This window comes from Streptomyces avidinii, from assembly GCF_014650695.1.
GTDB lineage: Bacteria > Actinomycetota > Actinomycetes > Streptomycetales > Streptomycetaceae > Streptomyces > Streptomyces avidinii.
Genome location: NZ_BMVL01000004.1, coordinates 422,043 through 478,847 on the forward strand (window position 1 = coordinate 422,043; position 56,805 = coordinate 478,847).

The window sequence follows — 56,805 nt, forward strand, 5'->3', positions numbered from 1 at the left end:
GGCCCCGGATGCCACTGGCATCCGGGGCCCTCTCGGGTACAGCTAGCGCAGCGTCGCGGCGCGGGCCTCACGGCGGTTGTGCCGGAAGGTGTTGGCCTTGCGGGTGGTCGCGAACAGCGGAATGGTCGCCGCCATCGCGATCTGCAGGGCGCAGCCGGCCTGGAGTAGCAGCTGGCCACCGGGGGCGTCGAACGCCCAGGCCGCCAGCAGCCCCATCGCGCTGATGATCCAGCACAGCATCGCCACCGCGAGAACGCCCCGCGGCTTGGGGTACTCGACCCGGCTCACCATCAGCCAGGCCACCCCGATGATCGCCAGCAGCGTCGGGACGAACGGCAGCTCCAGCAGCACGATCGAGACGACCGTCAGCGCCCCGAAGGGGCTCGGCATGCCCTGGAACATGCCGTCCTTCATCGTCACGCAGCTGAATCTCGCGAGTCTGAGCACCACCGCGAGCAGCACGACGATCGCGGCCAGCGCCGACATCTTCTGGTGTGCGTCGACGGCGACCATGCCGTAGACGAGCACGAAGTAGGCCGGAGCGAGGCCGAAGCTGATCAGGTCCGACAGGTTGTCGAGCTCGGCGCCCATCGGAGAGCTGCGCAGCTTGCGGGCCACGATGCCGTCGAAGAGGTCGAAGACCGCGGCGAGCAGCATCAGTATCACCGCCGTCGCGGCGCTGTTGCGGGCCATGCCCGATTCGCCGCTGCCGGTGAGGTGCGGGATGAGGATTCCGGTGGTGGTGAAGTACACCGCCATGAATCCGCACGTCGCGTTACCGAGGGTGAGGGTGTCCGCTATCGACAGCCGCAACGAGAGCGGCATGTCGTCCTCGGCGGACTCCTCCTCGGCAGGTTCGGGAACCCAGCCTGCGGCCGGAGTCTCAGGGTCAGTCACGGTCAATTCGTGTCACCCCCGCGGTGGTGGCCTGACCGACCTCGACCGCGACCTCGACGCCCTCGGGGAGGTAGATGTCGACGCGGGAGCCGAAGCGGATCAGACCGATGCGTTCGCCCTGCTCCACCTTGGTGCCGGCCGGCAGGTAGGGGACGATGCGACGGGCGACGGCGCCGGCGATCTGCACCATCTCGATGTCACCGAGTTCGGTGTCGAAGTGCCAGACAACGCGCTCGTTGTTCTCGCTCTCCTTGTTGAACGCCGGGACGAATCCGCCGGGGATGTGCTCCACGGACGTCACCGTGCCCGCGAGGGGTGCGCGGTTGACGTGGACGTTCAGCGGGCTCATGAAGATCGCGACCCGGGTCCGTCCGTCCTTCCACGGCATGATGCTCTGCACCACACCGTCGGCGGGCGAGATGACACGGCCCTGAGCGATCTCACGCTCGGGGTCGCGGAAGAACCACAGCATGCCCGCGGCGAGCGCGGTGGCGGGCACGGCCGCCGCGGCCCAGCGTCCGGACTTGCGGGCCCGGGTGAGGCTGAGCGCCGCGGTGGCGACGGTCGGCAGAAGCCACGGCGATGCTCCGCGCGCGAGGCGTACGCCAAGGAGGCTGTCGCGAGGTGCAGAGGTTTGGCTGTGGGGCATGGATGACCTTCGTAGCGGGTGATTGCCGCGCCGCAAACAGGGGGACGGGACGGCGGCTTTACTGGAATGCTATCGGTTGCACGCAACAACTGGGCAAGCCAGAAGCCGAGTCGATGACCGTCAGCCAGTTACTGCCAGTGATCCTTTCGCAACGAACCTATGGACGATTCGCTGTAAAAGGGACTTTCAGCCCTGCAGCCGGTACTCCTCGAGCAGGCGTCGCCCGATGATCATTTTCTGGATCTCGGCGGTACCTTCACCGATCAGCAGCATCGGGGCCTCCCGGTAGAGACGCTCGATCTCGTACTCCTTCGAGAATCCGTATCCACCGTGAATACGGAAGGCGTCCTCGACGACCTCCTTGCAGTACTCGGAGGCGAGGTACTTCGCCATCCCTGCTTCGAGGTCGTTTCGTTCCCCGGAGTCCTTTTTGCGTGCTGCATTGACCATCATCGCATGGGCGGCTTCGACCTTGGTAGCCATCTCGGCCAGCTTGAACTGAATCGCCTGGTGCTCGGCGATCGGCTTGCCGAAAGTGTGACGTTGCTGGGCATAGGAGACGCCCAGCTCGAAAGCACGCTGAGCGACACCGCAGCCACGCGCCGCCACGTTCACGCGGCCGACCTCGACCCCGTCCATCATTTGGTAAAACCCTCGGCCGGTCTGGCCGCCGAGGACCCGATTGGCCGGAATGCGCAGTCCGTCCATGATGAGCTCGGTCGTGTCGACGCCCTTGTAGCCCATCTTGTCGATCTTGCCGGGGATGGTCAGGCCGGGACGCACCTCCCCGAAGCCCGGCTCCTTCTCCACGAGGAAGGTCGTCATCGACTTGTGGGGCGCCGTGCCCTCGGGGTGTCCTTCGTCACTTCGCACCAGAACGGCCACCAGGGTGGAGCTGCCGCCGTTCGTCAGCCACATCTTCTGGCCGTTCAGGACGTACTCGTCGCCGTCCTTCACCGCCTTGGACGAGATGGCCGACACATCGGAACCCAGCGCCGGCTCGGACATCGAGAACGCGCCGCGCACCTCGCCCAGGGCCATGCGCGGAAGGAAGTGGTCCTTCTGCTCCTGCGTGCCGTGCTGCTTCAGCATGTACGCCACGATGAAGTGGGTGTTGATGATGCCCGACACGGACATCCAGCCGCGGGCGATCTCCTCCACGCACAGGGCGTAGGTGAGGAGCGACTCACCCAGGCCGCCGTACTCCTCCGGAATCATCAGGCCGAAGAGGCCGAGCTCCTTGAGGCCGTCGACGATCTGCTGCGGGTACTCGTCGCGGTGCTCGAGCTCGGTCGCGACCGGGATGATCTCCTTGTCGACGAACTCACGGACGGTCTTGAGGATCTCCCGCTGGACGTCGGTCAGCCCGGCGGTCTGGGCGAGTCGGGCCATGGCTACTTCCCCTGTTCCTTCAGCGTGGGGCGGCCGGGCTGCTCGCCGCCGCGCTCCTTGATGTACGTCTCGGTCGGGACCATCACCTTGCGCCGGAAGACGCAGACGAGGGTGCCGTCCTGCTTGTAGCCCTTGGTCTCCACGTAGACGATCCCGCGGTCGTTCTTCGACTTCGACGGAGTCTTGTCGAGGACCGTGGTCTCGCCGTAGATGGTGTCGCCGTGGAAGGTCGGCGCCACGTGCCGCAGGGACTCGATCTCCAGGTTGGCGATCGCCTTCCCGGAGACGTCCGGCACGGACATGCCGAGCAGCAGCGAGTAGATGTAGTTGCCCACGACCACGTTCTTGCCGAAGTCGGTCGTGTTCTCGGCGTAATTGCTGTCCATGTGGAGCGGGTGGTGATTCATGGTCAGCAGACAGAAGAGGTGGTCGTCGTACTCGGTGACCGTCTTTCCGGGCCAGTGCTTGTAGACCGCCCCGATCTCGAACTCTTCGTACGTGCGTCCGAACTGCATCGGGATCAGGCCTCCGGGATCTCGAACTTGGTGGTGCGCTCCATGCCCGCCGCCCGGCCCTTGCCGGCGATGACCAGGGCCATCTTGCGGCTGGCCTCGTCGATCATCTCGTCGCCGAGCATCGCGGAGCCCTTCTTGCCGCCGGCCTCCGACGTGCACCAGTCGTATGCGTCGAGGATCAGCTCGGCGTGGTCGTAGTCCTCCTGGGAGGGGGAGAAGACCTCGTTGGCCGCGTCGACCTGGCCGGGGTGCAGCACCCACTTGCCGTCGAAGCCCAGCGCGGCGGCCCGGCCGGCCACCTCGCGGTAGGCGTCCACGTCGCGGATCTGGAGGAAGGGGCCGTCGATCGCCTGGAGGTTGTGCATGCGGGCCGCCATCAGGATCCGCATCAGGATGTAGTGGTACGCGTCCGCCGGGTAGCCGGGCGGCTGCATGCCCACGACCAGGGACTTCATGTTGATCGAGGCCATGAAGTCGGCCGGGCCGAAGATGATGGTCTCCAGCCGGGGCGAGGCGGCGGCGATCTCGTCGACGTTCACCAGGCCCTTGGCGTTCTCGATCTGCGCCTCGATGCCGATCTTGCCGACCTCGAAGCCCATGGTCTTCTCGATCTGGGTCAGCAGCAGGTCCAGCGCCACGACCTGCTGGGCGTCCTGGACCTTCGGCAGCATGATGCAGTCGAGGTTCTGGCCGGCGCCCTCGACCACGGTGACGACGTCACGGTAGGTCCAGTGGGTGGTCCAGTCGTTGACGCGCACGACGCGGGTCTTGCCGGTCCAGTCGCCGTTGTTCAGCGCGTCCACGATGGTGTGGCGGGCGCCTTCCTTGGCGAGCGGCGCGCAGGCGTCCTCCAGGTCCAGGAAGACCTGGTCGGCCGGCAGGCCCTGGGCCTTCTCCAGGAACCGCGGGTTCGAGCCGGGCACCGCGAGGCAGGAGCGACGCGGGCGAAGACGGTTCACCGGGTGGACGGGCGTGGTCATGCGGGGACCTCCGTGCTTGCAACGAGTGCGTTGTCGATGTCGAGGGGGGCGAGCTTGTTGGCCTTGCGGATCTCGTCGACGATACGGCCGATGATCTCCGTGATGCCGAAGTCCTTCGGCGTGAAGACGGCGGCGACACCCGCTTCCTTGAGCGCCACGGCGTCAGCATTCGGAATGATGCCTCCGACGATGACGGGGATGTCACCCGCCCCCGCCAGTCGCAGGCGTTCCAGGACGTCCGGGACCAGAGCGCTGTGCGAGCCGGACAGGATGGACAGTCCCACGCAGTGCACGTCCTCGGCCAGCGCCGCCGCGGAGATCTCCTCCGGGGTCAGCCTGATGCCCTGGTAGACCACCTCGAACCCGGCGTCGCGGGCCCGGACGGCGATCTGCTCGGCGCCGTTGGAGTGCCCGTCCAGGCCGGGCTTGCCGACGAGCAGGCGCAGTCGGCCCGAGCCGAGCTCGTCGGCGGTACGGGTCACCTTCTCGCGGACCTCGTGCATCGGCGTACCGGGCTCGGCGGTGACGGCCACCGGGGCCGAGGAGACCCCGGTCGGGGCGCGGAACTCGCCGAACACCTCGCGCAGGGCGCCGGCCCACTCGCCGGTGGTGACACCGGCCCGGGCGCACTCCAGCGTGGCCTCCATCAGGTTCTCGGTGCCCGCCGCGGCTTCCTTGAGGCGCTCCAGCGCCTGCCGGGTGGTGGGGAAGACGAACGGGTCGCCGTTCCCCTGGCGGTCCGAGGACTCCTGGCGCTCGGCGCGCCAGCGGCCGATGCGCTCCACGGTCAGCGCCTCGACGGCGCTGTCGACCGTCATGATGGCGCCGTCGAGGTCGGCCGTGAGCGGGTTCTCCTCGGTCTGCTGGTAGCAGTTGACGCCGACGATCTTGTCCTCGCCGGCCTCGATCCGCGCCCGCCGTTCGGCGTGCGAGGAGACCAGCTCGCCCTTCAGGTACCCGGACTCGACGGCCGCCATGGCGCCGCCCATCTCCTGGATCCGGTCGATCTCGGCCAGGCAGTCGGCGACCAGGGAGTCGACTTTGGCCTCGATGACGTGGGATCCGGCGAAGATGTCCTCGTACTCCAGCAGGTCGCTCTCGTGCGCCAGGACCTGCTGGATGCGCAGCGACCACTGCTGGTCCCAGGGCCGGGGCAGGCCCAGCGCCTCGTTCCAGGCGGGCAGCTGGACGGCGCGGGCGCGGGCGTCCTTGGAGAGGGTGACCGCGAGCATCTCCAGCACGATGCGCTGGACGTTGTTCTCGGGCTGCGCCTCGGTCAGACCCAGGGAGTTGACCTGGACGCCGTAACGGAAGCGACGCTGCTTCGCGTTCTCGATGCCGTAGCGCTCCTTGGTGACCTTGTCCCAGATGCGGCCGAAGGCGCGCATCTTGCACATCTCCTCGATGAAGCGGACGCCCGCGTTCACGAAGAAGGAGATCCGGGCGACGACCTCGCCGAAGCGCTCCTCGGGCACCTGGCCCGAGTCGCGCACCGAGTCGAGGACCGCGATCGCCGTGGACATCGCGTACGAGATCTCCTGGACCGGGGTGGCCCCGGCCTCCTGGAGGTGGTACGAGCAGATGTTGATCGGGTTCCACTTGGGGATGTGGTTGACCGTGTACGCGATCATGTCCGTCGTCAGCCGCAGGGACGGCCCCGGCGGGAAGACGTGCGTCCCGCGCGAGAGGTACTCCTTGACGATGTCGTTCTGGGTGGTGCCCTGGAGCTGGGTGATGTCCGCGCCCTGCTCCTCGGCGGCCACCTGATAGAGCGCCAGCAGCCACATGGCGGTGGCGTTGATCGTCATCGAGGTGTTCATCTGCTCCAGGGGTATGTCCTGGAACAGCCGCCGCATGTCGCCCAGATGGGAGACCGGGACCCCGACCCGGCCCACCTCGCCGCGGGCGAGGATGTGGTCGGGGTCGTATCCGGTCTGGGTCGGCAGGTCGAAGGCGACCGACAGACCCGTCTGGCCCTTGGCGAGGTTGCGGCGGTACAGCTCGTTGGACGCCTCGGCCGTGGAGTGGCCGGCGTACGTCCGCATGAGCCACGGACGGTCCTTCTGGCGCTCTGTCATCTCAGGCTGTCCCTTAGGCCTTTGAACGGTCTCAGACGTTACGGAAGCGGTTGATCGCGTCGAGGTGCGTCGCGCGCAGTTCGTGGTCGCGCACGCCCAGGCCCTCCTCGGGAGCCAGCGCGAGGACGCCGACCTTGCCCTGGTGGAGGTTGCGGTGGACGTCGTAGGCGGCCTGTCCGGTGTCCTCCAGGGAGTAGACCTTCGACAGGGTGGGGTGGATCTTGCCCTTGGCGACCAGGCGGTTCGCCTCCCAGGCCTCGCGGTAGTTCGCGAAGTGCGAGCCGACGATCCTCTTGAGGGACATCCACAGATAGCGGTTGTCGTACTCGTGGTTGTAGCCCGAGGTCGAGGCGCAGGTGACGATCGTGCCGCCCTTGCGGGTGACGTAGACGCTCGCGCCGAAGGTCTCGCGGCCCGGGTGCTCGAAGACGATGTCCACGTCCTCGCCGCCGGTCAGCTCGCGGATGCGCTTGCCGAAGCGCTTCCACTCCTTCGGGTCCTGGGTGTGCTCGTCCTTCCAGAACTTGTAGCCCTCGGCGTTGCGGTCGATGACCGCATCGGCGCCCATGGCCCGGCAGATCTCGGCCTTCTCGGGGCTGGAGACCACGCAGATCGGGTTGGCGCCGCCGGCGAGCGCGAACTGGGTCGCGTAGGAGCCGAGGCCGCCGCTGGCGCCCCAGATCAGCACGTTGTCGCCCTGCTTCATGCCGGCGCCGTTGCGGGAGACCAGCTGGCGGTAGGCGGTGGAGTTGACCAGGCCGGGGGAGGCGGCCTCCTCCCAGCTGAGGTGGTCGGGCTTCGGCATCAGCTGGTTGGACTTGACGAGGGCGATTTCCGCCAGGCCGCCGAAGTTGGTCTCGAAGCCCCAGATGCGCTGCTCGGGGTCGAGCATCGTGTCGTTGTGGCCGTCCGAGGACTCCAGCTCGACCGAGAGGCAGTGGGCGACGACCTCGTCGCCCGGCTTCCAGGCGTTGACGCCGGGGCCGGTGCGCAGCACGACGCCCGCGAGGTCGGAGCCGATGATGTGGTACGGCAGGTCGTGGCGCTTGGTGAGCTCCGACAGGCGCCCGTAGCGCTCCAGGAAGCTGAAGGTGGACACGGGCTCGAAGATCGAGGTCCACACGGAGTTGTAGTTGACCGAGGAGGCCATGACGGCGACCAGGGCCTCGCCCGGGCCCAGCTCCGGCACCGGGACGTTGTCCAGGTGAAGGGACTTGCGCGGGTCCTTCTCGCGTGTCGTCAGCCCCGCGAACATCTCCGCCTCGTCCTTGTGCACGGTGATCGCGCGGTACGAGTCGGGCAGCGGCAGGGCCGCGAAGTCTGCGGCGGTGGCGGACTGCGACTGAATCGCGTCCAGGATGTCCTTCACGGTAGAGCCTCCGGCTAGCGCTGATGAGGGTGCGCTGAGGTGAACGGGGGTGCGTGGTGCAGGTGTGGTGTGCCGTCGGTCCGGCTGGTGCGGTGGTGCTGGGCGAACGCCCGTGGTGAGGCGTGCGGGTGCCTGGTGACGCAGGCAATCCGGGGCGCGTTCCGTGCCGTGTGGGCGTGGGTCGCGGGGACATCCGGACGTCTTCAACGTATGGCACCCCGTGTCACCCGGCAAGGCACCGCGTGCCAAAACTTTCTCTCATTTGCCGATTGACCTGCACCGATGAGCGATGATCGATCAGAGTTACCCGCGAGTAGGGGCAAGCCGGACAAACGAAAGCGGCCGCCCCCGGAATGGGAGCGGCCGCTGTGACGAGAGTGACTCCTACTTGGCGCGCAGCGCCTCTTCGATGGTCCGCATGACCTCGTCCAGCGGAGCATCGGTACGGGCCACCGCCACCAGCACCTCGCCCTGCGTGCGGACGGCCGCCGGCGCGGCCGGGGCCGTGCTCAGGGTGCGGCCCGCGCCGATGCCCGAACCGAAGGTCTTCCGGACGATCGAGAAGGCGTGGTCCAGCTGGGCCTCCACGTCCCCCTGGCCGCCCGCGCGCAGCCAGCGCCGCAGCACGTGGTTGTGGGCGGTGACCACCGCCGAGGCGGCCACCTCGGCCAGCAGCGGATCGTCGTTGCCGTCGTGGTGGTCCTGCTCGTCGAAGTGGGCCAGCAGGTAGCGGGTGAACAGCCGCTCGTAGCGGGCCACCGAGGCGATCTCCCGCTCCCGCAGCGCCGGCACCTCGCGGGTCAGCCGGTAGCGCTCCACCGACACCGCAGGCGAGGCGGCGTACATCTTCATGACTTCCTTGATCCCGCGGCACACCGTGTCGAGCGGGTGCTCGTGCGCCGGGGCCACGTCCAGGACGGCCTCGGCGCGGGTCAGGGTGTCGTCGTGGTCCGGGAAGATCGCCTCTTCCTTGGACCGGAAGTGCCGGAAGAAGGTCCGGCGCGCCACTCCGGCGGTCGCCGCGATCTCGTCGACCGTCGTCGCCTCGTACCCCTTGGTCGCGAAGAGCTCCATGGCCGCGGCGGCAAGCTCGCGGCGCATTTTGAGCCGCTGCGCGGCCGCCTTGGTGCCGGCCGTGCTTTCCGGCGCGTCGGAGGCCGTGGCGGCGCGGGGCGAGGTCTTGGCGGGCTGGGACATAGAGCGAAAGTACTTCATTCGTGCAGGGGAGCGCGCCTGCGGGGGGTGGGAGAGGGGTGGATGCGGGGGAGGGCCCGCACTGGGCTCGTGAGGGTTGGCCCGCCGTGAGGGTCCGGCGGGCCCGAGCAGCCCTCCCCACGCATCCGGCTCGTGGCCCGACCGATTACCGGCGGGCGGCGTACTCACGGAAACCGCGGCCGGTCTTCCGGCCCAGGCAGCCCGCCGCCACCAGGTGCTCCAGCAGCGGGGACGGGGCCAGGCCCGGGTCGCGGAACTCCTTGTGCAGGACCTTCTCGATGGCCAGCGAGACGTCGAGGCCGACCACGTCCAGGAGCTCGAACGGACCCATCGGGTAGCCGCCGCCCAGCTTCATCGCCGCGTCGATCCGGTCGATGTCGGCGTAGTGCTCCTCGACCATCTTGATCGCGTTGTTGAGGTACGGGAACAGCAGGGCGTTCACGATGAAGCCGGCCCGGTCGCCGCAGTCCACCGGGTGCTTGCGCACCTTCACGCAGATCTCGCGGACCGTGGCGTGCACGTCGTCGGCCGTCAGGACGGTCCGGACCACCTCGACCAGCTTCATCGCCGGGGCCGGGTTGAAGAAGTGCATGCCGATCACGTCCTGCGGACGCGAGGTCACGCGGGCGATCGCGATCACCGGCAGCGAGGAGGTGGTGGTGGCCAGCACCGCACCCGGCTTGCAGACCTTGTCCAGGGTCGCGAACAGCTCCTGCTTGACCGCGAGGTCCTCGGCGACGGCCTCCACGGCCAGGTCCACCTCGGCGAAGGCGTCCAGCGAACCGGCCGGGGTGATCCGGTCCAGGGTCTGCGCGGCGCCCTCCTCGGTCAGGCGGCCCTTGGACACCGCACGGCCCAAGGACTTCCCGATCGCGGCCTTCGCGGCCTCCGCCTTCTCCTGGCTGCGCGCGGCGAGCACCACGCCGTAGCCGGCCTGCGCGAAGACCTGGGCGATCCCGCTCGCCATGGTCCCCGAGCCGGCCACGCCGACGGAGCCGACGGGACGGCCCGCGCCGACCAGGGACCCGTCGAGCGGGGTCTGGAGGTCGCGGACGATCACCGAGCTGCCCGGTGCCTCGTACGTGTAGAAGCCGCGGCCGGACTTCTGCCCGGTCAGGCCGGCCTCGGAGAGCTGGCCCAGGATCGGGGCCGGGGCGTGCAGCCGGTCGCCGGAGGAGGTGTACATGGCCTCCAGGACGGTACGGGCGGTGTCCACGCCGATCAGGTCGAGCAGCGCGAGCGGGCCCATGGGCAGACCGCAGCCGAGCCGCATCGCCGCGTCGATGTCCTCGCGGGAGGCGTACCGGGCCTCGTACATGGCGGCGGCCTGGTTGAGGTAGCCGAAGAGCAGGCCGTCGGCGACGAAACCGGGCCGGTCGCCGACCGCGACGGGCTCCTTGCCGAGCGCGCGGGCCAGTTCGGTGACGGCCTGGACGGCCGGCGGGGCGGTGAGGACGCAGGAGACGATCTCGACCAGCTTCATGGCCGGGACCGGGGTGAAGAAGTGCAGGCCGACCACGCGCTCGGGACGCAGGGACTCGGCGGCCAGCCGCGTCACCGACAGGGCGTTGGTGCCGGTGGCCAGGATCGTGTCGGGCCGGACGATCGCGTCGAGCTCGCGGAACACCTGCTGCTTGATCTCGTACGACTCGGGCACGACCTCGATGACGAGATCGGCCTCGGCGGCCGCGCCCAGGTCCGTGAACGTACGGAAGCGGGCGAGCACGTCCGCCCGCTCCTGCTCGGTGAGCCGCTCCCGGGCGACGGAGCGCGCGGTGGCCGCGGCGAGGGCGGTCGCGGCCCGGTGGGCGGCGGCCTCGCTGATGTCGATGCCGATGACCTCGCGGCCGGCCCGGGCGAGGACCTCGGCGATGCCGGTGCCCATCGTGCCGAGGCCGACGACTGCGATGGTCTGGAGGGTGGGCTGACTGGACTGACGGTCCATCGAGGGACTCCAGTGGAAGAGGGTGACGACTGAGGGGCGCGCGGCGCACGGCGCGCGCGGATGCCGTACGGAAGAGCCGTGCGGTGAAAGGGCCCGTGGTGAGGGAGCCCGGGAAGGGGAGCCCGCGGGGAGCAGCTCCCCGGGGCGAGAACGGCGGAACCCTGTCCCGGGGTCTCACCGTGAAGAACGAACCGACCGGCACGAGGCGGCTGCGTCACCAGGCCGCCCTCGTACGTGTTGCAACGACAGTAACTCGCCGGTAACTGGTCCGCCAGAGCTGGGAGATGTGACCTGTGCCGCCGAAATGTACCGATCATCGATCATCGATCAACCGGCTGTCGTCGATGTCCCGAAACCCGGCGCGGCGACCGCTGTGTCCCCCTAGGGTGGCCGGGTGAACGACGTGCTGGAGCGCCTGAGGGCGGAGGCGGGACCGTCACCCGAGTACGAGGTGCTGCTCACGGCCGCCCCCGACGCCCTGGCCGCGTCCCTGACCTCGGCCGGACTTCCGCTGTGGGCCCGCGAGCTGGCCGCCTACCGGCTGGGCCTCGCCGGCGACCGCCGCGCCTTCGAATCCCTCGTACTGCTCCTCAATCACCGGGACCCGGCCCGTTGCTCGGCCGCCGCGGAGGCGCTGGCCGTCCTGGACGACCCGCGCACCGCCCGCGCGGCGGCGGCCCTCGCCACCAACGGCCTGCGCACCGCCTACGCCCTGCAGCCCGTCCGGCTGCTCACCGCCCTGCGCGCCCCCGAGTCCGTACCGGCCCTGATGGCCACCCTCGGGCGGCTGCTGTCCCCGCACGACCCGTACTGGCGGGTGGCCCTGGCCTGCGTCGAGGGGCTCGGCGCCCTCGCCGACCCGCGCGCCCGCGAACTCCTCACCCGCGCCCAGTCCCACCCCCGGCTCGCGGTGGCGGCGACGGCTGCGCTCCGCCGACTGGGCTGAGGGCCCGTACGGGATCACCCGACGGGCCCGGCCCAGCAAGGTCAGCCGCGGAAGCCGAGCATGCCGTGCAGGGCCGCGCCGCCCGCCGACGGGGGCACGGCACGGGTCGCCGTGGCCGGCTTCGGGGCCGGCTGGGCGGGGCAGGTGGCGTCCGAGGCCCGGCCCGTCGCCAGGTAGGCCGCCACCTTTTCGTCCAGGCACTTGTTGCCGCTCAGGGCGATGCCGTGGTTGCCGCCGCCCTCCTCGACCACCAGGGCCGAACCCGACAGCTTCTCCCGCATGCTGAGCGCCCCTTCGAACGGGGTCGCCGCGTCCTCCGTCGCCTGGAGCAGCAGGGCCGGCGGGAGATCCGCGTTGGTCACGTCGGGCGCCCGCAGCGCCTCCGTCGGCCAGAACGCGCACGGCGCGTTGTACCAGGCGTTGTTCCAGGTCATGAACGGCGCCTTGGCGTGGGTCCGCCACATGTCCGCGCGCCACTGGTTCCAGTCCTTGGGCCAGGCCGAGTCCCGGCACTGCACCGCCGTGTAGACGCTGTAGCCGTTGCCCGCAGAGGGCTCCACCGCGCCGAACCGCTCGTAGGCGGCCACCAGCGGCTTCGGGTCCTTGCCCACCGCGTACGCTGCGAAGGCCTCCGCGAGGTTCGGCCAGTAGCCGTTGAAGTAGCCGCCCGGCATGAAGGTGTCCTCCAGCTCCGCCGCACCGACCTTGCCGCCGGCCGGGGTCTCGCGCAGCGCGTCCCGCATCGCGTACCAGCGCCGCTCGACCGCCGCCGGGTCGGCGCCGAGGTGGTACGTGGCGTCGTACTGGGCGACCCAGGCCAGGAAGGCCTTGTGGCGGGCGTCGAAGGCGAGGTCCTGGGCGAGGTTGTCCTCGTACCAGACCCCGCCCGGGTCGACCACGGAGTCCAGGACCAGGCGGTGCACCCGGCCCGGGTGCAGCTTGGCGTACACCGCGCCCAGGTAGGTCCCGTAGGAGTAGCCGAAGTAGCTGATCCGCTCCGCGCCGAGGGCGCCGCGCAACGCCTCGATGTCCCGGGCGGCCGAGACGGTGTCGATGTACGGCAGCACGTCCGCGTGCTTGGTCCCGCAGGACTCGGCGAAGGACCGCACCCGGTCCAGGTTGGCCCGCTCGGTCGCCTCGTCCAGCGGCACCGAGTCCGGCCGGACGGGCTTGAAGTGGCCGGCCGCGCAGTCCAGGGTCGGCTCGCTCCTGCCCACGCCCCGGGGGTCGAAGCCGATCACGTCGTACTGGGCGGCCACCTCCTTGGGGAGGGCGGAGGCGATGTACCCGGCCAGGCTGCGGCCGCTGCCGCCCGGGCCGCCGGGGTTGACCAGCAGCGGGCCCTGGGAGGTGGGGCCGGTGTGGGGGACCCGGGTCAGGGCGAGGGTGATCTGCCGGCCGCCCGGGCGCGCGTGGTCGAGGGGCACCTTGAGGGACGCGCACTGGAGCGTGGGGTACCGCGGGGTCGTGCAGCCCGTCCAGCGCAGGGCCGCCCGCGCCGGCGCCGAGGCTGCCGGATCGGCCGCGGTGGCGGGCGCGGCCGTGACCGGGCTCGCGAGTGCGGCGGCGACGGTGGCGGCGACGCTGGAGATCGACAGCAGGACAGCGGCGCGCTTCTTCAAGGGGTGGAGCATGGGGCCTCCCAGCCGAGGGTTCTGGGCGGAATCGTCCCGGAAACCACGCCCGGAAGGCGGTATTGCGCTGTGGATTGGCCCGATGTGATGACCGTTCAGGCGGCGCCGGATGTCACAGGAGGCTGAGCTGGGTGGCTCCGGCGGGCGCCGGGTCGTCCGGCCGCTCCGGGGTGACGATCCTGCGCGCCGCGCCCCGACGGGCCGGGCCGATGCCGAATTCGGCCGCCAGTTCGTGGACTTGGCGGGTGATCCGGCGCTGGTACCAGGTGGGCGCGTACGACCCGCCCGCGTACATCCGCTCGTACCGTGGGACCAGGTGGGGGTGGTGGGTGCCCAGCCAGGCCGTGAACCACTCGCGCGCTCCGGGCCGCAGATGGAGTACCAGGGGTGTCACGAAGGTCGCGCCGGACTCGGCCACGGCGCGCACGGTCGTCCGCAGCTGCTCCGGGGAGTCCCCGAGGAAGGGGATCACCGGTGCCATCAGCACCCCGCACTCGATCCCGGCGTCGGTGAGGGCCCGTACGGCGGCCAGCCGGGCGGCGGGGGAGGGGGTGCCCGGCTCGACGCTCCGCCAGAGACCCGGGTCGGTGAAGCCGACGGAGACCGAGATGCCGACCTCGGTGACGCCCGCCGCCTCCCGCAGGAGGGGGAGGTCGCGCAGCATCAGCGTGCCCTTGGTGAGGATCGAGAAGGGGTTGGCGTGGTCGCGCAGCGCCTCGATGATCCCCGGCATCAGCCGGTAGCGGCCCTCGGCGCGCTGGTAGCAGTCCACGTTGGTGCCCATGGCGATGTGCGCGCCGGACCAGCGGGGCGAGCCGAGTTCGCGGCGCAGCAGCTCGGGGGCGTTCGTCTTGACGACGATCTGCGAGTCGAAGTCGATGCCGGTGTCGAGGTCGAGATAGCTGTGGGTCTTGCGGGCGAAGCAGTACACGCAGGCGTGACTGCATCCGCGGTACGGGTTCACGGTCCATTCGAACGGCATGCGCGAGGCACCGGGCACCCGGTTGACGATCGACCGCGCGCGTACTTCGTGGAAGGTGATCCCCCGGAACTCGGGGGTGTCGACGGTGCGGGTCACGACGGCGTCGGCCCCGAAGAGCGCGGCGGGGCCGCCGGGGCCCCCGGTCAGATTCTCCCAGCGCATGGTGCCTCCTCGATGGTTCACCCGCGAGAATAGAACACATGTTCCCATGATCGTGCGGGAAGGCCCTGAGCAGGCGCGATGCCCGGTGATCCGCTACTGGGGCAAGCAGGGGCCTCTCCACCGGCCGGACGCGACGCTCGTGAGCGCCGACGCCGTCGACGTCGTCGCCCGGCTCGAGGAAGAGTCCGACGTGCCGTTGCGCTCGCACGGCAGCCTCGCGATGAACCGGGCGCTGATGGCGGCCGGCCTGGTCGACTGAGCCGTACGGCGCGCGGGTCCTGGCCGCCGGCGGCCGCCGGGGCCGGATTTGGGCGCCCGGCCCGGAGGTGGTTGGCTTCGGCCTGACGAGCGGACACAACTGCTGGAGGAACAGCTATGGCGCAGGTCGAGGCCACCACGGAGCGGATCATCGCGGCTGACGCGGAGACCGTGTTCGACGCGCTGGCGGACTACACCGGGACCCGCGGGAAGCTGCTGCCCGAGCACTTCAGCGAGTACGAGGTGCACGAGGGCGGCGACGGCGAGGGCACCCTGGTGCACTGGAAGCTCCAGGCCACCAGCAAGCGCGTACGCGACTGCCTGCTGGAGGTCACCGAGCCCACCGACGGCCAGCTGGTGGAGAAGGACCGCAACTCCTCCATGGTCACCACCTGGGTGGTCACCCCCGCCGGTGAGGGCAAGTCCAAGGCCGTGGTCACCACCGTGTGGAACGGCGCCGGCGGCATCGGCGGCTTCTTCGAGCGGACCTTCGCGCCCAAGGGCCTCGGCCGGATCTACGACACCGTGCTGGAGAACCTGGCCACCGAAGTGGAGCGCTGAGCAACGGCGTTGACGGTGGGGCCGGGGAAGCGGCCTCACCGGATCGGGTGAACTCGGCCGCTCGGGGGAAGGCAGCCCGCGCGCCGCGCCGGGGTGCGAGCCCCACGGTCACCGGGGCCCCCGGCGGCTAGGGTGGGCTCCTGAGCGCAACCGACCGCCCGGGGGCCCGATGAAGATTCTCATCTCCGCCGACATGGAAGGCGCCACCGGCGTCACCTGGCCCGCGGACGTGCTGCCCGGAACCCCGCAGTGGGAACGCTGCCGCGCGATGTTCACCTCCGACGTCAACGCCGCCGTACTCGGTTTCTACGACGGCGGGGCCGAGCAGGTCGTCATCAACGAGGCGCACTGGACCATGCGCAACCTGCTGCTGGAGAAGCTCGACGCCCGCGCCGAGATGCTCACCGGCCGCCACAAGACCCTCTCCATGGTCGAGGGAGTCCAGCACGGCGACGTCGACGGTGTCGCCTTCATCGGTTACCACACCGGAGCCGGCTCCGAAGGGGTCCTCGCCCACACCTACCTCGCCAACTCCATCACCGGGGTCTGGCTCAACGGGATGCGCGCCAGCGAGGGGCTGCTCAACGCCCACGTCGTCGCCGAGTACGGTGTCCCCGTCATCCTGGTCACCGGCGACGACCTCACCTGCGTCGACGCCGCCGGATACGCCCCGGGCGCCGCGACCGTCGCCGTCAAGGACCACGTCTCGCGCTACGCCGCCGTGTGCCGGACCCCGGCCCGCACCGCCGCCGACATCAGGGCCGCCGCCAAGGAGGCCACCGCCCTCGCCGTACGCCACGCCCCGGTCCGCGGCGGCCCCTTCACCGTGGAGCTGGAGTTCGACGCCGCCCACCTGGCGATGGCCGCGACGGTGGTCCCGGGCGTGGAGCGGAGCGGGGAACGCAAGGTCGCGTACAGCACCGGCACGATGTACGAGGGGATCCGGGCCTTCAAAGCGGTCACGACGGTCGTCTCGGCGGCCGTGGAGGAGCAGTATGGCTGACATGTGCGCAATCAACGCCGAGGGCCCCGCCGGTGCCGTCGACGCGGCGGACCGGTTGGACGCGGTGGCCGTGGCGGACCGGGCCGACGCGGTGGACGGGACGGCTCTCGACGAGGCCGTGGAATTCACCTCCGGTCTCATCAGGATCGACACCACCAACCGGGGCGGCGGCGACTGCCGCGAGCGCCCCGCCGCCGAGTACGTCGCCGAGCGGCTCGCCGCCGCCGGTCTGGAACCGCTCCTGCTGGAGCGCAGCCCGGGCCGCACCAACGTGGTCGCCCGGATCGAGGGCACCGACCCCTCGGCCGAGGCCCTCCTCGTCCACGGCCACCTCGACGTCGTGCCCGCCGAGGCCGCCGACTGGAGCGTCGACCCCTTCTCCGGCGAGGTGCGGGACGGCGTGGTCTGGGGGCGCGGCGCCGTCGACATGAAGAACATGGACGCGATGGTGCTGGCCGTCGTACGGGCCTGGGCGCGCGCGGGAGTGAAGCCGCGCCGGGACATCGTGATCGCGTACACCGCAGACGAGGAGGACAGCGCGGTCGACGGCTCCGGCTTCCTCGCCGACCGGCACCCGCACCTCTTCGAGGGCTGCACCGAGGGCATCAGCGAGTCCGGCGCCTTCACCGTGCACACCGGCCCCGGCGGCCACGCCCTCTACCCGATCGCGGCGGGGGAGCGGGGCACCGCCTGGCTGAAACTGACCGCGCACGGCACCGCCGGGCACGGCTCGAAGCCCAACCGGGCCAATGCCGTCAGCCGGCTCGCCGCCGCCGTCGCGCGGATCGGGGCGTACGAATGGCCGGTGCGGCTCACCGATACCGTCACTGCCTGCATCACCGAACTCGCCGCGCTGCAGGGCCTGTCGGTGGACCCGCGCCACCTGGATCCCGGCTTCGACCTCGACGAGCTGCTCGACCGGCTCGGCCCGGCGGGAGCCCTGGTCCGGGCGACCGTCCGCAACAGCGCCAACCCGACCATGCTCAGCGCAGGTTACAAGCTCAACGTGATCCCCGAGCACGCCACCGCCTATGTCGACGGCCGGACCGTGCCCGGCGGCGAGGCCGAGTTCGCCGGCACCCTCGACGCCCTCACCGGCCCCGATGTGCGCTGGGAGTTCCACCACCGGGAGGTCGCCCTCCAGGCCCCCGTGGACGGGCGGACGTACGGGATCCTGCGCGAGTCGGTCGAGCGGTTCGACCCGGCCGGGCACGTGGTGCCCTTCTGCATGGCGGGCGGCACCGACGCCAAGCAGTTCTCCCGCCTCGGCATCACCGGCTACGGCTTCTCCCCCCTCAAGCTGCCGCCCGGTTTCGACTACTGGGCCCTCTTCCACGGCGTGGACGAGCGGGTCCCCGTGGAGGCCCTGCACTTCGGGGTCCGCGTCCTCGACCACGCGCTGCGGACCCTGTGAGCGGGGCCCGGTGATGGTGGCGACGACCCGGCCCTACGGCAGCTGGCCCTCGCCCATCGACGCGGGGCTCGCCGCCTCCCTCGACGGGCGGCCCGAGTACCTGGGCACGGTCGGCCCCGAGGTGTGGTGGACCGAACCCCGGCCCGAGGAGGCCGGCCGCCGCACCCTGGTCCGCCGCCGCCTCACCGCCACCGGGCCCGAGATCACCGAACTGCCCGCCCCGTGGAACGTGCGCAGCCGCGTCACCGAGTACGGCGGCCTGCCCTGGGCCGGGGCGGAGCGGCCCACCGGCGGCCCCCTGCTGGTCTTCGTCCACTTCGCCGACCAGCGGCTGTACGCCTACGAACCCGACGCGCCCGGCGGTCCCGCCCCGCGGCCCCTCACCCCGGTCTCCCGGACCGGCGGGGGCCTGCGCTGGGCCGACCCGGTGCTGCGCGGCGACGAGGTCTGGTGCGTGCTGGAGGAGTTCACCGGGCCCGCGCCGACCGATGTGCGCCGGGTACTGGCCGCCGTACCGCTGGACGGCTCGGCGGCGCGGGCGCGCGGCGCCGTGCGGGAGCTGACGGACGACCGGTACCGCTTCACCACCGGTCCCCGGCTCTCCCCGGACGGCCGGCGTGCCGCCTGGCTGGTGTGGGACCACCCGCGGATGCCCTGGGACGGTACGGAGCTCCGGGTCGCCGAGGTCACCGGGGACGGGCGACTGGCCGACGTACGGACCGTGCTCGGCGGCCCCGACGAGGCCGTCGCCCAGGTCGAATGGACGGCCGAGGAGACCCTCCTCGCGGTCAGCGACCGCGGCGGCTGGTGGAACCCGTACGGCGTGGACCCGCGGACCGGTTGGGCGGTGAACCTCTGCCCGCGGGAGGAGGAGTTCGGCGGCCCGCTGTGGAAACCGGGGCTGCGCTGGCTCGCACCGATCCCCGGGGACACCCCGCACGCCGCGGGCTCGGGGGCCGGCCTCGTCGCCGTCCTGCACGGGCAGGGCTCGCCGGTGCTCGGCATCCTCGACCCGGAGAGCGGCGACCTGGTGGACGCCGCCGGGCCGTGGACCGCCTGGCAGCCCACCCTCGCCGTGCACGGCACCCGGGTGTACGGGGTCGCCGCCAGCCCGCGCAGCGCGTACGAGGTGGTCGAGCTGGACACCGCCACCGGGCACGCCCGGGCGGTCGGCGACCGGCGACCGGACCCGGTCGACCCGGCCTACTATCCGGAGCCGCAGAGCCGCACCTTCCTCGGCCCCGACAACCGGCAGATCCACGCGCACGTCTACCCGCCGCACCACCCGGCCGTCCGGGCCGCCGCCGACGAACTGCCCCCGTACGTGGTCTGGGCGCACGGCGGACCCACCGACCACGTGCCGCCCGTACTCGACCTGCACATCGCGTACTTCACCTCGCGCGGCATCGGGGTGGTCGAGGTGAACTACGGCGGTTCCACCGGGTACGGCCGTGCCTACCGCGAGCGGCTGCGCGAGCAGTGGGGCGTGGTGGACGTGGAGGACTGCGCGGCTGTGGCCCGCGCACTGGCCGCCGAAGGCACCGCCGACCCCGCCCGGCTCGCCATCCGCGGCGGCAGCGCGGGCGGTTGGACGGCCGCGGCCTCGCTGGCCGCCACCGACCTGTACGCCTGCGCCGCGATCATCTACCCGGTGCTGGACCTGCTGGGCTTCGCCGAGGAGACCCACGACCTGGAATCCCGCTACATCGAGAGCCTGGCCGGGCCGCCGCAGACCCTGGCGCTGCTCAGCCGCGAGCGTTCCCCGGTGGCCCGGGCCGACGCGATCACGGCCCCCTTCGTCCTGCTCCAGGGGCTGGAGGACCCGGTGTGCCCACCGGCCCAGGCGGAGCGGCTGCTCGCCGCGCTGCGGGACCGGACGGTGCCGGTGCCGCACGCGTACGTGACCTTCGAGGGCGAGGGCCACGGCTTCCGCCGAGCCGACACGATGATCCGCGCGCTGGAGGCCGAACTGTCGCTGTACGCGCAGGTTTTCGGCATCGACCGCACCGACGTCCCGCGGCTGGAACTGAACGGTTAGGCCGTCTCTTTCGGATCTTGTCGGCCGAGCCCGCGGTGTCCGGTGCCGTGGATCGCAAAGCGGAGGGTCGTCCTTGTACTGGACGTACCGGGGCGGGCCCGACAACGCAGCGAGGTGCGGTGCCGGGCGCTGCGGGCCCGGCAGGATCCGGAAGAGACGGCCCAGGGGGCGATGCCCGCGACCGCCGCGATGACGGCGAGGGATGCCCCGCAGGCGGCCATCGCGGCGGCCGGCAGCCGGAGCGGTGGCATACGCCGGACGGCGGCGAGACCGGAGGGAGGGGGTGGCAGCCCCGCCCGAACGGCCTCGGCGCCGCAACGCCCACGCCGCCGGGTGCGGCGCCGGCCTCGCCCGAAGTCGATCACTCCGAACGAAGCCATACCCGCAGCGGACCGATGGGGGTGAAGCCGGCCCGGACCGCCGCCTCCAGGTCCTCCCCGTGCTCGTAGCCGACCACGTCGAGCTCCGGCCACCGGGCGGCGACCGCGTCGAGGACCCCCGCCCAGGCGGCCCCGAACAGGTTGGACACGCCGACCACGCCCCCGCCGGTGCTCGCGACGGCCCCGGCGACGATCCGGCCGCCGGCGCGACCGGCCAGGAAGACGATCCCCTCGCCGAGCAGGGCGGGCCGGAACGGCCCGTCGCCCTCGATGCCTTCCCCGCCGTCGAAGGCTGCCTCCCATGCCGCCAGCTCCTCGGCGCCCGAGACCTCGGACCACTCCGGCTCGCCCGCCTCCGGCTCGGGGAGCGGCGCCCCGGCCGGCCGATGGATCCACTGCGCTTCGAACAGCACCTCGAAGCCCGCCCCGGCCAGATCGAGATCGGCGAAGCTGTCCTTCACCGAGCATCCGGGGGAGTCGGTGTCGACCCCCAGGAGCACGCGCGCGGCCGGTACGCCCGGCTCCAGGGTCACGGCATCGGGATACATCGGCGGGGTCCGCCGCGCGCTGAACCAGAGCTGCTCGCCGTCGTACCACGGCGACAGCCCGTGCGCCCGGCAGACCGCATCGCACCACGCGGCGTTGTTCAGCGCGGCCCGGCGGAGCAGCGTCGTTCCCGTCTCGTCCGTGATCACGCGGCTGATGCTGCCACACACGGGGCAACGGCCCGGCCATCAGGCCGATGCGACCGTCGGATTACCATTGCGACCACGACCTGCGCGAGCAGCGCGAGGACCGGTGCCGGCTCGATGCCATGAGTGCGCTGATCGTGGATCTGGTGGAGGACTACGGGGGCCGGTGACGCGGCGGAGCGGGCCGGGCCGCGGGAGGGTTCGTAGCCTGGGGGGATGACCTTTTCGAGCTATCTCCGGGAGGGCGACCGCGTGGGCCTGCGGCCCTTTCGGCTCGCCGACGGCCCCGAGTTCACCGCACGCGTGCACGAGAGCCGGGACCTCCACCACCCTTGGCTGTCGCCGCCCGCCACCATCGAGGCGTACGAGCCCTACGCGGCCCGGCTGACCGAGGGCGAGGGGCGCGTCGGGTTCCTCGTGTGCGAGCGGGAAACCGGAGGCATCGCCGGGTTCGTCAACGTCAACAACATCGTCCACGGGGCCTTCCGGTGCGGGGCCCTGGGCTACGGGGCCTTCGCGCACGCCGCGGGGCGGGGGCTCTTCCGCGAGGCCCTCGGCCTCGTCCGCGCGCACGCCTTCGCCCCCGCGGCGGACGGTGGTCTCGGGCTGCACCGGCTGGAGGCCAACATCCAGCCCGGCAACACCGCCTCCATCGCCCTCGTGCGCGGCGGCGGCTTCCGCCTGGAAGGGCTCTCCCCGGACTTCCTGTTCGTCGACGGGGCCTGGCGCGACCACGAGCGGTGGGCCGTCACCGCGGAAATGCCGGCCCCCGAGGGCCCGCATCGCACAGGATGAGGGCATGCGAACCCTCGTGCTCCTCGACGCCCCCTCCAACCTCGGCCTGCGCCCGCCCGCGCCGGGCGCCGTCCCGGGTGTCTACAAGCTCGCCGGGGCCCTGCGCGAACAGGGACTGCTGGCCCGGCTCGGTGCCCGCGAGGGCGGGGTGGTGGTGCCGCCGCGCTACGACCGCGGCGACTGGCGGGAGGGCGACGGCGTGTTCCACGCCGAGGCCCTCGCCGCGTACACCGTCACCCTCGCCGACCGGATCGAACGGCACCTGCGGGCCGGGGAGTTCCCCGTCGTGCTCGGCGGCGACTGCTCCATCCAGCTCGGCGCGGCCCTCGCGATGCGTCGCCTGGGGCGCTACGGACTCGCCGCCATCGACGGCTCCGCCGACTTCCGCCACCCCGGCAACGCGGCCGTGAACGGGCCCGTGGGCGCGGCCGGCGGCGAGGAGCTCGCCCTCTCCACCGGGCGCGGCCAGGCCGACCTGTCGGACCTGGAGGGGCTCTCGCCGTACCTGCGCGACGAGGACGTGCGTCTCTTCGGGCTGCGCGACGGCGACCAGGACCTTCCCGAGCTGCACGCGGCCGGGATCTCCGTCGCCACCGTCGGGGAGATCCGTCGACGCGGCGCGGGACCGGTGGCGCGGGCGGCGCTGGACGGGCTGCACCCGCCGGACACCGCCGGGTTCTGGGTGCACCTGGACGCCGACGTGCTGGACCCGTCCGTCATGCCGGCCGTGGACAGCCCCGACCCCGGCGGTCTGGTCCCCGACGAACTGGCCGAACTCCTCGCCGTGCTGGTGCGCTCGCCGCGCTGCGCCGGGATCAACGTCACCATCTACGACCCGGACCTGGACCCGGAGGGGCGTGCGGGCGCCCTCCTCGCCGATCTCGTGGCCGGTGCCTTCGCCTGACGAGCTCGTCAGGGCGCGTCCCCCTGGGCGGGCTTTGCGTAATCCTGACCGGTGGTCCTCCGCGGAACCCCTGTGCACCGGCCCCCGCGGCGTGTTCCATTTCCTCATGGCCACCACTGTCCGACGCGCCGTACTGACCCTCCCCGCAGCCTCGTTGGGCTCGGACAACCCGCTGCCCGCCCTGCGCGCGCCCGACGAGGTGCACACGCTGGACGAGCGTGCGCGCGAGGGGATGCCGCGCGACATGGCGCGGCAGATCGGCTACGAGCCACTGCGCTCGCTGCTGCCCGTACGGATCCGGGACGGGTACGGACGGGAGCGCGCGGAGCGGGAGTTCGAGTCGGTCGTCATCGAGAACGACCACCTGCGGGTCACCGTGCTGCCGGGGCTCGGCGGGCGCGTCCACTCACTCGTGCACCTGCCGACCGGGCGTGAACTCCTGTACCGCAACCCGGTGTTCCAGCCAGCCAACTTCGCGCTCAACGGCGCCTGGTTCTCCGGCGGCATCGAGTGGAACACCGGCGCGACGGGGCACACCACCCTCTCCTGCGCCCCGCTGCACGCCGCACTCGTCCCGGCCCCGGACGGGGGCGTGATGGTCCGGCTGTGGGAGTGGGAGCGCCTGCGCGACCTGCCCTTCCAGGTGGACCTGTGGCTGCCGGAGGAGTCGGAGTTCCTCTACGTCGGCGTCCGCGTGCGCAATCCGCACGAGCGGCCCGCCCCCGTGTACTGGTGGTCGAACATCGCCGTCCCGGAGGACCCCGGCACCCGGGTGCTCGCCCCCGCGGACGAGGCCTGGCACTTCGGGTACGAGCGCGCGCTGCGCCGGATCCCGGTACCGGAGTGGGAGGGCGCGGACCGCACGTACCCGCTGCGCGGCGAGTACCCGGCCGACTTCTTCTACGAGGTCCGCAGCGGGGCCCGGCCCTGGATCGCCTCGCTGGACGCCGCCGGGCGCGGGCTGGTGCAGACCTCCACCGCGCGGCTGCGCGGGCGCAAGCTGTTCGTGTGGGGCGCGGGCGGGGGCGGCCGGCGCTGGCAGGAGTGGCTCACCGAGCCGGGGACGGGCGGCTACGCCGAGATCCAGGCCGGGCTGGCCCGGACCCAGCTGGAGCACGTACGGCTGGAGGGCGGCGCGGAGTTCAGCTGGCTGGAGGCGTACGGGGCGCTGTCGGCGGAGCCGGCGCAGGTGCACGGCGCGGACTGGGCGGCGGCCCGCGGCGCGGCCGAGGGGGCGCTGGACGCCGTACTGCCGCGGGAGCGGGTGGACGCGGCGTACGAGGCGTGGCGCGGCTGCGCCGACACCGAACCGGGAGAGCGGCTGGCGCAGGGCTCGGGCTGGGGCGCACTGGAGGTGCTGTGCGGGGGCATCGAACTGCCGGGCACCCCCTTCGAGGAGTCCACGCTCGGGGAGGAGCAGGAGCCGTGGCTCCAGCTGTGGCGCACGGGTGTCCTGCCCCTTCCGCGCCGGGTGGTCCCGCCGGGGCCGAGCCTGGTCGCCGCGCACTGGCGGGACATGCTGGAGACGGCCCCGGCGGATCCGCTGACCGAGTACCACCTGGGCGTGGCCCAGTGGCATGCCGGGGACGTGGCCCAGGCGGTACGCAGCTGGGAGCGCGGGCTGGCGCTGGCCCCCTCGCGGTGGCCGCTGCTGCGGTGCCTGGCGGTGGCGGACGCCCTGGCAGGTGACGCGGAGCGGGCGGCCGACGGATTCGTGGCGGCCTTCGAGGACCTGGTCGTGGAGAGCCGCGGCGGCGAACCGTGGACGGCCGCGGAGTCGGCGCTCGGCCGGGAGGCGATGGCCGCCCTCCTCGCGGCGGGCCGGCTGCCGCAGGCCCGCGCCGTCTGGGACCGCCTGCGGCCGGCGTCGCGCGAACAGGGCCGCTTCCGGCTGCTCGCGGCCCGGCTGCTCGCGGCGGAGGGCCATGTGCGGGCGGCTCGGCGGGTCTTCGAGGACGGCTTCGAACTCCCGGACCTCCGGGAGGGCGAGGAGACCCTGGCCGAGGTCTGGTCCACCCTCACGGACTGCCCCCTGCCGTCCCGCTACGACTTCCGCATGCGGCCGCCGGGCACGATCCCGGGCACGGTCGCGGACAAGGTCCCGGACCGGGCCCCGGACATGGCCTAGGGGGTCAGACCCGGCACAGGATCTCGGCGTTCAGGACCGAGAACCACGCGTCGGGGTCCGCGCCCCAGGTGTGCCAGGACTCGGCGACGGCCGTCAGGTCCCGGGCCGTGGTGTGGCCGCCGCGGGTGGCGATGGCCGCGTACGCGGAGGCCCGGGTGCGGTCCGCCCACAGGGCCGACCACCAGGCGGTCTCCTCCGGGGTGGCGAAGCACCAGGCCGATGCCGAGGAGGTGACGTCCGTGAAACCGGCCTTGCGGGCCCAGGCCCGCAGGTGGCGGCCCGCGTCCGGTTCGCCGCCGTTGGCGCGGGCCACCCGCCGGTACAGGTCCAGCCAGTCGTCCAGGCCCGGCACGGCCGGGTACCAGGTCATCGCCGCGTAGTCGGCGTCGCGCGCGGCCACGATCCCGCCCGGCCGGCACACCCGTCGCATCTCGCGCAGTGCCTGCACCGGATCGCCGACGTGCTGCAGCACCTGGTGGGCGTGGACCACGTCGAAGGAGTCGTCCGGGAAGTCCAGCGCGTGGACGTCCGCGGCGGCGAAGGACACGGCGTCGCCCAGGCCGCGCTCCTCGGCGTAGGCGCGGGCCTGCTCCAGGACGTCCCCGGCGGCGTCGACAGCGGTGACGCGGCCGCCTGGCGCGACCAGCTCGGCCAGGTCCGCGGTGATCGTGCCCGGGCCGCAGCCGACGTCCAGCACCCGCATTCCGGGGCGCAGCTCGCCGATCAGGTACGCGGCGGAGTTCTCGGCGGTGCGCCAGCGGTGCGAGCGCAGGACCGACTCGTGGTGGCCGTGCGTGTAGACGGCGGTCTCCTTGGCGGCGTTCATGGCCGGTCCCCTCTTCGTTTCGTCGTCGAAGCGTGGGTTCCACCGTAGGCGATCCGTTCGTCATTCGAGACACGCGTTTTGAGATGTGGACATCACCCTTGTGCGCCAAGGGTGTTGGTCGGGGCGGTGGCAGGGAGAAGCAGGTGCGAGGAGAGTGGCTGCGAGGGGCACATCCCCAGGGCGGACGGCGGTGAGGGGTATGACGGACACGCTGCTCGAACGGCACGCCGAGGCGCTTCGGCTCTTCGGTGAGCGGGTGCGGGACGTGCGGGGCGACCAGTGGGGTGCGCCGACCCCGTGCGCGGAGTGGAACGTGCGGGAGCTGGTCAACCACGTCACCGCGGAGCAGCTCTGGATCCCGCCGCTGGTCTCCGAGGGCCGCACCGTCGAGGAGCTGGCGGGAAGCTTCGCCGGTGACGTGCTGGGCGACGACCCGGTCGCGGCCTGGGACCGGGCCTCGGCCGCCGCGCACGCCGCCTTCGCCGCGTCCGGCGCGATGGGCAGGAGCGTGCGCCTCTCGTACGGGCCCGCGCTCGGGTCGGCGTACTGCTCGGAGCTGACCGCCGACTGCGTCGTGCACACCTGGGATCTCGCCCGGGGCCTCGGCGTCGGTGACCGGCTGCCCGACAGCCTCGTCGAGTTCTCGATCAAGGAGATCATGCCGTACGCCGACGGACTCGCGTCCAGTGGCGCGTACGCCGAGCCGGTGGAGGTCCCGGCGGGAGCGGACGCGCAGACCCGCCTCCTCGCGATGGTGGGGCGGAAGGCCTGACGCGCGGTGCCCGGGCATCCCGCACAACAGGCATACCGCAATAAATAATCGTATAAAGGTCAGGTCTGGTGAGGCGACGCGGGCCCGGCGGGTCCGGCAGGACCGGCAGCTCCGGCAGGCCGCAGGCGGTGCAGGGCCCGGCAGACGTGGCAGGGCGAACGCGGAAGGCGGACAGCGGTGGCGGGGACGCAGCGTACGGCGGCGGAGGGCCGCGGCCCGGTCCGGTACGGCCCGCCCGCCCCCCAGCCCGGCCTGCCCGTGCTCCCCGAGCTGGTTTCCGTGCTGGCCGCAGCCGCCGGGCGCGCGGCCCCCGAGCCGCCGGGCGGTGGCGAGTCCGTACGGGAGGCCGCCTGCCGGCACTGGGGGCGGCGCGGCCTCGCCACCTCCCCGGAGAACGTGGCCGCGGGACCCGGAGCCCCCGCACTGCTGCTGGCCCTGCTCGGGGCGTACGGGGGAGACGTGATGCTGCCCCGGCCCTGTCCCGCCTGGTGGACCCCGCAGGTCCGGCTGCTGGGACAGCGCGCCTACCACGTGCCGACCCCGGCCGAATGCGGCGGGGTACCGGACCCCTACGCCCTGCTGGAGACCGTACGACGGGTGCGCGCCGAGGGCGGCGACCCGCGGGTACTGCTGCTGTCGGTCGCGGACGACCCCACCGCGACCGTGCCGCCGCCCGAGATGCTGCACGAGGCGTGCGAGGCCGCCGCATCCGCCGGACTCTTCGTCGTCAGCGACGAGAGCTGGCGCGACACCGTCCACCGCCCCCACGACACCCTGGTCCTGAGCCCCGCCGAGATGCTGCCCGACCAGGCGGCGGCCCTCGTCGACCTGTCCGGGGCGCTGCTGCCCGCCGGCTGGCCCGCCGCGGTCGTCCGCTTCCCCGACACCCCGCGCGGGACCTGGCTGCGCGCCCGCACCCTCGACGTCCTCACCGCCACCGGCGCGATGGTCGCCGGCCCCGTCGCGGGAGCCGCCGCGCACGCCCTCGACGAACCCGACGCCGTCGCCGGCCGCGCCTGCGCCGCCGCGGCCCTGCACGGCGTGGTGGCCGCCGAGGCGCACCGCCGCCTGCTCGCGGCCGGAGCGCTGGCCCGGCCCCCGCAGGCCGGCCGACACCTGTACGCCGACCTCACGCCGCTGCGCTCCGGCCTGGCCCGGCAGGGGGTCGGTGACGCCATGGAACTGGAGGACTGGCTCGCCGGCCGGCTCGGCGCGCCCACGCCCGGCGGGCAGCGGTTCGCCGACGAACTGGGCGCGCTGCGGGTGAGGTTGTCCACCGGGCCGTTGCTGGGGGCCACCCCGCAGGAGCGGCTGGCCGCGCTCACCGCCCGCGATCCGCTGGAGCTCCCGCACGTACGCGACTCCCTGGAACTCCTCGGATCAGTCCTGGCCGGGCTGGCCTGACCTCCCGACCCCGGTGAACGGAGACTTCGCGATGAGGGACCGGCCGGACGCCCCCGCCCCTGAATCCGCCCCCGATTCCGCCGCCCTGACGGCGCCGGTACGGTCCGGCGTCGCCCGGCGGACGGAGCCGCGCCCGGAGTTGCAGCCGCAGCCGCAGCCGCAGCCGCAAGCGCAAGCGCAACCGGAGCCGGAGCCGGAGCCGGAGCCGGAGCCGCAGCCGCAAGCGCAACCGGAGCCGGAGCCGGAGCCGGAGCGCGAGCATCCGAGTGTCCCGCGCCCGCTCGGGGAACACCGCCGCTGGCCCCGCTCCTTCGCGGACCGGCTGACCACCCCGCTCCCGGGGGTCCGCGCCTTCGCCCGGCTCGCCCGCGAGGGCGCCTTCCGGCCCGGACCCGAAGGGCTGCGCGGCATCCCCGACCTGCCGTACGAGCCGGGCCCGCTGCCCGCCGCAGCTCCCGGGACCGTCTCCGTCACCTGGGCCGGACACGCCAGCTGGGTCCTGCGGACCGGCGGGCTGACCGTACTGACCGACCCCGTCTGGTCCCGGCGGATCCTCGGCACCCCGGCCCGGATGACCCCCGTCGGGGTGCGCTGGGAGGACCTGCCCCCGGTGGACGCGGTCGTGATCAGCCACAACCACTACGACCACCTCGACGCTCCCACCCTCAAGCGGCTGCCCCGGCACACGGCCCTGTTCGTACCGGCCGGGCTGGCCGGCTGGTTCCGCCGCCGCGGCTTCACCCGGGTCACCGACCTCGACTGGTGGGAATCGGCCGAACTGGGCGGCGTACGCTTCGATTTCGTCCCCGCCCACCACTGGTCGAAGCGGTCGCTGATCGACACCTGCCGGTCCCTGTGGGGCGGCTGGATCCTCACCGACACCCGGAGCGCGGCGCCGCGGAAGGTCTACTTCGCGGGCGACACCGGCTACGGGCACTGGTTCGGCGAGATCGGCCGCCGCCACCCCGCTGTCGACCTCGCCCTGCTGCCCGTCGGTGCGTACGCCCCGCGGTGGTGGCTGCGCGACGTCCACGCCGACCCGGAGGAAGCCGTCCGGGCCTGCCTCGACCTCGGCGCCCGCCGGATGGCCCCCATGCACTGGGGCACCTTCGTCCTCTCCGCCGAGCCGGTCATGGAACCGCTGCACCGCACCCGCGCCGCCTGGTCCCGGGCCGGACTGCCCCGCGAGCACCTCTGGGACCTGCCGATCGGCGGCTCCCGCACGCTGGGCCCGGAGGCGTCCGGGACCGGGGGGTGAGCGGCGCCGCCCGCGCTCAGTGGTGCCAGGCCTGTCCGCCCACGTTGTGGATGAACCGCTGGAGCACCTTGAGGGTGATCAGGTACTCCTCGTCGGAGATCCCCGCGTGCCGCTCGTCCCACAGGTCCTTCTGCAGGGCCGAGGCCCTGTCGAAGAACTCCCGGCCCTCGTGGGTCATCTCCAGGCGCCCTTCGGCGTCCTGGGTGATCCAGCCCTGGACGATGACGGAGTCCATCTCCTCGGACAGCGACTCCTCGCCCACCGCCAGGTAGCCCCGCAGGGTCTCGGTCACCTCGCCCCGGGTCCGGACCTCGTCACCGGCCAGCGCGACCCGGGCGAGGATCCACCACTGGGGCTGGGTGGTGCCGAGCCCGGCGAGCGCGCCGCGGGTGCGGGCCACGACCGCGTCGTAGGCGGCCCAGCTCCAGTAGCCGATGGGCTGGCGGATCAGCTCGGCGTCGTCGTGCGAGTACTCCATGGTGGATCGTCTCCCCGTTCGCTGTGCAGGATCGTGCGCTGAGCAAGACCCTATGGACTCAAGCGCACTTGAGGTCCAGCCCGCGGCTTGATCCGTCGCGCGCCCGCAGCCGTGGGGCAGGGCCCGGCGGGTCGCCGCGATCCTGGTCCCCGCGGTCGTCTGCGAGCCGCCGGGTGATCCGGTACCCGGACGGATCCGCGGGGTGGGACGGGGCCTCCCCTGGTAAAATCGGGGAGTTCCAGCCGTGTCGGGGGCCGAGCGCAACGGTCGTGATGCGCGCATGAAGACCTCCCGGGCGAAGCGCCGTACCCCCGCCCTGCTGGCGCCCTGCGTGGCGCTCCTGATCGCGGGCGGCACCCTTCCCGCCGCCCCGCCCGCCCTGGCCCTCACGGATCCGCCGGGCACGCCCTCGGCGACGGCGAGCGCCCCCGCCGCCGATCCCGACTCCTCGGCGCTGAAGCCCATCGATCCGGCCGCCCTCCGGGCCTCCGTCGAACGCGTCGTAAAGAAGCTCATGGTGCCCGGTGCGATGGTGCTGCTCCGTACGCCGCAGGGCACCTACCGGGCCGCCGTCGGCACCACCGAGCGGGGTGGCGCCCGGCCGCCGGACGCGCAGGACCACTTCCGGATCGCCTCCAACACCAAGACCATGACCTCGGCGCTGATCATGCTCCTTGCCCAGGACGGCAGACTCCGCCTGAGCGACCCGGTGTCCCAGTACGTCGCGGACGTGCCCGACGGCGCGAACATCACCGTCGCCGAACTGCTCAGGATGCGCAGCGGGCTCTACAACTACACCTCCGCACCCGAACTCTCCGCCGCCCTCGACGCCGACCCCGGCAGGGCCTACACCCCGCAGGACGTCCTGGCCATGGCCTTCCGCAGGCCGCCGAACTTCGCACCCGACGCGGATTACGAGTACTCCAACACCAACTACGCCCTGCTCGGCCTCGTCGCCGAGAAGGCCGGCGGCCGCCCGCTGGCCCAGCAGTTCCGCGACCGGCTGTACGCCCCGCTGGGCCTCGCGGGCACAGCGCTCCCCGGCATCCACGACCGGTCCCTCGCCGAGCCCTACGCCCACGGCTACATGTACGGCGGCACCTCCTACGCCCTGGTCGACAAGCCCTACCCGGCCGCCGTGCGCGAGGCGGCCGAGTCGGGGAAGCTCGCGCCCATCGACTACACCCACCAGAACCCCTCCTACGCCACCGCCGCAGGGGGCGCCGTCTCCACCGCGCAGGACCTGGCCACCTGGATCCGGGCGCTGGTGACGGGCAAGGTCCTGGACCCCGCGACCCAGCGGCAGTGGCTCGACAGCCCGCAGGCGGAGGACCCGGCCGCGCCCGACGGCCATAAGTACGGCTACGGCATCGCGTACCAGAAGTTCGGCCCGAAAGCGGCCATGTACTACCACGGCGGTGAACTCCCGGGCTTCAACTCCTTCATCGGCCACGACCCGGTCAACGACGTGACGCTCATCGTCTGGACGAACCTGACGCTGTCGCCCGACGGACGGACCACGGCCCAGGCCATGCTGCCCACGCTCCTCAACCAGATCTACACCGGCCTCGACCTCCCCACCGTCTGACCCCCGCCCGGCATTGGAGTGGCCGGCGCAGTCTCCGGTGGCGTGGCTCCCGCACCGGCGGGCGGCTCTTCCTAGGGTCGGCGGGGGTACGGCACCGGGCCGACCGTCCAGATCTGTGGTGGGTGAGTCGTGGAACGCATGACGGCCGAGTCGCGAACGATCCATCCCCCGGCCGGCTCCGGCCGCCCGGCCGCCGCCGGGCGGTGGACCCGGCGGCTGGCCGCCGCGGCGGGGCTGCTGCTGCTCTGCGCGCTCCCCGTGGGGGCCGCGGGAGCCGCGCAGCCGGGTGACGTACGGTCGCCCGCGGGCCCGCCGCTGTACGTGTCCGACTACGGCAACAACCGGGTGGTGGCCCTGCCCATGGACGGCGGCCAGCAGATCACCGTCCCCCTCGAGGACCTGGTGCGGCCGACCGGCATGGCATGGGACGCCGCGGGCCGGCTCTACGTCTCCGACACCGGAAACAACCGGGTGGTCGTGCTGCCCCCGGACGGCGGGGAGCAGTCCGTCGTTCCCACGGTCGACCTGTCGCGCCCGCTGGGGCTCGCCGTCGACCAGGCCGGGAACCTCTACATCGCCGACAGCTTCAACGACCGGATCGTGCGGGTGGCAGCCGGCGGCGGGGCCCGGACGACCGTCCCCACCACCGGATTGCTGCACCCCTGGGGGCTCGCGTGGGCGCCCGGCGGGGACCTGTACGTCTCCGACTTCGTCAACGACCGCGTCGTGCGGGTGGCCGTGGACGGCAGCGGCCAGACCACCGTGCCCACCACCGGCCTCTCCCAGCCGACCGGGCTCGCCGTGAACGCCGCCGGTGACCTCTACATCGCCGACAGCGGCAACAACCGCGTGGTGAAGGTGGCGGCGGCCGGCGGAGCGCAGACCACCGTGCCCACCACCGGTCTGAACTCGCCGCTGGGTCTCGCGCTCGACGGCTCCGGCAACCTCTACGTGGCCGACGGCTTCAACAACCGGGTGGTGCGCGTCCGGGAGACGGGCGGCGGGCAGGTCACGCTCTCCTTCACCGGCCTCAACACCCCGACGGGCCTCTCGTTCCCGCCGGTCACCGCACGGCCGGGGCACGGCGAGGACCGGTAGGGGAGAGGACCGGTGGCGGAACGGGGCGGCGGGGCTACTGCTTCGGCCGCACGCGGCGCCACAGCGGGGGGCCCGCGCTGACCGCGAGGGCCAGCCCGACCGCCATGGCCACGCCCTTCCAGGGCTCCGAGAAGAGCGTGCCGCCCAGGATCCCGATCAGGCTGTACGTCGCCGCCCAGGCCAGGCACGCCGGGGCGTCGCCGCGGGCGAAGCGGCGCAGCGGCATCCGCGCCAGCAGGCAGGCCAGCATCACCGGGATCCGGCCCGCCGGGACCAGCCGCGAGAGGACCAGGACCAGCACCCCGTGTTCGTCCAGCCTCGTCTGTGCCTGCTCCAGCCGCTCCGGCGTGGCCCGCCCACGCAGCGTCTCCAGCCAGCGCGAGCCGCCCCGCGAGCGCACCCCGCGGTGCCCCAGCCAGTACAGCGCCATGTCCCCGGTGAAGGCCGCCAGCGCCGACACTCCGAACACCAGCAACACCCCGTAGGGCGCCTGGTGGTGGAACGCCACCACCGCCGCCGAACTCACCAGCGCCCCCGTGGGGATGACGGGCACCAACGCGCCCAGTGCCACCAGCAGGAACAGCGCCGGGTAGCCCACCGCCTGCTGGGTGCTCTCCGGTGGTACCTGGCCGGCCGCCGTCGCGAGCTCGCGCCATGTCACGGCAGTCGCACCCGCTCGCCGTGCCGCGGCACCCGCACGGTCACCTTCGGCGCCAGCTGCCGCGCAAGCCGCTCGAACTCCTCGCCCGGCGCGTGGAATTCGTGCGGCCGCACCGCGTCCATTCCCACCGGCCAGTACGTCCCGTAGTGGACCGGGACCGCAGCCGCGGGCGCCAGCCGCGCCAGCGCGTGCGCCGCCCGGCCCGCGTCCAGGTGTCCCGGGCCCAGGTAGGGACCCCAGCCGCCCACCGGCAGCAGGGCCACGTCCACCGGTCCGACCTCCTCGGCCATCGTGTCGAACAGCCCGGTGTCCCCGGCGAAGTAGGTCCGCTCCGCGCCCCGCACCACGTACCCGAGCGCCGGGCACAGGTGCGGACCGAACGGCAGCCGCCGTCCGTCGTGCCGCGCGGGGACCGCCCTGACCCGTACGCCGTCCCGTACGGCGACCTCCTCTCCCGCCGCCAGTTCCGTCACCGCCAGCCCGCGCAGCCCGGCGACCCGGGCCAGCCCCGGCACCGCCCGGCGCGCCCCGCGCGGCACCAGCAGCCGGGTGCCGGGCGCGAGCCGCGCCAGCGACGGCAGATGGAGATGGTCGGCGTGCAGGTGCGAGACCAGCACCACGTCCGCCACCGCGGCCTCGGGAGGGGGCACGGCGCCGCGCCGCCGCCGCAGGTGCGCGAGCCGTCGTCCGAACAGCGGGTCCGTCAGCAGCCGGACCCCGGAGTCCTCGACGGTGCACGTGGCATGACCCCACCAGGTGAGCTCCACCGGCACCCGGCCCTCCCTCCCTCGCGCCTCGTTCCCGAGCCTAGGGTGTGTCCCTGGACTCTGCCCCCTGCGGCCGCTCGGAACCGGATCCCGCAGCCCCCTCCTCTCCGGCGGGAGATCGGAGTAGGGTCCGGCGGCATGGAAGAGTTGCGCGTGGCCGCGATCACCAGCCTGGCCCCGCTCGAGGACCTGGATGCCGACCCGTTCGCCGTGGACACCCGAAGCCAGCACGCCATGTGCGCGCGCTGGGCCGCCGACCGGGGTTACGTCGTGACGAAGCAGTTGCTGGTCTACGGGCTGCGCGCCGACCACTGCGGGCTCTGGACCGCCATCGACACCGGGCAGGTCGACCTCTTCGTGGCCGCCAACCACCGGGTGCTGGCCCGCGCACTGAGCTCGGTCGAGGAGTTCACCGCCGAGTGCGAGCGGCGCGGCGTACGGCTGGAGACCGCCGGGGGCGAGGAGCCCCGGTACACCTCCGCGATGAAGGCCGAGGTGCACCGCCGGCTGTCCATGCCGACGGCCGGCTACGACGGCACCTGACGCACCCCGCCCCGCCTCACCCTGCACCGTCTGTCCTGCCCCGACGGTCACCTCGCCGTACTCCTGTGCGCCTTCCGCGCCGCCCGACCGGGCGCGCCGGGCTGTGCGAGCCTGGAAGGCGGGACGGGACGGGGCTCGCGGAGGTGGCGGCGTGGGGCGAGAACGGTGGCGGACCGCGGGCAGCGCCCTGGTCCGGGTGCTGCTGGTCTGGGCGGTGTCCACCCTCACCATGCTCGTGCTGGCCGGGATCCTTCCGGACTTCCGGCTCCAGTCCGACGACGGCGACAGCATCACGCAGATCGGGCTGACCGCCGCCTGGGCGGCCGGGGCCTTCGGCCTGCTGAGCGCACTGGTCTGGCCGCTGCTCGTCCGGGCCCTGCTGCTCGTGCCCGCCCTGGTGCTCGGGCTGCTCGTCTTCTTCCTCAACGGCTCGCTCCTGCTGATAGCGATCGGCCTGATTCCGGACGGGCGCAGCGAGGTGGCCCCCGAGACCGCCGTGGTCGTCGCCGCCGTGATGTCCGCGGTGGCGTCGGCGACCTCCACCGCCCTCGCCGTGCGCGACGACGAGGCGTACCGGCGCCGGCTCTACCGGCTCGCCGACCGGCGCCGCCGAAGGCAGGGCAGGTCGGCCCCGCTCCGGGGCGCCGGGTCCCCGCCGGGGCTGCTGCTGCTCCAGCTGGACGGGGTGGGGTACGAGGTGCTGCGCCGCGCGTGCGCCGACGGGCTGATGCCGACGCTGGCCGGATGGCTGGAGCACGGCCACCGCGCCCGGCCCTGGCGTACGGACTGGTCGAGCCAGACGGGTGCCAGCCAGCTCGGCATCCTGCACGGCTCCAATTTCGACGTGCCCGCCTTCCGCTGGTACGAGAAGCACACCGGCGAGGTGATGGTGTGCAACCGGCCGACCAGCGCCGCCGAGCTCCAGCGGCGGGCCATCGAGCGCACCGGTGACGGCGGACTGCTGTCGCTGGACGGGGCGAGCCGGGGCAACCTGTTCAGCGGCGGCGCCGACCAACTGGCACTGGTGCTCTCCGTCTCGGCCCGGCGCGGGCGGGCCAACCGGTCCCGCTCGGGCTACTTCGCGTACTTCTCCGATCCGGCCAACGCCGTCCGCACGGCCGTGTCCTTCGTCGCCGAGGTGGTCCGCGAGATCGGCCAGTCCCTGCGGGCACGGATCCGCGGGGACCGGCCGAGGGTCTCGCGCGGCGGGCTGTATCCGCTGATCAGGGCCTTCGCGACGGTGGTGGAGCGGGACGTGGTCGTCGCGGCGGTGATCGGCGACATGCTGGCCGGGCGCTCCGCGATCTACGCCGACCTGGTGGCCTACGACGAGGTCGCGCACCACTCGGGACCGCACGGCCGGGACACCGACCGGGTGCTGGCGCGGCTGGACCGGAGCATCGCGCTGATCTCCCGGGTCGCCGAGCACGCGCCGCGCCGGTACCGGATCGTGCTGCTCTCCGACCACGGCCAGAGCCCGGGGGAGACCTTCCTCGGCCGGTACGGGCTGACCCTGAAGGACCTGGTCCGGGCGGGCTGCGGGCTGCCGGTCTCCCGCCGGGCCGGCCGTACCCACAGCGGGGCCGAGGCCCGGGCAGCCGTGCTCGCGGCGCTCCACCGGCCGGTCGAGGAGGGCGAGGGGGCTCACCCGGGGCGCGGCTCCGAACCGGTGGTGCTGGCCTCGGGCAACCTCGGCCTGATCTCCTTCCCGGGCATCCCGGGCCGGGCCTCGCGGGCGCGGATCGAGCGCGCGCACCCCGCCCTGCTGGCGACCCTGGCGAACCATCCGGGTGTGGGGTTCCTGCTGGTGGACGGGGTGGTGCTGGGCCGGGACGGGGCCGTGGCCCGGCTGGACGTCCCGGGGGAGGCGGAGGCGCTGCTGGCCCCTTTCGGTCCGGGTGCGGCGGAGGCCGTGCGCCGGACCGATGCCTTCCCGCACGTGGCCGACGTCATGGTGAACTCCGCCTACGACCCGGCGACCGGCGCGGTGCACGCGTTCGAGGAGCAGATCGGTTCACACGGCGGGCTGGGCGGGGACCAGGGGCGTCCGTTCCTGATGTGGCCCGCGGAGCTGTCGGACCCGGACCCGGACCTGTGCCTGGCCCCGGACCCGGCCACCGGACAGGAGCAGGAGCTGGTCGGGGCCGAGGCGGTGCACGTCGTGCTGCGGCGCTGGCTGCGGGAGGCGGACGGGCCGCAGGTGCCGGTGGATCCGCCGGTGGGCGGGTCGGCGGCTGATCCACCGGCACCTGCGGAGCGGCCGGTGGAGGAACCCCCGCCCCGGGGCGGAAACAGCGGAAGCCTTCCTTCCGCAGCGGTGCCCGCACGGGACGAAATCCGCTGATTTTGTTGGCGTCCGCGCGGTGGTCAACCATGTGTTGACCTGCCCAGCATGTGAGACATCCAGAGGCGCACCACCGATGACCAGCACCGCAACCCTGCCCGCCGAGACTTCCGTACCCCCCGAGCAGGGCCGGGACCGGCACGCGCGCCGCTTCGGCCTGCCCGTCGCGACCTGCCTGGTCATGGGGAACATCATCGGCGGCGGAATCTTCCTGCTCCCCGCCTCGGTGGCCCCCTTCGGCACCATCAGCCTGGTCGCCTTCGCCGTCCTCACCCTCGGCGCGATAGCCCTCGCCCTGGTCTTCGGCCGACTCGCCGAGCGCCACCCGCAGACCGGCGGCCCCTACGTCTACGCCCGCGCCGCCTTCGGCGACTTCGCAGGCTTCCTGGCGGCCTGGAGCTACTGGATCACCGCCTGGGTTTCGAACGCGGCCCTCGCCGTCGCCGCCGTCGGCTACCTCACGGTGCTCTTCCCCGCCGCGGGCGAGCACAAGTGGTCGATGTGCCTGGCCGCCCTCGCCGTCCAGTGGCTCCCCGCCCTCGCCAACCTGGCGGGCACCCGTTACGTCGGCGCGGTCCAGGTCGTCGCCACCGTGCTCAAGTTCGCCCCGCTGCTCCTGGTGGCCGTGGGCGGGCTGTTCTTCTTCGACCCCGCCAACCTCGGCCCCTTCCGGGCCACCGACCAGAGCGCGGCCGGCGCCGTCTCCGCCTCCGCGGCGATCCTGCTGTTCAGCTACCTCGGCGTCGAGTCGGCCACGGTCAGCGCCGGCGAGGTCCGCGACCCGGCGCGCAACGTCGGCCGGGCCACCGTCCTGGGCACCGTGGGCGCCGCCACCGTGTACCTGCTCGGCACCGTCGCAGTCTTCGGCCTGGTCGCCCACGACCGGCTGGTCTCCTCCACCGCCCCCTTCACCGACGCCGTCAATGCCATGTTCGGCGGTACCTGGGGCGGCACCGTGGTGGCCTGCGCCGCCGTCGTCTCGATGCTGGGCGCCCTCAACGGCTGGACCCTGCTCAGCGCGCAGACCCCGTACGCGGCCGCCAAGGACGGGCTCTTCCCGAAGGTCTTCGGGGCGAAGAAGCGCGGCGTGCCCGTCGTCGGCGTGATCGTCACCGTCGCACTGGCCTCCGCCCTGACCGTCTACAACTACACGGCCGGCGCCGAGGGCGTATTCGAGAGCCTGGTGCTGATCACCACCTTCACCGCGACGGTCCCCTACCTGCTCGCCACCGCCGCGCAGATCCACTTCCTGCTCTCCGGGCAGCGCGACCGGGTCCACCCCGGTCGCCTGGCGCGCGACGGCATCCTCGCCGCCCTCGCCTTCGGATTCTCGATGTGGCTGGTCGCCGGCTCCGGCTACGCGGCCGTCTACCAGGGCGTGCTGTTCCTCTTCGCGGGCGTCCTCGTGTACGCCGCGATGTCCGCCAGGAAGCACCGCGCCGCCGCGTCCCCCGCGGAGTAGCGTGGAAGAAGGGGCCGGCCAGGGGGGCGCCGAGGGATCGACATGTCCGCGATGAGGAAGAGCATCGACATCGACCGCAGGCCCGAGGAGGTCTACGCGTACCTGACGGACCCCACGCACCTGCCGGAGTGGCAGGACAGTGCCGTATCCGCCGTCCCGATCGGGGATCTCCCCGTCCACATCGGTTCGAAGATCCTCGTCACCCGGCAGCTCGGCCGCCGGAGGGTCCCCACGACCATGGAGTTCGTGGAGCTCGACCCGCCGAGGAGCTGGCACGTGCACGGCGTGGACGGGCCGGTACGGCCCGATGTGCGCGGCACCGTCGAACCCCTCGACGGCGGCACCCGCTCCCGCCTCACCCTGGACGTCGACTTCGAGGGCCACGGCCTGGGCCGGGCGCTGGTGCCGCTCGTGGTCCGGCCCATGGTCCGCAAGGAGCTGCCGCGCGGCGAGGAGAAGCTCAAGCACCTCCTGGAAACCTGACCCGTACGCGCAATCCCGCGACGTGCCGGCGGCACGCGTCGTCTGCGGCGACGCGTCTGCGCGGCGCCGCAGACGCGCTGGTGATCACGGACGGGTGGACCGGCACCCTGCGCATCCGGCGCGCGTACGCCTTCCGGATCCCGCAGGGTGCCTCCCTGCCGTTCACACCCGAGGGGCCGGTCTTCCGACCGGCCCGACCTCCTAGTCGAGGTAGTCGCGCAGCACCTGCGAACGCGACGGGTGGCGCAGCTTGGACATGGTCTTGGACTCGATCTGGCGGATGCGCTCACGGGTGACCCCGTACACGCGGCCGATCTCGTCCAGGGTCTTCGGCTGGCCGTCGTTGAGGCCGTAGCGCATGGAGACCACGCCCGCCTCGCGCTCCGAGAGGGTGCCCAGGATGGACTGGAGCTGCTCCTGGAGGAAGGTGAAGCTCACCGCGTCGGCCGGGACGACCGCCTCGGAGTCCTCGATGAGGTCACCGAACTCGCTGTCGCCCTCCTCACCCAGGGGGGTGTGCAGGGAGATCGGCTCGCGGCCGTACTTCTGGACCTCGATGACCTTCTCGGGGGTCATGTCGAGTTCCTTGCCCAGCTCCTCCGGGGTGGGCTCGCGGCCCAGGTCCTGGAGCATCTGGCGCTGCACGCGGGCGAGCTTGTTGATGATCTCGACCATGTGCACCGGGATGCGGATGGTGCGCGACTGGTCGGCCATGGCACGCGTGATCGCCTGCCGGATCCACCAGGTCGCATACGTGGAGAACTTGAAGCCCTTGGTGTAGTCGAACTTCTCCACGGCGCGGATCAGGCCGACGTTGCCCTCCTGGATCAGGTCCAGGAAGAGCATGCCGCGGCCGGTGTAGCGCTTGGCGAGGGAGACCACGAGGCGGAGGTTGGCCTCCAGCAGGTGGTTCTTCGCGCGGCGGCCGTCCTCGACCAGGATCTCCAGCTCACGCTTGAAGGCGGGCTTGTGGTCCTCCTCCTCTTCGAGCTTGTACTCGGAGAACAGGCCCGCCTCGATGCGCTTGGCGAGCTCCACCTCCTGCTCGGCGTTGAGGAGGGGGACCTTGCCGATCAGCTTCAGGTAGTCCTTGACGGGGTCGGCGGTGGCACCGGCCACCATGACCGTCTGCGCCGGGGCGTCGTCCTCGTCGTCGTCGGACAGGACGAAGCCCTGGGTGCCGCCGGCCTTGGGCGCCTCTTCCTCCGCCTCGTCGGCGAGGTCCTCGGCGGCCCAGTCCTCGCCCTCGACGACGGGGGTCTCGGCCTCGTCGGCGTCCTTGGCACTGGTCTTCTTCGCCGCGGCGGTCTTCTTCACGGCGGTCTTCTTGGCGGCGGTCTTCTTGACCGTGCGCTTCTTCGGCTCGGCGGCGGCCTCGGCCGACGCGTCCTCGTCGATGGCGGCGGCCGACGGAGCGGATATCGCCGTGGCGGTGGGCGCGGCCGCGGTGGCGGCCGCGGTCTTGCGCGCACCGATGGGGCGCGGCGCGGTGGTGGCCTTCTTGGCCACGGTACGGGCCGGGGCGGCGGCAGCCTTGCGGGGCTTCTTGGCGGCAGCCTTGGTGGCGGGGGCCGCGCTGACGTGAAGGGCGACACCCTCCTCGTCCAGGACCTGGTTCAGGCTGCGCAGGACCCGCTTCCACTGGTCCACCGGGATGCGGCCGGCCTCGAAGGCCTGGCGCACGTCGTCACCGTTGATGTGACCCTGCTCGCGGCCGCGCTCGACGAGCGCGACGAGGGCCTCCGATTCGGCGATCTCCGGAGGGAACGTACGGGACGGGCTGAGCGACACAAGGAGCCTCTCGTTGCGAACAGATAAAGGGTGGGCGGGACATCATCGCGCGAACTCGGGAAACAGACCCGAGGGGGGTCTGTATTCCGGGCCGCGCGAGGACACCTGTCGGTTCATCGCATGCCCGAGTCGATTCGTTACGCGTTGAATTGAGTGACCTGCGCCACGCTGTGTTCGCGCAACCGATCCGGCGCAGATCCGTCCGCCCTTCGCATCAGCCCTTTTTGCGGGCCTCGACGAGGAAACGGGCGGTGTGCGCGACGAACGGACCTTCGCGTTCGATCTGTTCGTGCAGCTCGCGCAACCGGTCCCGGTACTGCCCGACCGTGAAGCCGGGCACCATCCAGATCACCTTCCGCAGAAAGTAGATCACGGCTCCGATGTCGTGGAACTCCGTGCGCAGTCGTTCGGAGCGCAGATCGACCACGTCGAGGCCGACCCGGCTGGCGTCCGCGACCGCGTCGTCGGGGTGCCGGGCCCGCCGGACCTCCTCCGGCTGCGGGCCGAGGAAGTACTCGACGAGCTCGAAGACGCTCGCCGGGCCGACCTGCTGCGAGAGGTAGGTTCCGCCCGGTGTCAGCACCCGCGCGATCTCCTCCCACCAGATGGTCACCGGATGCCGGCTGGTCACCAGCTCGAAGGCGTCGTCGCCGAAGGGCAGCGGCGGCTCGTCGGAGTCCGCGACCACCACCGCGCCCAGCGGGTGCAGCAGCCGTGTCGCCCTCTCGATGTTGGGCGGCCAGGACTCGGTGGCCACCATCAGCGGCGGCAGCGGACCGGACCCGGCCAGGACCTCACCGCCGCCGGTCTGGATGTCCAGGGCCGACCGGGCGCGGGCCAGGCGCTCGGCCATCAGCCTCTGGTAGCCCCAGGAGGGGCGCTGCTCGGTGGCCCGGCCGTCGAGCCAGGAGAAGTCCCAGCCGTCCACGGAGACGGACTCGGCCTCGGCGACAAGATGGTCGAAAGTACGCGTCATGCCTTGATCGTCCCAGGTCGGACGCCCGTCAACCACCGGATATGTCGACTACAGTGGTCGGCGGGCCGTGACTGGCGTTCGGGTGGATCACCACCGGGGAGCGGCCCGGCGTACCGAGCACTCCGGTACGTCGACTGCCGCGCGCCTGGGCGAACCGCGATCCGCAGCGACGTTCAGGAGATCCCGTGACGACTGCCCAGACTGTCTCAGCCACTGCCGGCGCCCCTGCCGGCGCCACCGACACCGCCACGGCCCGGCTGATGGACGGCACCGCCGTCGCCCGCCGCATCTCGGAGCAGACCGCCGTCCACGCGGCGAAGATCACCGAGCGCACCGGTACCGCGCCGTGTCTGGCGACCGTGCTCGTCGGCGAGGACCCCGCCTCCGTCACGTACGTCCGCATGAAGCAGAACCGCTGCGCCAAGGCCGGGATCACCTCCCGCCACGTGGAGCTGCCGGCGTCGACCACCACGCAGGAGCTCGTCGCCGCGATCACCGCCCTCTCCGAGGACCCGGAGATCAGCGGCATCCTGCTCCAGCACCCCGTCCCGCACCACATCGACGAGCGCGCCGCCTTCGAGGCCATCGCCCCGGGCAAGGACGTCGACGGGGTCACCATGCACTCCTTCGCCGCCATGGGCTTCGGGCTGCCGGGCTTCGTCTCCTGCACCCCCGGCGGCATCATGCGCCTCCTCGCCGCCTACGACGTGGACCTGACCGGCAAGCACGCCGTCGTCGTCGGCCGCAGCGCGATCCTGGGCAAGCCGGCCGGGATGCTGCTGCTGGAGCAGAACGCCACCGTCACCTACTGTCACTCGCGCACCCGGGACCTGTCCTCGATCGTGCGCCAGGCGGACGTGCTGGTCGCCGCCGTGGGCAAGGCCGAGTTCATCCGGGGCGAGGACATCAAGCCCGGCGCGGTGGTCCTGGACGCCGGCTACAACGAGGGCAACGTCGGCGACGTGCACTTCGAGTCGGCCGCCGCCCGGGCCTCGCTGATCACCCCGGTTCCGGGCGGCGTCGGCCCGATGACCATCGCCGTCCTGCTGGAGCAGACCGTCCTGGCGGCCGCGGCGCAGGCCGGGCTGGACCTCGCGGAGCTCTGACCGCGGATCGAACGCCCCGGGCCCCAGGGTCCGGGGCGTTCCTGTTTCCGGCCCCGGATTTCCGGCCCGGCTTTCAGTCCCCGGTGGCGGAACGGGCGGCCGTGGCGACGATGGGGGAGCTACGGAACTCACGCGCCAGCGCGGTGAGCGGCTGGTCGGAGAGCCGCGGCGGCTCGGGGTGCTGCGGAGGCCGGGCGGCCGCCTCCGGGGCGGACCGGCGCTCGCACGCGGCGGCGAGCATGGCGGCGTCGGCCACGGCCGAGGCCCGGGCCTCGCTCACGCCCTGGCCGCGCGCGGCCTCGTACGCGGCGCTGCGCACGGCGGGGTCGAACCAGCCGGCCAGCGCCAGGATGCCGTCGTCGATGACCGACTCGCGGTGGAGCAGCCGGATCCCGACCGAGGACCACCAGGCCAGCGGGACGGTCCGGCCCTGGGCCGCGGCGAACCCGCGCAGGGCCTTCCACAGCGGGCGCAGCCGCCGGTACTGGCCGAAGGCCCGCCACGTCGCCGACCCGCCCACCAGCGGCACGACGAACCCGGCGCCGAGCAGCAGCGCGGACGCCGAGGCCAGCGGCGGCGCCACGTCCGTGGACAGGAACACCCAGTCGCGGCCGGCCCACCGGGCCACCACCGAGGCCCACTTGGCGGCCAGGTAGAACAGGTCCATCAGCCCGGCCACCACGATCAGGGCCAGCCCCGTGCGCAGCGGGCGCAGCGCGCGGTCCGCGCGCGCCAGCCACTTGCCGCACAGCCAGGTCAGCGCCGAGGTGCCCAGGGTGTGCGCCACGAGGAAGCAGACGATCATCTCGCGGATCCACGGCGTGGTGGCGTAGTACGTGTCCAGGTCCTCCAGCCGTTCCACCGGCGCGTCGCCGATCACGAACAGGACGACGATCGCCGCGGTCGCCGTGGCGAAGACGGCCGCGGTCAGCCGGGTGGCCCGGCGCACGGACGCCGGCGGCCCGCCGCGCCACTGCAGGACCAGGACGACGCACTGTCCGGAGAACACGGTGAGCAGGCCGAACACCAGGGGCGCGGAGAAGTTGACCACGCCGGTGAGGCGGTTGACCGCGGCGATCGTCGGCGGCGAGGCCAGGAAGGTGATGGGAGCGCCGACGAGGAGCAGCCCGCACGCGGTGCGGTTCAGCGGCCGGTCCCGGTCCCGGCGCAGCGTCGACAGCTTGATCAGCAGCGCCAGGACCATCAGGGACCCGGGCAGGAGCAGCAGGATCCTGCCGCTCATCGGGCCTGTGCGAGGGGGTCGACGGGGTCGGCGGGGCCGACCTGCTCCGCTGCCGGGCCGGTGGCGGCCTCCGTGGCCGTGCCGGTGCCGGTGCCCGTGTTCGTGCCGGCACCGGGCGTTCTGCCGGGTACCGGGTCGAGTCCGGCGACGGCCCGCTCGGCGGCGGTGAGCGGCGGCGCCTTCAGAGCACCCCGGTCCGAGGCGCGCAGCACGTGCCAGACCACCGAAGGGTGGAGCCAGTGGGTGGGCGCGGTGCTCATGGTGAGGACCTTGAACAGGGCGGCGGTGAGCGCCTCGTCGGTGGTGGCCCCCGTCATGAGCCGGTTGACGTACCCGTTGAGCAGGCCGGTTCCGGTGCGCGGCTTCATCCCGGTGGCTCCCGGATACAGGATGTCCTGCGAGGTGGCGAGCTCCCAGGCGGTGCTGACCTGGGGCGCGATGACCCGCTGCGCCTCGCGGCCGATCCCGGGATGCGCCAGTCCCTTCGCCCGGAGCAGGGTGCGTACGGCCAGCAGCCCCTGGGCGGCGACGGTCATGCCCTGCCCGTACAGCGGGTTGAAGGTGGCGACGGAATCGCCGACGGCGAAGAAGCCGTCGGGCAGCTCGGCCTTCTCGAAGTAGACCCGGCGGTTGGCGGTGCCCTGGGTGACGGCGACGTCGGTCAGGGGCTTGCGGCCCTCCAGGAGTTCGCCGACGATCGGGTCGCGGACGGCCCTGGCGAACGGGATGAAGGCGTCGGGGTCGCCGGTCGGCTGGCCGCCGCGGGTGCCGGACAGGGTGGCCTGCCACTGGCCGTTCTCGATCGGCACGATCGTGGCCGTCTGCCCGGGCACGGGCACCCGGGGGTCGGACTGCACGTTGACGATGGGGAAGCCCATCTCGTGCGCGCCGGCGGGGGCCTCGAAGATCCGGGTCGCATAGACGAGACCGGAGTCGACCTCGGCCTGCCGGATGCCGCTCACGCCGAGTGCCTGGAGCCAGGTCCGGGCCCGCGAGCCGCGCCCGCTGGCGTCGATCACGAGGTCGGCGGTCAGTAGCCTGCCCTCCTCCTCCGGGGTGTCGACGAGGACGCCGGTGACCCGGGCCGCCGTGCCCTCCAGGGCCCGGACCCGGCCCTGGAGGGTGGACACGCCGGAGAGGGCGATCACCCGGGCGCGCACCACCGAATCGAGGAGGTCACGGCTGCAGGAGATGTTGAACTGCTTCTCCCCGCAGCGCGGGATCCAACCCTGGGCGGTCTTGGTGACGAGGTCGGTGGGCAGGCTGCGGCGGATGGCGCCCGCCTTCGTCCAGTCGGCGGTGATGCCGGGCAGGATCCGCTCGATGGCCCGGGCACCGCCCGACCACAGGAGATGGGTGTGCCGGGCCTGCGGGAGCCCGCGGCGCGGGGCCGGGCCCTCGGGCAGCGGGTCGGCGTCGACGACGGTGACCGTGGCGTGTTCGGCGAGGACAGCGGCCGCGAGGAGGCCGGCCAGACTGCCGCCTATGACGACGGCGTGGCGGGGCGGGGAGGACTGGTTCATCGTGGCGTGCTCTCTGTCAGGGCCGTGCTGAGGGCATCGGCGTGAGGGGTGCGGCGACTGGCTGGTGCAGGTCACGGCGTGGCACGGGGCTTCCCCAGCCGAGTGAGGACTTGATGCGCTCGATCGCCTCGGGCAACTGCTGTTCCCGGGGCGACGGCAGGTAGGAGCGCAGGAGGTTGCCGAGGTGCAGGCCGAAGGTCTCGGCCCGGATCTCCGCTGGGTCCCCCTGGTCGGCGCGTGCGGCGGCCTGCCGGACCACTGCGTCCAACCCGTCTCCGCAGGCCAGCAGTTCGGCGAGGCGGCCGGGGTGTCCCGCCAGCCGGGCAGCCGCCAGCATGCCCGGACCGACGCTGTCGCAGGTCCCCTCGTCCAGGTGCCACAGCTCGTGGCACGCGATGACGAGCTGGTGTTCGGGCCGGGTGTGCTGCTCGACGACGATCAGGTCGACGTCGTCCAGCTCCAGCCACAGCCCGCTCGCGGTGTCCGGCGGGAACGAGGAAAACTGGAAGTCGACCTTCCGGTCTCCGCCGCGCCGCCGGGTGTAGGCGGCGCACAACGCCCCGATGATCTCGCCGACATCGGCCGGCGGCGTCAGGCGTGCGCCCTCCAGCAGTTCGGAGCCCAGCTTGCGCATGGCCCGTGTGGTCCTCATGGTGTTTCTCCCTCGGCGGCGCCGTCCTCGGTCGGCGTCCCGCCCTTCGTGCCCGGAGCTCCGAGCTGCCCCTCGCGCGCGAGGAGGTCGTCCAAGTGGTCGGCCAGTGACTTCCACCCCTGGGGCGAAAGTCGGCCGGCCCGCGTGACGATGCTGCGTACGTCGTGCGCCCGCAGCACCGCCAGCATCGGGTTCTCCCGGTCCCGCACCGTGGACTCCAGTTCGCCCTCGATCAGCGCGAGGGCGGTGGAGAGGGCCTCGGTGTCATCGGCCAGCAGGAAGCCGCCCTCGACGCCGTAGAAACGCTGGATCCCGGCGGCCGCGGCGAGGTTCGGCAAACCCTCGCCCTGGGCGAGGCGGGTCAGCGACTGCCCCGACGCGTCGAAGGAGCGGGCGATGGCCGCCAGCGAGTGCGGCTGGCCGTCCTCCCGCACGCGGGTGCGGCGCAGGTGCTCGAACCGCAGGTGCACCTGCTCCTTCAACGGCAGCCGGGGCGGCCTGCCGTCGAGGGTGAGCCGGATGGCCTGCGGGGTCATGCCCGTCAGGTACGACAGGTGTTCCAGGTCGTCCCGGCCGTCCGAGACGGTGGTCGCGGACAGGGCGAGGGCCCGCTCCACCGCGCTCTTGCTGTCGGCCAGCAGGAAACCGGCGTACACACCGAAGAACCGCTGCACCCCGGCCGCATGGCCCATCCGGGGCAGCCCGGTGCCCGCGTTGAGCGGCCCGAGGGAGGCGCCGGGGGCGGCGAAGTCCTCTGCGATGGCGGCCAGCGGCCACTCCCGGCCGTGCTTGTCGCGCCGGGTGGCGCGCAATCGCAGGAACCGCTGATGGACGCGCCGCTCCAGCGGCGTCTCGTCCGCGGTGCCCGCCAGCACCTGCGGTATGCGCCCCGGTTCGACTCCGGAGAGGTGGCTCAGCCGCTCCACCGCCAATACCTCGGCCGGATCCTGCCCTCGCTCCTGCGACAGTGCCCGGGTGCGACGCCAGATCGCGGCGAGGTCGGGTCGGGCGGCGGCTCGCACCGGCGGATTCTCCATTTGTCGACAAGGCGTTCGAGTTGATCGGGCTCCGTGAAGCCTAGCCTCCCGCCTTGGGCCGAACCAGGGGAACCCCAACGTTTCCTGCCGTACAGCTCAAAAACGGTTGGCATGACCTGCGAGGTAATCGACCCGCAGCAGAGCCCCCGGCACAGTGGACGCATCGGGTCCCGGGGCCGCGCACTCGGTCCCGGAACCCGTGTCCCACCAGGCCGTTCGACCTCGATGGAGGCTGATCCCCATGTCCGCGACCCCGTACGCCGACTTCGCCCGCAACCATGTCCCGCAGACCGCGCTGCGCCGCCTTCTCGCCCTCGACTCGGCCGTCACCACCGCCAACGGCCTCGCCTACGTCGCCTTCTCCGCCCCGCTCGGCCGGCTGCTCGGCGTCGGCCAGGGCCTCCTCCTCGAACTCGGCATCCTGCTCGTCGCCTACGGGGCGGCGGTCGGATGGCTCGCGTCGCGGCGGCAGCCGCCCGCCCTCCCGGTGAAGCTGGTCATCGAGACGAACTACGCCTGGGCCGCCCTGAGTCTGCTGTCCCTGGCGCTCTGGTTCGACCCCACCACCGCCGGCCTGCTGTGGATCCCGGTACAGGCCGCCACCGTGGCCGGGTTCGCCGTGTTCCAGCAACTGGCCCTGCGCTCGGGCTCAGTCACCCAGTGAGCGCAGGTACTTCACCGTCGCCGGGTCGGCCGGGAGCATCGTCTCGATGGCCAGCTCGGCGACGGTCACGTCCATCGGCGTGTTGAAGGTCGCGATGGACGACACGAAGGACAGCACGTGCCCGTCGTGCTCGATCACCAGCGGCAGGGCGAGGTACGCGGCGGGTCCCTCCGGTGCGCCGTCGTCCGCCCGTTCGGCGACCGGATAGGCCGACACCTCCTCGTACAGGGCGCGCAACGGCTCGGACCGGGCCAGCGCGATCTGCCGCTCCATCTGCGCCAGCAGGTGCCCGCGCCATGCCGTGAGGTTGCGGATCCTCGGGGCCAGGCCCTCGGGGTGCAGGGTGATCCGCATGGCGTTCAGCGGCGGGGTGAGCAGATGCTCCGGCAGCCCGTCCAGCAGCATCGCGATGCCCCGGTTGGCGGCGACCACGTCGTACGTGGCGTCCACGACCAGTGCCGGATAGGGCTCGTACCCCGCCAGCAGCCGTTCGATGCCCTCGCGCAGCGTGCCCATCGCCGGGTCGTCCATCCCGGTGTGCGCATAGCGCGGGGCGTAACCCGCGGCCAGCAGGAGGGCGTTGCGCTCCCGCACCGGCACGTCGAGATGGTCGGCGAGCCGCAGCACCATCTCCTCGCTCGGTCGGGAGCGGCCCGTCTCGATGAAGCTGATGTGCCGGGAGGAGGATGCGGCGCGGCCCGCCAGCTCCAGCTGGCTGATGCCGCGCCGCTCCCGCCAGGCGCGCAGCAGAGTGCCCACACTCGTCGTCATGCACCCGACGGTAGCCGAGGCGCCTCATCCCAGGTCGAAGACGTTCCGCAGGCCGAGCCGGTGGCGCCACAGGTCGTGCCGCCTGGCGGCCTCCAGCTCAGGCGCCCGGTACATGGGTCGGACCGTGCAGCGCGGCGCCGGCGAACCGTCCCGGTCCAGAAGGGAGTTGACTGCCGCGCGGGCGGAGGCGTTGGCTCCCTCCATCGTCGCCAGGTCGATGTCGACCGCCACGTAGTCCCCGCTGAGGAAGAAGTTCGGGATGCGGGTGCCCGCGCTCGGCCGGTTGTGGAGGGTGCCGACCGGGTGGATGAGCAGCTCGTCCTGGTTGGTGGGGTGCGGGGTGCCGAGTCCGTCCACGCCCGGGTCCAGGAACCACGAGTGCAGCTTGGAGTCGGCCAGCAGGGTCTTCCCGGTGTCGTTGAGGGAGGCCTTCAGCTGCGCCCACACCTCGCGCGCCACCTCCTCGCGGGTGCACTGCTTGGCCGTCTTCCCGTACAGGATCCCGGGCTTGTCCCACTCGGAGATGTCCACCGACAGGCAGTCGACCGCAGTCCCGTCGCCGTAGGCGGCCGGGAAGTCACGGGACGGCCAGTGCTCGGCCTGCTGGATCGCCGTCAACGACCACGGGGAGTCGATGCAGTTGAGGTGACCGTGCACCAGCGGAGCCCGTTCGGTGAGGTAGAACTGGATGCCGGTCATCCAGTCCGTCTGCAGCCGGTCGCAGCGCCCCAGCATCGGATCCGCGGCCCGCAGCGCCGCGCTCCAGGTGCGGCGGGCGTGCTCGACGGGCAGCGCGCTCACGTAGTGGTCGGCGGTGACGGTCTGCGGGGCGCCGTCCGGGCCCTCGACCGCGACCCCGCTCACGCGGCCGTCCGCGTACCGCACCTCCCGTACCGTCCACCCGATCCTGAACTCCACGCCGAGGGAACGAAGATGGGCCTCCCAGGGGTCGATCCAGGCCTCGTTCGTCGGCAGGTTGAGGATCCGGTCGGGCGGGCCGTCCGCCCCGCGCCCCAGCAGGTTGAAGACGAAGGCCTCGCCGAGGGTGCCGACCGTACGGGTGGAGGCCTCCTCGGCCTTGGTCGCCACGATGTTGCGGGTGATGCCGACGGCGAGGATGCGGCGGTACTCGTTCGACATCCGCTCCGCGCGCACGAAGTCCCACCAGGGGGTCCGTTCCCAGACCTCGGTGCGGCGCTCGTCGCAGCTGGTGAGGAAGACGAGCACCCGGTCGACGAAGTACGCCGTCTCGTGCAGCGGGAGCCGGACCAGCGTCTGCAGGATGCCGGTCAGGGCGCGCCGCAGCTCCTCGGGCGTCAGCTCGGCGGGGGAGTGCTCGGGCCAGGGGATCGGCGCGCGCAGGTCCTCGCGTCCGGCCGCCCGGGCGAACATCATCTCGCGCGGCGCGACGAGGTTGTCCCACACGCCGCGGGCGTTCCCGGGGAAGGGGATGCGCCGCATGGTGTCGGGCAGATTGTGGTAGATGCCGGGGATGAAGCGGAAACCGTGCTCGGCGGGCAGCGGCCGGCGCCCGCCGCGGGCGCTGCCGGGCACGTCCATGCTGCGCGCCTTGCCGCCGAGCGCGCGGCGCTCGTACACGGTCACGGCGTAGCCCCGCTCGGCGAGTTCGTGCGCCGCGGTCAGGCCGGCCACCCCGCCGCCGAGTACCGCGACACGCCGTCCGGCAGAGGGCGACCCGGCTGCCGGGGCGGCCACCGCGGGCGCCGCCCCGGCCCCGGCGACGACTGCTCCGGTGGCGGCCGCCGCGCCCGCGCCGGCGATGAACGTACGCCTGGAACTCCCTGTGCCCGCCATGGCGGATGCCCCCTCGTTACCGCTGGTAACAGCTGTCCGGCGCAGGAGCATAGGTGGGGCCGGGTGGAGGCGGAAGGCGTAGAAGCACCCGAGCGCACTATGGCGCGAAAGGATTGCTCCGGCCCCCACTGTGGGAACCTTGACTACACGTCACGGGGAAAAGGAGCCGGTGCATGCCGAGTGAGCCGCTGTCACAGAAGGAGATCGAGGACCGGTTGCGGGAACTCCCCGGCTGGGCCTTCGAGGACGACCGGATCTTCCGCACCTACCGGCTGGGCAGCCACTTCGCCGCCAGCGCCCTCGTCGCCCATATCGCCAGCGTCCAGCAGGAGTTGAACCACCACTCCGACCTGACGCTCGGATACAACACCGTCCGGCTCTCCGTGAACAGCCACGACGCCGGCGACGTGGTGACGGAGTCCGACTTCACACTCGCCGAACGCGTCGAAGCCCTCGCCCCGGCCCACGGCGCGAGCTGATGACCACGCACATACCGTCCGTGAGAACCCTGCTCGACTACGACGCGGAGGCCGAGGCCTACGACGCCACCCGCGGCGGCACCCCGCGCGCGGAGGCGGCGGCCGCAGCCGTCCTCGGACTGCTCCCCGCACACGCGCGCACCCTCCTCGACCTCGGCTGCGGCACCGGCATCGTCACCAGCCGGCTGCGGCGCCCCGCCCTGCGCGTCCTGGGCGCCGACGCCTCCCACGGCATGGCCGCGACGGCGCTGCGCCGCGGCGTCCCCGTCGCCCTGGCCGACGCGGCCCGCCTGCCGGTCCGGTCGCAGTCGCTGGACGCGGTGAGCGCGGTGTGGCTGCTGCACCTGCTGCGGGAGCCGGGACTGGTGCCGGCCGTGATCGCCGAGGCCGCGCGGGTGCTGCGACCCGGCGGGGTCCTCCTCGCCACCGTGGACAAGGACTCGGCGCACGACGTCGGCAGCGACATCGACGCCGTCTTCGCCGCGCACCTGACCCCGACCCCCGCGGACGCGTCCGGGGAGGTCGAGGCCTACGCGGCCCGGGCCGGCCTGCTCCCGGTCGGCGAGGCCCGCTTCACCGGCCACGGCCAGGGCCGCACCCCGCGCGGCTCCGCCGAGGCCCTGCTCGCGGGCCGGTACGCCTCCCGGATCGTGCCGCGCGGCATCACCGCGCAGGAGCTGGCGGCCCGGCTGGAGCTGCTGCCGGACCAGGACGTCCCGCGCGCGGAGCCGACGTACCGCATACGGAGCTTCGTGCGCGTCTGACCCGCGGGAGGGACCGTTCGGGGCCGGACCCGTGGACAGGTCTCGCCCCGGACCCCGTCACACGTCGAACGCGGCCGGGTCCGGACCGATCCGGCGGCCCGCCGCGCCCGCGCCCAGGGCGTCCAGCGCCGCGATGTCGCCAGCTTCCAGCTCGAAGCCGAACACGTCCAGGTTCTCCCGGATGCGCGCGGGGGTCACGGACTTCGGGATCACGATGTTCCCGTGCTGCAGGTGCCAGCGCAGCACCACCTGGGCGGCGCTGCGGCCGTGCTTGTCCGCGATCGCGGTCACGGCCGGGAGGGTCAGCAGCTCCTTGCCCTGGCCCAGCGGGGACCAGGCCTCGGTGGCGATGCCGCGCTCGGCGTGCACGGCGCGCAGTTCGGCCTGCGGGAAGAGCGGGTGCAGCTCGACCTGGTTGACGGCCGGGACCAGCTCGCTCTCGGCGGCGATCCGCTCCAGGTCGGCCGGGCGGAAGTTCGACACGCCGACCGACCTGGCGCGGCCGCTCGCCGCGATCTCCTCGAAGGTCTTCCAGATGGCGACGAAGTCGTCGCGCATCGGACGCGGCCAGTGGATCAGGTACAGGTCGACGTGGTCCAGGCGCAGCTTGGCGAGGGAGTCGTCGAAGGCGCGCAGCACCTGGTCCCGGCCCCACTTCTGCTTCGGGCCGTTCCACAGCTTGGTGGTGACGAACAGTTCCTCGCGCGCCAGCCCCGAGGCGGCGACGGCCTTGCCGGTGCCGGCCTCGTTGCCGTAGATGGCGGCCGTGTCGATGCTGCGGTAACCGGCCTCCAGGGCGGTCCCGACGGCGCGCTCCGCCTCGGCGTCCGGCACCTGCCAGACGCCGTAGCCGAGCTGGGGCATGAGCGTGCCGTCGTTGAGCTTGATGGCGGGGACCTGGTTCACGTCTGGTCGTTCCCTCACGTGGGCGCATGGGCGCGGTGGCGGAAAAGCGTCGTACGAGGGGCGATAACCGGCCTCTCGTGCGACGTATTCCCGCCATCCGCCGCGCATCCGTACGCGCTTCCTCAGGTGGTCCCGAGATACGCCTCCCGCACCAGCGGGTTCGCCCGTACCGCGGCCGCCGTGCCCTCGGCCAGCACCTTTCCGAGGTCCAGTACGACGACCCGGGTGCAGAGCTCCATCACGAAGGCCACATTGTGCTCGACCAGCAGCACCGCGCAGCCCTCCCGCTCGGCCAGCAGCCGCACGACCTCCGCGAGCCGGTCGCGCTCCGGAGCGGACATGCCGGACGCGGGCTCGTCCAGCAGCAGAACCCGTGGCGGATCGGCCACCGCGCGAGCCACCTCCACCATCCGGGCCTGCCCGACGGGCAGCCCGCCGGCGTACGAGGCGCCGAGCGCGCCGATCCCGCAGTCGGCCAGCACCCGCTCACCGCGGGCCCGGCGCTCACGCTCCAGGGCCCGCCGGGACGGCAGGGCGAGGAGATCGGCGGCCGGGCCGCCCCCGCCGCCCCGCCACTCCTGCGCCACCAGCACGTTGTCGGCCACGCTGAGTTGGCCGAACAACTGCTGCCGCTGGAAGGTTCGCCGTATCCCGTGCCGGGCCCGCCAGACGGCGGAGCGGCGGGTGATGTCCGCCCCGTCCAGCAGCATCCGCCCCCGGTCGGGGCGGCGGATCCCGGACAGGACGTCGAACAGGGTGGTCTTCCCCGCGCCGTTCGGCCCGATCAGCCCGCACACCTCTCCCGCGCGCACCCCGAGGTCCACCCCGGCCAGGGCCCGGACGCCGCCGAACCGCACGCCGACCCCGCGCGCCTGAAGGACGTACCCGCCCTCGCTCATGTCGCCATCCCCAGGTAGGCCTCGGTGAGCCGGTCCGCCTCCACCTCGGTCCGTGGGCCGCACCAGGACACCCGCCCCTGGGAGAGGTAGGCCACGGTGTCGGCGATCCCGAGGACCTCGGCTGCCTTCTCCTCCACCAGGAGCAGCGCGGTCCCGGCGTCGCGGAGCTCGGTGAGCAGCGCGTACACCTCCTCCACCACGCGCGGGGCGAGCCCGAGCGAGGGTTCGTCGGCGATCAGCACCGCGGGCGGCCGCTGGAGCAGCGGAGCCAGCGCCAGCATCTGCTGCTCCCCGCCGGAGAGCGCTCCGGCGGGGATGCCGCGCCGCTCCGCGAGCCGCGGGAAGCGTGCGTAGACGGCGGCCCGTGCGTCGGCCGCCGTGAGGTACAGGGCCAGGTTCTCCTCGATGGTGAGCGCGGGGAAGATCCCGCGCCCTTCGGGCGCGAGCAGCACCCCGGACCGGGACCGCCGCACGGCCCCGTCCCGCGTCGCGTCCCGTCCGCCCACGTACACCGCCCCGGCCGTGGCGGGCAGCAGCCCGGCGGCCACCCGGCAGGCCGTGCTCTTCCCGGCCCCGTTGGGCCCGAGCACGGCGAGGATCTCGCCCGGCCGGACGACGAGATCCACCCCGTGCAGGACGAGCCCCCCGTCGTACCCGGCGGTGACATCGCGCAGCTCCAGTGCGGGCCCGGCCTCGCGGGGCGGATCCAGCCCCGCCGGTGTTTGAGGCGCGGGGTCCGGGGCGGAGCCCCGGGAAGCGGCGGCGGGCGGTCCCGCCGGCCCCGGCTGCGCAGGGATCCGGGGCGCCGGCCCCGCGGCCCGCCGCTTCGCCAGCCGCACCGGCACGGCCGCGCAGTACCCGTCCGGGTCATTGGCCAGGGCCAGCCCCGCAAGCCCGAACAGGATCACCGGCAGGTGCGCGGACTCCGTCACACAGTCGGACAGCACCCGCGGAGCGACGGCGAAGACCAGCCCCGCCACCACCGCGTACTGCGGCCTGCGCACACCCGCCGCCACGACCACCGCCAGCCACACCAGCCCGGTCATCGCCGTGAAGTCCGTCGCCGTGATGCGGGTGTTGTACGAGGCGTACAGCACGCCCCCGAAACCGGCCAGCCCCGCCGACAGGGTGAACAGCAGCAGCTTCGTCCGCAGGACGGAGACACCCGAGGCGACCGCCGCCGCCGGCGCCGACCGCACCGCCAGCATCGCCCGGCCCGACGGGGAGTTGCGCAGTGCGCTCAGCCCGGCGGCCACCAGCGCGACCAGTACCACCAGGGCCACGCCGAGCGCCCGGTCGTCCGAGAGGTCCACCGGTCCGAACACCGGCCGCGGGACGGACCACCCGGCGTCGCCGTTGCGCAGCCACCGCAGCTGGAAGAGCACTTGATCGGCGAGGAAGGCCAGCGCGAGCGTGGCCAGGGCCAGGGACCTGCCCCCGAGCCGCAGCGCGGGCAGGGCGACGAGCGCCCCCAGCAGCGCCGCCGCGCACGTGCCCACCGCCAGTGCCGCCGCGAAGGGCCAGCCCCGGCTCATGAGCAGCCCGGCCACGAGCGCGGCACCGGTGACGAAGGTGCCCTGCGCCAGCGACACCATCGCCCCGAGCCCGGTCACCACCGTGAACGACATGAACACCAGCGCGATGGCCAGCCCCTGGGCCAGCAGCCCGCTCCAGAACGGCGTGGTCACGGTGTAGAACGCCACGCACAGGAGTACCGCGCCCGCCGCCCACACCCCCCAACGGCGCGACCACGGGGCCCCGGCCAGATGGTCGACCGGCGGCGCGTCCGCGGCCGCGACCCCCGCCGCGCGCGCCCTGCGCGTGAGCACCAGCAGCCCGCCGAACAGGATCAGGAAGGGCACCGCCGTACGGAAGCCGGTGATGGACTCGGCGAAGGAGGCGTAACCGGCCCACCAGGTTCTGCAGCACCCCCAGCCCCAGCCCGCCCGCGAAGGCGAGCGGCACGGACGCGAACCGTCCGATGACCGCCGCCGTGGCCGAGACGAACAGGAACAGCGTGAAGTCGTGCGCGGAGAGTCCCAGCAGCGGGGTCGCCAGCACCCCCGCCAGCCCGGCCAGTCCCGATGCGATCATCCACGCCATCGACGACAGCCGGTCGGCGCTGATGCCGCGCAGTTCGGTCAGCGAGCGGTTGTCGACGGCGGCCCGCAGTTGCAGCCCCAGCCGCGTGTGCCGCATCAGCACCCACAGCGCCACCGCCACCAGAGCCGTCACCACCCAGGTGATCAGCTGGTCGGAGTCGATGCCGACGCCGTCCGCGAGCTGCCAGGACTTCGCGGGGCTGGGCCCCACCCCCGGCAGCCCGAACTGGTTCTCCGCCGGTTTCACCGGGGCGCCCGCGTCCGCCAGCAGCTCCACCGCCCACAGCCCGGCCGCGGGCAGCGCGACCAGCAGCCCGATGGTGGCCACGATCTGCGCCGTCTCGCCGACCCGGGCGAGCCGGCGGAACATCAGCCGGTCCAGCCCCCAGCCGAGACCGGGGGCCAAGACGACCACCACCAGGAAGGCGGCCGGGACGGCGGGCCAGCCGAGCCCCGAGTGCAACTCGTAGAAGGTGAGCGCGCACAGGTAGGCGGTGGCCCCGTGCGCGAAGTTGAACAGCCCGGACGCCGAGTACGACAGCACCAGCCCGGTGGCGAGCAGTGCGTACAGGGCGCCGGAGACCAGACCGCTCAGCACGAAGACGAGCAGATCCCCCATGCCGCTGCCCTACTTGAAGGGGATGGGTTCGTAGCACTTGAACGGCACGGAGACCTCGTACGCGCCGTTCTTGAGCTGTACCAGCGCACCGCAGCCGAAGCTGTCCTTCTGCCCCTTGGGCTCGGCGCGGTCTCCGACGAGGGTGCCGGTGTCGGAGAAGCCCTGCGCGGCGCTCTGGAAGGACTCGACGGTCAGGTCCTTGCCCGCCTTCTGCGCGATGGACACGAAGAGGTCGGCCGACATGTAGCCGGTCAACATGTGCATGTTCAAAGGCACTTCCTGGCCGCCCGCCGCCGCCTTGATGTCGGCCTTGAACTGCGCCATCTTCGGATCGGCGGACTCGAAGGGCTGGAACTGCAGCAGTACGTGCACCCCGTCGAGGGCCTGCTTGGTGGCCTCCTTGGCGAGCAGCCCCGGGTCGTAGTCGGTCGGGTCGGAGAGCAGTCCCTGGTAGCCGCTGCGCTTGAGGGCGGTGAAGAGCCCGATGTTGTTGGGGGTCTGCATCACGGAGACGATCGCGTCCGGGGCCTTGCCGTCGTTGCTGGAGAGGATCTCCTTCACGTACGCGGACCAGTCGCTCGGGACGGCCGTACCGGGCACGGAGGCCTTGGCGTAGGACACCGTGAACCCGGCGCTGGCGAAGCCCTGCTGGAAGGTGCGGATGCCGAACTTGCCCGCGTCGCTGTCGTTGGCGATGATCGCGACCGACTTGCCCCGGGCCCCGCCGAGGATCCGGCCGATGCCCTCGGGCCAGGTCTGGTTGAGGGTGCCGCCGGGGGTGGGGACCAGGCAGCCGTTGAAGCCGTAGATGTGCTTGGGCCCGCAGAAGGAGGGCAG

49 protein-coding genes, 2 pseudogenes and 1 riboswitch (1 of these 52 cut by a window edge) are annotated in these 56,805 nt (G+C 72.7%); of the genes and pseudogenes, 22 read left to right on the forward strand and 29 right to left on the reverse strand.

Annotated features, from left to right (window positions below):
* Nucleotides 1-42 precede the first annotated feature (42 nt).
* From pssA to IE257_RS12925, 9 genes are all read right to left on the reverse strand, one after another.
* Nucleotides 43-903: a CDP-diacylglycerol--serine O-phosphatidyltransferase gene (gene pssA / locus IE257_RS12885; protein WP_184791710.1), complete on the reverse strand. Its 861-nt coding sequence runs from the start codon at nt 901-903 to the stop codon at nt 43-45.
* Complete coding sequence (locus tag IE257_RS12890) at nt 890-1,546, reverse strand: phosphatidylserine decarboxylase (RefSeq protein WP_030010161.1); 657 nt, start codon at nt 1,544-1,546, stop codon at nt 890-892. Before IE257_RS12890 ends, pssA begins: the two co-directional genes overlap by 14 nt.
* Nucleotides 1,547-1,732: 186 nt before the next feature.
* Complete coding sequence (locus IE257_RS12895; RefSeq protein WP_189967951.1) at nt 1,733-2,938, reverse strand: acyl-CoA dehydrogenase family protein; 1,206 nt, start codon at nt 2,936-2,938, stop codon at nt 1,733-1,735.
* Between the two features lie 2 nt (nt 2,939-2,940).
* Nucleotides 2,941-3,453 carry a MaoC family dehydratase gene (locus tag IE257_RS12900; RefSeq protein ID WP_053681718.1) on the reverse strand — a complete coding sequence of 171 codons (513 nt, stop codon included), beginning with the start codon at nt 3,451-3,453 and terminating at the stop codon, nt 2,941-2,943.
* 5 nt (nt 3,454-3,458) lie between these two features.
* A complete protein-coding gene (locus IE257_RS12905) occupies nt 3,459-4,433 on the reverse strand; it encodes an HpcH/HpaI aldolase/citrate lyase family protein (protein WP_030010164.1) in 975 nt (324 codons plus the stop codon).
* Entirely contained in the window at nt 4,430-6,511 is a 2,082-nt protein-coding gene (locus IE257_RS12910; RefSeq protein ID WP_189967952.1) for an ethylmalonyl-CoA mutase, read from the reverse strand. Before IE257_RS12910 ends, IE257_RS12905 begins: the two co-directional genes overlap by 4 nt.
* Nucleotides 6,512-6,542: 31 nt before the next feature.
* Entirely contained in the window at nt 6,543-7,880 is a 1,338-nt protein-coding gene (ccrA, locus tag IE257_RS12915) for a crotonyl-CoA carboxylase/reductase (protein WP_189967954.1), read from the reverse strand.
* A gap of 384 nt (nt 7,881-8,264) precedes the next feature.
* The gene (locus IE257_RS12920) at nt 8,265-9,077 is read right to left on the reverse strand and encodes a TetR family transcriptional regulator (protein ID WP_189967955.1); all 813 of its coding nucleotides are present in this window, start codon (nt 9,075-9,077) and stop codon (nt 8,265-8,267) included.
* 163 nt (nt 9,078-9,240) lie between these two features.
* Nucleotides 9,241-11,040, reverse strand: coding sequence for a 3-hydroxyacyl-CoA dehydrogenase family protein (locus IE257_RS12925; protein ID WP_189967957.1), 1,800 nt, complete (start codon nt 11,038-11,040; stop codon nt 9,241-9,243).
* A gap of 394 nt (nt 11,041-11,434) precedes the next feature.
* Between IE257_RS12925 and IE257_RS12930 the strand changes: the two genes are divergently transcribed.
* Nucleotides 11,435-11,986, forward strand: coding sequence for a HEAT repeat domain-containing protein (locus IE257_RS12930; protein WP_189967959.1), 552 nt, complete (start codon nt 11,435-11,437; stop codon nt 11,984-11,986).
* A gap of 41 nt (nt 11,987-12,027) precedes the next feature.
* On the opposite strand, the gene IE257_RS12935 is transcribed toward IE257_RS12930, so the two are convergent.
* Nucleotides 12,028-13,620, reverse strand: a complete 1,593-nt coding sequence (locus IE257_RS12935) for an alpha/beta hydrolase (RefSeq protein ID WP_189967961.1) — start codon at nt 13,618-13,620, stop codon at nt 12,028-12,030.
* 112 nt (nt 13,621-13,732) lie between these two features.
* Complete coding sequence (locus tag IE257_RS12940) at nt 13,733-14,764, reverse strand: Rv2578c family radical SAM protein (RefSeq protein ID WP_189967963.1); 1,032 nt, start codon at nt 14,762-14,764, stop codon at nt 13,733-13,735.
* A 106-nt stretch (nt 14,765-14,870) separates the two neighbouring features.
* On the opposite strand from IE257_RS12940, the pseudogene IE257_RS12945 reads away from it, so the two are divergent.
* From IE257_RS12945 to IE257_RS12965, 5 genes and pseudogenes are all read left to right on the forward strand, one after another.
* Nucleotides 14,871-15,020: pseudogene (locus IE257_RS12945) on the forward strand (dihydrofolate reductase family protein); the annotation flags it as partial.
* 119 nt (nt 15,021-15,139) lie between these two features.
* The gene (locus IE257_RS12950) at nt 15,140-15,583 is read left to right on the forward strand and encodes an SRPBCC family protein (RefSeq protein ID WP_189967965.1); all 444 of its coding nucleotides are present in this window, start codon (nt 15,140-15,142) and stop codon (nt 15,581-15,583) included.
* Nucleotides 15,584-15,752: 169 nt separating this feature from the next.
* Nucleotides 15,753-16,586 (forward strand): M55 family metallopeptidase, encoded by an 834-nt coding sequence (locus tag IE257_RS12955; RefSeq protein WP_189967967.1) that lies wholly within the window; start codon nt 15,753-15,755, stop codon nt 16,584-16,586.
* A 1-nt stretch (nt 16,587) separates the two neighbouring features.
* Nucleotides 16,588-18,000 carry a M20/M25/M40 family metallo-hydrolase gene (locus tag IE257_RS12960; RefSeq protein WP_189967970.1) on the forward strand — a complete coding sequence of 471 codons (1,413 nt, stop codon included), beginning with the start codon at nt 16,588-16,590 and terminating at the stop codon, nt 17,998-18,000.
* 13 nt (nt 18,001-18,013) lie between these two features.
* Nucleotides 18,014-20,038, forward strand: a complete 2,025-nt coding sequence (locus IE257_RS12965; RefSeq protein ID WP_189967971.1) for a prolyl oligopeptidase family serine peptidase — start codon at nt 18,014-18,016, stop codon at nt 20,036-20,038.
* A gap of 361 nt (nt 20,039-20,399) precedes the next feature.
* Here IE257_RS12965 and IE257_RS12970 read toward each other — a convergent pair whose 3' ends face one another.
* Nucleotides 20,400-21,113, reverse strand: coding sequence for a hypothetical protein (locus tag IE257_RS12970; RefSeq protein WP_229920310.1), 714 nt, complete (start codon nt 21,111-21,113; stop codon nt 20,400-20,402).
* 213 nt (nt 21,114-21,326) lie between these two features.
* Here IE257_RS12970 and IE257_RS12975 point away from each other — a divergent pair, with 213 nt between their 5' ends.
* The 3 genes from IE257_RS12975 to IE257_RS12985 all read left to right on the forward strand — a co-directional run bounded on the left by IE257_RS12975 (nt 21,327) and on the right by IE257_RS12985 (nt 24,937).
* The gene (locus tag IE257_RS12975) at nt 21,327-21,905 is read left to right on the forward strand and encodes a GNAT family N-acetyltransferase (protein ID WP_189967973.1); all 579 of its coding nucleotides are present in this window, start codon (nt 21,327-21,329) and stop codon (nt 21,903-21,905) included.
* 4 nt (nt 21,906-21,909) lie between these two features.
* Complete coding sequence (locus IE257_RS12980) at nt 21,910-22,809, forward strand: arginase family protein (protein ID WP_189967975.1); 900 nt, start codon at nt 21,910-21,912, stop codon at nt 22,807-22,809.
* Between the two features lie 106 nt (nt 22,810-22,915).
* The gene (locus tag IE257_RS12985; RefSeq protein ID WP_189967977.1) at nt 22,916-24,937 is read left to right on the forward strand and encodes a DUF5107 domain-containing protein; all 2,022 of its coding nucleotides are present in this window, start codon (nt 22,916-22,918) and stop codon (nt 24,935-24,937) included.
* A 4-nt stretch (nt 24,938-24,941) separates the two neighbouring features.
* On the opposite strand, the gene IE257_RS12990 is transcribed toward IE257_RS12985, so the two are convergent.
* On the reverse strand, nt 24,942-25,763 hold the full coding sequence (locus IE257_RS12990; protein WP_189967979.1) for a class I SAM-dependent methyltransferase: 822 nt from the start codon (nt 25,761-25,763) through the stop codon (nt 24,942-24,944).
* Nucleotides 25,764-25,962: 199 nt separating this feature from the next.
* Here IE257_RS12990 and IE257_RS12995 point away from each other — a divergent pair, with 199 nt between their 5' ends.
* The 3 genes from IE257_RS12995 (at nt 25,963) to IE257_RS13005 (ending at nt 29,197) form a co-directional block, all read left to right on the forward strand.
* The gene (locus IE257_RS12995) at nt 25,963-26,535 is read left to right on the forward strand and encodes a TIGR03086 family metal-binding protein (protein WP_189967981.1); all 573 of its coding nucleotides are present in this window, start codon (nt 25,963-25,965) and stop codon (nt 26,533-26,535) included.
* Nucleotides 26,536-26,712: 177 nt separating this feature from the next.
* Nucleotides 26,713-27,939 (forward strand): aminotransferase class I/II-fold pyridoxal phosphate-dependent enzyme, encoded by a 1,227-nt coding sequence (locus IE257_RS13000; protein ID WP_189967983.1) that lies wholly within the window; start codon nt 26,713-26,715, stop codon nt 27,937-27,939.
* 31 nt (nt 27,940-27,970) lie between these two features.
* Nucleotides 27,971-29,197: an MBL fold metallo-hydrolase gene (locus tag IE257_RS13005; RefSeq protein WP_229920311.1), complete on the forward strand. Its 1,227-nt coding sequence runs from the start codon at nt 27,971-27,973 to the stop codon at nt 29,195-29,197.
* 16 nt (nt 29,198-29,213) lie between these two features.
* Here IE257_RS13005 and IE257_RS13010 read toward each other — a convergent pair whose 3' ends face one another.
* Nucleotides 29,214-29,675, reverse strand: a complete 462-nt coding sequence (locus IE257_RS13010; protein WP_189967985.1) for a winged helix DNA-binding protein — start codon at nt 29,673-29,675, stop codon at nt 29,214-29,216.
* A 280-nt stretch (nt 29,676-29,955) separates the two neighbouring features.
* Between IE257_RS13010 and IE257_RS13015 the strand changes: the two genes are divergently transcribed.
* On the forward strand, nt 29,956-31,263 hold the full coding sequence (locus IE257_RS13015) for a serine hydrolase domain-containing protein (protein ID WP_189967987.1): 1,308 nt from the start codon (nt 29,956-29,958) through the stop codon (nt 31,261-31,263).
* A 138-nt stretch (nt 31,264-31,401) separates the two neighbouring features.
* A complete protein-coding gene (locus IE257_RS13020; RefSeq protein WP_189968337.1) occupies nt 31,402-32,361 on the forward strand; it encodes a virginiamycin B lyase family protein in 960 nt (319 codons plus the stop codon).
* A gap of 34 nt (nt 32,362-32,395) precedes the next feature.
* On the opposite strand, the gene IE257_RS13025 is transcribed toward IE257_RS13020, so the two are convergent.
* Together IE257_RS13025 and IE257_RS13030 are read right to left on the reverse strand one after the other, a co-directional pair.
* On the reverse strand, nt 32,396-33,022 hold the full coding sequence (locus IE257_RS13025; RefSeq protein ID WP_229920313.1) for a DedA family protein: 627 nt from the start codon (nt 33,020-33,022) through the stop codon (nt 32,396-32,398).
* Entirely contained in the window at nt 33,019-33,795 is a 777-nt protein-coding gene (locus IE257_RS13030) for an MBL fold metallo-hydrolase (protein ID WP_189967990.1), read from the reverse strand. Before IE257_RS13030 ends, IE257_RS13025 begins: the two co-directional genes overlap by 4 nt.
* Nucleotides 33,796-33,927: 132 nt before the next feature.
* Here IE257_RS13030 and IE257_RS13035 point away from each other — a divergent pair, with 132 nt between their 5' ends.
* From IE257_RS13035 to IE257_RS13050, 4 genes are all read left to right on the forward strand, one after another.
* Nucleotides 33,928-34,332: a hypothetical protein gene (locus IE257_RS13035; RefSeq protein WP_189967992.1), complete on the forward strand. Its 405-nt coding sequence runs from the start codon at nt 33,928-33,930 to the stop codon at nt 34,330-34,332.
* Between the two features lie 151 nt (nt 34,333-34,483).
* Nucleotides 34,484-36,676 carry a phage holin family protein gene (locus tag IE257_RS13040; protein WP_189967994.1) on the forward strand — a complete coding sequence of 731 codons (2,193 nt, stop codon included), beginning with the start codon at nt 34,484-34,486 and terminating at the stop codon, nt 36,674-36,676.
* A 76-nt stretch (nt 36,677-36,752) separates the two neighbouring features.
* On the forward strand, nt 36,753-38,138 hold the full coding sequence (locus IE257_RS13045; RefSeq protein WP_189967996.1) for an amino acid permease: 1,386 nt from the start codon (nt 36,753-36,755) through the stop codon (nt 38,136-38,138).
* Between the two features lie 42 nt (nt 38,139-38,180).
* Complete coding sequence (locus IE257_RS13050; protein WP_189967998.1) at nt 38,181-38,621, forward strand: SRPBCC family protein; 441 nt, start codon at nt 38,181-38,183, stop codon at nt 38,619-38,621.
* 201 nt (nt 38,622-38,822) lie between these two features.
* Here the strand turns inward: IE257_RS13050 and IE257_RS13055 are convergent, their stop codons facing one another.
* The gene (locus IE257_RS13055) at nt 38,823-40,412 is read right to left on the reverse strand and encodes an RNA polymerase sigma factor (protein ID WP_189968000.1); all 1,590 of its coding nucleotides are present in this window, start codon (nt 40,410-40,412) and stop codon (nt 38,823-38,825) included.
* A 214-nt stretch (nt 40,413-40,626) separates the two neighbouring features.
* The gene (locus tag IE257_RS13060; RefSeq protein WP_189968002.1) at nt 40,627-41,388 is read right to left on the reverse strand and encodes a class I SAM-dependent methyltransferase; all 762 of its coding nucleotides are present in this window, start codon (nt 41,386-41,388) and stop codon (nt 40,627-40,629) included.
* A 57-nt stretch (nt 41,389-41,445) separates the two neighbouring features.
* Nucleotides 41,446-41,546, forward strand: a riboswitch (ZMP/ZTP riboswitch).
* Between the two features lie 102 nt (nt 41,547-41,648).
* Between IE257_RS13060 and IE257_RS13065 the strand changes: the two genes are divergently transcribed.
* Nucleotides 41,649-42,494, forward strand: coding sequence for a bifunctional 5,10-methylenetetrahydrofolate dehydrogenase/5,10-methenyltetrahydrofolate cyclohydrolase (locus IE257_RS13065; protein WP_189968341.1), 846 nt, complete (start codon nt 41,649-41,651; stop codon nt 42,492-42,494).
* Nucleotides 42,495-42,567: 73 nt separating this feature from the next.
* Here IE257_RS13065 and IE257_RS13070 read toward each other — a convergent pair whose 3' ends face one another.
* The 4 genes from IE257_RS13070 to IE257_RS13085 are packed head-to-tail and all read right to left on the reverse strand — an operon-like array spanning nt 42,568 to nt 46,934.
* Nucleotides 42,568-43,737 (reverse strand): MAB_1171c family putative transporter, encoded by a 1,170-nt coding sequence (locus IE257_RS13070; protein WP_189968004.1) that lies wholly within the window; start codon nt 43,735-43,737, stop codon nt 42,568-42,570.
* Nucleotides 43,734-45,260 carry an NAD(P)/FAD-dependent oxidoreductase gene (locus IE257_RS13075; RefSeq protein ID WP_189968006.1) on the reverse strand — a complete coding sequence of 509 codons (1,527 nt, stop codon included), beginning with the start codon at nt 45,258-45,260 and terminating at the stop codon, nt 43,734-43,736. The genes IE257_RS13070 and IE257_RS13075 overlap by 4 nt, the downstream gene beginning before the upstream one ends.
* Nucleotides 45,261-45,276: 16 nt before the next feature.
* Nucleotides 45,277-45,912: a toxin-antitoxin system, toxin component gene (locus IE257_RS13080; protein WP_189968008.1), complete on the reverse strand. Its 636-nt coding sequence runs from the start codon at nt 45,910-45,912 to the stop codon at nt 45,277-45,279.
* Nucleotides 45,909-46,934, reverse strand: a complete 1,026-nt coding sequence (locus IE257_RS13085) for a hypothetical protein (protein ID WP_189968010.1) — start codon at nt 46,932-46,934, stop codon at nt 45,909-45,911. Before IE257_RS13085 ends, IE257_RS13080 begins: the two co-directional genes overlap by 4 nt.
* Nucleotides 46,935-47,190: 256 nt before the next feature.
* On the opposite strand from IE257_RS13085, the gene IE257_RS13090 reads away from it, so the two are divergent.
* Entirely contained in the window at nt 47,191-47,613 is a 423-nt protein-coding gene (locus IE257_RS13090; protein ID WP_189968012.1) for a hypothetical protein, read from the forward strand.
* Here the strand turns inward: IE257_RS13090 and IE257_RS13095 are convergent.
* Both IE257_RS13095 and IE257_RS13100 read right to left on the reverse strand, forming a co-directional pair.
* Nucleotides 47,599-48,384, reverse strand: coding sequence for a helix-turn-helix domain-containing protein (locus IE257_RS13095; protein WP_189968014.1), 786 nt, complete (start codon nt 48,382-48,384; stop codon nt 47,599-47,601). The genes IE257_RS13090 and IE257_RS13095 overlap by 15 nt on opposite strands.
* A gap of 24 nt (nt 48,385-48,408) precedes the next feature.
* Nucleotides 48,409-50,199 carry a hydroxysqualene dehydroxylase gene (locus IE257_RS13100; RefSeq protein WP_189968016.1) on the reverse strand — a complete coding sequence of 597 codons (1,791 nt, stop codon included), beginning with the start codon at nt 50,197-50,199 and terminating at the stop codon, nt 48,409-48,411.
* A 173-nt stretch (nt 50,200-50,372) separates the two neighbouring features.
* Here IE257_RS13100 and IE257_RS13105 point away from each other — a divergent pair, with 173 nt between their 5' ends.
* Nucleotides 50,373-50,678, forward strand: a complete 306-nt coding sequence (locus IE257_RS13105) for a 4a-hydroxytetrahydrobiopterin dehydratase (RefSeq protein ID WP_189968018.1) — start codon at nt 50,373-50,375, stop codon at nt 50,676-50,678.
* A complete protein-coding gene (locus IE257_RS13110) occupies nt 50,678-51,442 on the forward strand; it encodes a class I SAM-dependent methyltransferase (protein WP_229920314.1) in 765 nt (254 codons plus the stop codon). The genes IE257_RS13105 and IE257_RS13110 overlap by 1 nt, the downstream gene beginning before the upstream one ends.
* 57 nt (nt 51,443-51,499) lie before the next feature.
* Here the strand turns inward: IE257_RS13110 and IE257_RS13115 are convergent, their stop codons facing one another.
* The 5 genes and pseudogenes from IE257_RS13115 to IE257_RS13130 form a co-directional block, all read right to left on the reverse strand.
* Nucleotides 51,500-52,348, reverse strand: a complete 849-nt coding sequence (locus IE257_RS13115; RefSeq protein ID WP_308277847.1) for an aldo/keto reductase — start codon at nt 52,346-52,348, stop codon at nt 51,500-51,502.
* Nucleotides 52,349-52,470: 122 nt separating this feature from the next.
* Nucleotides 52,471-53,247 carry an ABC transporter ATP-binding protein gene (locus IE257_RS13120; protein ID WP_189968020.1) on the reverse strand — a complete coding sequence of 259 codons (777 nt, stop codon included), beginning with the start codon at nt 53,245-53,247 and terminating at the stop codon, nt 52,471-52,473.
* Nucleotides 53,244-55,109 carry an ABC transporter permease subunit gene (locus IE257_RS13125; protein ID WP_229920315.1) on the reverse strand — a complete coding sequence of 622 codons (1,866 nt, stop codon included), beginning with the start codon at nt 55,107-55,109 and terminating at the stop codon, nt 53,244-53,246. The genes IE257_RS13120 and IE257_RS13125 overlap by 4 nt, the downstream gene beginning before the upstream one ends.
* A gap of 106 nt (nt 55,110-55,215) precedes the next feature.
* Nucleotides 55,216-55,968 (reverse strand): annotated as a pseudogene (locus tag IE257_RS38140) (branched-chain amino acid ABC transporter permease); the annotation flags it as partial.
* Between the two features lie 9 nt (nt 55,969-55,977).
* Nucleotides 55,978-56,805, reverse strand: partial view of an ABC transporter substrate-binding protein gene (locus tag IE257_RS13130; protein WP_189968022.1) — the 3' portion only. The gene runs 441 nt beyond the window's last position; only the last 828 of its 1,269 coding nucleotides appear in the window; the start codon falls outside the window, past its right edge — the gene reads right to left on this strand; it ends in the stop codon at nt 55,978-55,980.

Coding starts and splice junctions, on each gene's coding strand:
- IE257_RS12890 (WP_030010161.1), bottom strand. CDS start 1,546: ATGCCCCACAGCCAAACCTCTGCACCTCGCGACAGCCTCCTTGGCGTA.
- IE257_RS12895 (WP_189967951.1), bottom strand. CDS start 2,938: ATGGCCCGACTCGCCCAGACCGCCGGGCTGACCGACGTCCAGCGGGAG.
- IE257_RS12900 (WP_053681718.1), bottom strand. CDS start 3,453: ATGCAGTTCGGACGCACGTACGAAGAGTTCGAGATCGGGGCGGTCTAC.
- IE257_RS12905 (WP_030010164.1), bottom strand. CDS start 4,433: ATGACCACGCCCGTCCACCCGGTGAACCGTCTTCGCCCGCGTCGCTCC.
- IE257_RS12910 (WP_189967952.1), bottom strand. CDS start 6,511: ATGACAGAGCGCCAGAAGGACCGTCCGTGGCTCATGCGGACGTACGCC.
- IE257_RS12920 (WP_189967955.1), bottom strand. CDS start 9,077: ATGTCCCAGCCCGCCAAGACCTCGCCCCGCGCCGCCACGGCCTCCGAC.
- IE257_RS12925 (WP_189967957.1), bottom strand. CDS start 11,040: ATGGACCGTCAGTCCAGTCAGCCCACCCTCCAGACCATCGCAGTCGTC.
- IE257_RS12935 (WP_189967961.1), bottom strand. CDS start 13,620: ATGCTCCACCCCTTGAAGAAGCGCGCCGCTGTCCTGCTGTCGATCTCC.
- IE257_RS12940 (WP_189967963.1), bottom strand. CDS start 14,764: ATGCGCTGGGAGAATCTGACCGGGGGCCCCGGCGGCCCCGCCGCGCTC.
- IE257_RS12950 (WP_189967965.1), top strand. CDS start 15,140: ATGGCGCAGGTCGAGGCCACCACGGAGCGGATCATCGCGGCTGACGCG.
- IE257_RS12955 (WP_189967967.1), top strand. CDS start 15,753: ATGAAGATTCTCATCTCCGCCGACATGGAAGGCGCCACCGGCGTCACC.
- IE257_RS12960 (WP_189967970.1), top strand. CDS start 16,588: ATGTGCGCAATCAACGCCGAGGGCCCCGCCGGTGCCGTCGACGCGGCG.
- IE257_RS12965 (WP_189967971.1), top strand. CDS start 18,014: ATGGTGGCGACGACCCGGCCCTACGGCAGCTGGCCCTCGCCCATCGAC.
- IE257_RS12975 (WP_189967973.1), top strand. CDS start 21,327: ATGACCTTTTCGAGCTATCTCCGGGAGGGCGACCGCGTGGGCCTGCGG.
- IE257_RS12980 (WP_189967975.1), top strand. CDS start 21,910: ATGCGAACCCTCGTGCTCCTCGACGCCCCCTCCAACCTCGGCCTGCGC.
- IE257_RS12985 (WP_189967977.1), top strand. CDS start 22,916: ATGGCCACCACTGTCCGACGCGCCGTACTGACCCTCCCCGCAGCCTCG.
- IE257_RS12990 (WP_189967979.1), bottom strand. CDS start 25,763: ATGAACGCCGCCAAGGAGACCGCCGTCTACACGCACGGCCACCACGAG.
- IE257_RS12995 (WP_189967981.1), top strand. CDS start 25,963: ATGACGGACACGCTGCTCGAACGGCACGCCGAGGCGCTTCGGCTCTTC.
- IE257_RS13005 (WP_229920311.1), top strand. CDS start 27,971: ATGAGGGACCGGCCGGACGCCCCCGCCCCTGAATCCGCCCCCGATTCC.
- IE257_RS13010 (WP_189967985.1), bottom strand. CDS start 29,675: ATGGAGTACTCGCACGACGACGCCGAGCTGATCCGCCAGCCCATCGGC.
- IE257_RS13015 (WP_189967987.1), top strand. CDS start 29,956: ATGAAGACCTCCCGGGCGAAGCGCCGTACCCCCGCCCTGCTGGCGCCC.
- IE257_RS13020 (WP_189968337.1), top strand. CDS start 31,402: ATGACGGCCGAGTCGCGAACGATCCATCCCCCGGCCGGCTCCGGCCGC.
- IE257_RS13035 (WP_189967992.1), top strand. CDS start 33,928: ATGGAAGAGTTGCGCGTGGCCGCGATCACCAGCCTGGCCCCGCTCGAG.
- IE257_RS13045 (WP_189967996.1), top strand. CDS start 36,753: ATGACCAGCACCGCAACCCTGCCCGCCGAGACTTCCGTACCCCCCGAG.
- IE257_RS13050 (WP_189967998.1), top strand. CDS start 38,181: ATGTCCGCGATGAGGAAGAGCATCGACATCGACCGCAGGCCCGAGGAG.
- IE257_RS13060 (WP_189968002.1), bottom strand. CDS start 41,388: ATGACGCGTACTTTCGACCATCTTGTCGCCGAGGCCGAGTCCGTCTCC.
- IE257_RS13065 (WP_189968341.1), top strand. CDS start 41,649: ATGGACGGCACCGCCGTCGCCCGCCGCATCTCGGAGCAGACCGCCGTC.
- IE257_RS13070 (WP_189968004.1), bottom strand. CDS start 43,737: ATGAGCGGCAGGATCCTGCTGCTCCTGCCCGGGTCCCTGATGGTCCTG.
- IE257_RS13075 (WP_189968006.1), bottom strand. CDS start 45,260: ATGAACCAGTCCTCCCCGCCCCGCCACGCCGTCGTCATAGGCGGCAGT.
- IE257_RS13080 (WP_189968008.1), bottom strand. CDS start 45,912: ATGAGGACCACACGGGCCATGCGCAAGCTGGGCTCCGAACTGCTGGAG.
- IE257_RS13090 (WP_189968012.1), top strand. CDS start 47,191: ATGTCCGCGACCCCGTACGCCGACTTCGCCCGCAACCATGTCCCGCAG.
- IE257_RS13095 (WP_189968014.1), bottom strand. CDS start 48,384: ATGACGACGAGTGTGGGCACTCTGCTGCGCGCCTGGCGGGAGCGGCGC.
- IE257_RS13100 (WP_189968016.1), bottom strand. CDS start 50,199: ATGGCGGGCACAGGGAGTTCCAGGCGTACGTTCATCGCCGGCGCGGGC.
- IE257_RS13105 (WP_189968018.1), top strand. CDS start 50,373: ATGCCGAGTGAGCCGCTGTCACAGAAGGAGATCGAGGACCGGTTGCGG.
- IE257_RS13110 (WP_229920314.1), top strand. CDS start 50,678: ATGACCACGCACATACCGTCCGTGAGAACCCTGCTCGACTACGACGCG.
- IE257_RS13120 (WP_189968020.1), bottom strand. CDS start 53,247: ATGAGCGAGGGCGGGTACGTCCTTCAGGCGCGCGGGGTCGGCGTGCGG.